At 48.0% G+C, this 57,671-nt stretch carries 55 protein-coding genes and 1 CRISPR repeat array (1 of these 56 cut by a window edge); of the genes, 12 read left to right on the top strand and 43 right to left on the bottom strand.

Translation table 11 applies throughout. The features are described 5' to 3' along the window. A protein-coding gene (locus tag FD30_RS04385) for a GIY-YIG nuclease family protein (protein ID WP_056944049.1) crosses the window boundary here: on the bottom strand, positions 1 to 552 show its 5' portion. It extends 168 nt beyond the left edge of the window; 552 of the gene's 720 nt are visible here — the first part of the coding sequence; it begins with the start codon at positions 550 to 552; its stop codon lies beyond the left edge, outside the window. A gap of 315 nt (positions 553 to 867) precedes the next feature. Further along, positions 868 to 1,440: a TetR/AcrR family transcriptional regulator gene (locus FD30_RS04380; protein WP_056944048.1), complete on the bottom strand. Its 573-nt coding sequence runs from the start codon at positions 1,438 to 1,440 to the stop codon at positions 868 to 870. Positions 1,441 to 1,577: 137 nt separating this feature from the next. On the opposite strand from FD30_RS04380, the gene FD30_RS04375 reads away from it, so the two are divergent. Both FD30_RS04375 and FD30_RS04370 read left to right on the top strand, forming a co-directional pair. Further along, entirely contained in the window at positions 1,578 to 3,023 is a 1,446-nt protein-coding gene (locus FD30_RS04375; protein ID WP_056944047.1) for an MDR family MFS transporter, read from the top strand. Further along, complete coding sequence (locus FD30_RS04370; RefSeq protein WP_056944046.1) at positions 3,020 to 3,769, top strand: DUF4811 domain-containing protein; 750 nt, start codon at positions 3,020 to 3,022, stop codon at positions 3,767 to 3,769. The genes FD30_RS04375 and FD30_RS04370 overlap by 4 nt, the downstream gene beginning before the upstream one ends. A 45-nt stretch (positions 3,770 to 3,814) precedes the next feature. Here the strand turns inward: FD30_RS04370 and FD30_RS04365 are convergent, their stop codons facing one another. The 4 genes from FD30_RS04365 to FD30_RS04350 form a co-directional block, all read right to left on the bottom strand. Then, entirely contained in the window at positions 3,815 to 9,106 is a 5,292-nt protein-coding gene (locus FD30_RS04365; RefSeq protein ID WP_056944045.1) for a helicase HerA domain-containing protein, read from the bottom strand. Further along, on the bottom strand, positions 9,087 to 10,427 hold the full coding sequence (dptG, locus tag FD30_RS04360; protein WP_056944044.1) for a DNA phosphorothioation-dependent restriction protein DptG: 1,341 nt from the start codon (positions 10,425 to 10,427) through the stop codon (positions 9,087 to 9,089). The genes FD30_RS04365 and dptG overlap by 20 nt, the downstream gene beginning before the upstream one ends. 3 nt (positions 10,428 to 10,430) lie before the next feature. Then, positions 10,431 to 12,845, bottom strand: coding sequence for a DNA phosphorothioation-dependent restriction protein DptF (gene dptF, locus FD30_RS04355; protein ID WP_082604801.1), 2,415 nt, complete (start codon positions 12,843 to 12,845; stop codon positions 10,431 to 10,433). Between the two features lie 322 nt (positions 12,846 to 13,167). Further along, positions 13,168 to 14,523: an APC family permease gene (locus FD30_RS04350; protein ID WP_056944042.1), complete on the bottom strand. Its 1,356-nt coding sequence runs from the start codon at positions 14,521 to 14,523 to the stop codon at positions 13,168 to 13,170. Positions 14,524 to 14,769: 246 nt separating this feature from the next. Here FD30_RS04350 and FD30_RS04345 point away from each other — a divergent pair, with 246 nt between their 5' ends. Beyond that, positions 14,770 to 16,143, top strand: a complete 1,374-nt coding sequence (locus tag FD30_RS04345; RefSeq protein WP_056944041.1) for a DHA2 family efflux MFS transporter permease subunit — start codon at positions 14,770 to 14,772, stop codon at positions 16,141 to 16,143. A gap of 102 nt (positions 16,144 to 16,245) precedes the next feature. Here the strand turns inward: FD30_RS04345 and FD30_RS04340 are convergent, their stop codons facing one another. The 5 genes from FD30_RS04340 to FD30_RS04320 form a co-directional block, all read right to left on the bottom strand. Continuing rightward, positions 16,246 to 16,497, bottom strand: coding sequence for a hypothetical protein (locus tag FD30_RS04340; protein WP_024747292.1), 252 nt, complete (start codon positions 16,495 to 16,497; stop codon positions 16,246 to 16,248). A gap of 18 nt (positions 16,498 to 16,515) precedes the next feature. Next, positions 16,516 to 16,971, bottom strand: coding sequence for a GNAT family N-acetyltransferase (locus FD30_RS04335; protein WP_024747291.1), 456 nt, complete (start codon positions 16,969 to 16,971; stop codon positions 16,516 to 16,518). Positions 16,972 to 17,236: 265 nt separating this feature from the next. Then, positions 17,237 to 18,094 carry a hypothetical protein gene (locus FD30_RS04330; protein ID WP_056944040.1) on the bottom strand — a complete coding sequence of 286 codons (858 nt, stop codon included), beginning with the start codon at positions 18,092 to 18,094 and terminating at the stop codon, positions 17,237 to 17,239. Positions 18,095 to 18,189: 95 nt separating this feature from the next. Continuing rightward, the gene (locus tag FD30_RS04325) at positions 18,190 to 18,660 is read right to left on the bottom strand and encodes a flavodoxin family protein (RefSeq protein ID WP_056944039.1); all 471 of its coding nucleotides are present in this window, start codon (positions 18,658 to 18,660) and stop codon (positions 18,190 to 18,192) included. A gap of 45 nt (positions 18,661 to 18,705) precedes the next feature. Further along, positions 18,706 to 19,383 (bottom strand): dihydrofolate reductase family protein, encoded by a 678-nt coding sequence (locus tag FD30_RS04320; RefSeq protein ID WP_056944038.1) that lies wholly within the window; start codon positions 19,381 to 19,383, stop codon positions 18,706 to 18,708. Between the two features lie 85 nt (positions 19,384 to 19,468). Between FD30_RS04320 and FD30_RS04315 the strand changes: the two genes are divergently transcribed. After that, the gene (locus FD30_RS04315; RefSeq protein WP_056944037.1) at positions 19,469 to 19,921 is read left to right on the top strand and encodes a MerR family transcriptional regulator; all 453 of its coding nucleotides are present in this window, start codon (positions 19,469 to 19,471) and stop codon (positions 19,919 to 19,921) included. 48 nt (positions 19,922 to 19,969) lie between these two features. On the opposite strand, the gene FD30_RS04310 is transcribed toward FD30_RS04315, so the two are convergent. The 3 genes from FD30_RS04310 to FD30_RS04300 form a co-directional block, all read right to left on the bottom strand. Beyond that, positions 19,970 to 20,461, bottom strand: a complete 492-nt coding sequence (locus tag FD30_RS04310; protein WP_056944036.1) for a hypothetical protein — start codon at positions 20,459 to 20,461, stop codon at positions 19,970 to 19,972. Between the two features lie 99 nt (positions 20,462 to 20,560). After that, on the bottom strand, positions 20,561 to 21,061 hold the full coding sequence (locus tag FD30_RS04305; protein WP_056944035.1) for a flavodoxin: 501 nt from the start codon (positions 21,059 to 21,061) through the stop codon (positions 20,561 to 20,563). Between the two features lie 21 nt (positions 21,062 to 21,082). After that, on the bottom strand, positions 21,083 to 21,619 hold the full coding sequence (locus FD30_RS04300; protein WP_056944034.1) for a flavodoxin family protein: 537 nt from the start codon (positions 21,617 to 21,619) through the stop codon (positions 21,083 to 21,085). A gap of 115 nt (positions 21,620 to 21,734) precedes the next feature. Here FD30_RS04300 and FD30_RS04295 point away from each other — a divergent pair, with 115 nt between their 5' ends. Further along, positions 21,735 to 22,637 (top strand): LysR family transcriptional regulator, encoded by a 903-nt coding sequence (locus tag FD30_RS04295; protein ID WP_056944033.1) that lies wholly within the window; start codon positions 21,735 to 21,737, stop codon positions 22,635 to 22,637. Positions 22,638 to 22,699: 62 nt separating this feature from the next. On the opposite strand, the gene FD30_RS04290 is transcribed toward FD30_RS04295, so the two are convergent. From FD30_RS04290 to FD30_RS04280, 3 genes are read right to left on the bottom strand one after another with little or no spacing between them, the layout of a single operon-like run. Next, entirely contained in the window at positions 22,700 to 24,226 is a 1,527-nt protein-coding gene (locus tag FD30_RS04290; protein WP_056944032.1) for an ABC transporter permease/substrate-binding protein, read from the bottom strand. Continuing rightward, on the bottom strand, positions 24,201 to 25,157 hold the full coding sequence (locus FD30_RS04285; protein WP_056944031.1) for an ATP-binding cassette domain-containing protein: 957 nt from the start codon (positions 25,155 to 25,157) through the stop codon (positions 24,201 to 24,203). Before FD30_RS04285 ends, FD30_RS04290 begins: the two co-directional genes overlap by 26 nt. Before the next feature lie 38 nt (positions 25,158 to 25,195). After that, a complete protein-coding gene (locus tag FD30_RS04280) occupies positions 25,196 to 26,149 on the bottom strand; it encodes a zinc-binding dehydrogenase (protein WP_056944030.1) in 954 nt (317 codons plus the stop codon). A gap of 65 nt (positions 26,150 to 26,214) precedes the next feature. Between FD30_RS04280 and FD30_RS04275 the strand changes: the two genes are divergently transcribed. Continuing rightward, the gene (locus FD30_RS04275; RefSeq protein WP_056944029.1) at positions 26,215 to 26,637 is read left to right on the top strand and encodes an Lrp/AsnC family transcriptional regulator; all 423 of its coding nucleotides are present in this window, start codon (positions 26,215 to 26,217) and stop codon (positions 26,635 to 26,637) included. 162 nt (positions 26,638 to 26,799) lie between these two features. On the opposite strand, the gene FD30_RS04270 is transcribed toward FD30_RS04275, so the two are convergent. The 9 genes from FD30_RS04270 to FD30_RS04230 form a co-directional block, all read right to left on the bottom strand. Further along, the gene (locus FD30_RS04270) at positions 26,800 to 29,310 is read right to left on the bottom strand and encodes an ATP-binding cassette domain-containing protein (protein WP_056944028.1); all 2,511 of its coding nucleotides are present in this window, start codon (positions 29,308 to 29,310) and stop codon (positions 26,800 to 26,802) included. A gap of 124 nt (positions 29,311 to 29,434) precedes the next feature. Then, positions 29,435 to 29,892: a CRISPR direct-repeat array (repeat unit 29 nt; unit sequence GAATCACCCCCGCATACGCGGGGAATACT). Positions 29,893 to 29,920: 28 nt separating this feature from the next. Next, entirely contained in the window at positions 29,921 to 30,811 is an 891-nt protein-coding gene (gene cas2e / locus FD30_RS04265) for a type I-E CRISPR-associated endoribonuclease Cas2e (RefSeq protein ID WP_056944027.1), read from the bottom strand. Next, complete coding sequence (gene cas1e / locus FD30_RS04260; protein WP_056944026.1) at positions 30,808 to 31,761, bottom strand: type I-E CRISPR-associated endonuclease Cas1e; 954 nt, start codon at positions 31,759 to 31,761, stop codon at positions 30,808 to 30,810. The genes cas2e and cas1e overlap by 4 nt, the downstream gene beginning before the upstream one ends. Before the next feature lie 6 nt (positions 31,762 to 31,767). After that, positions 31,768 to 32,442, bottom strand: a complete 675-nt coding sequence (gene cas6e / locus FD30_RS04255; RefSeq protein ID WP_056944025.1) for a type I-E CRISPR-associated protein Cas6/Cse3/CasE — start codon at positions 32,440 to 32,442, stop codon at positions 31,768 to 31,770. Between the two features lie 17 nt (positions 32,443 to 32,459). Continuing rightward, the gene (cas5e, locus tag FD30_RS04250) at positions 32,460 to 33,140 is read right to left on the bottom strand and encodes a type I-E CRISPR-associated protein Cas5/CasD (RefSeq protein ID WP_056944024.1); all 681 of its coding nucleotides are present in this window, start codon (positions 33,138 to 33,140) and stop codon (positions 32,460 to 32,462) included. Beyond that, positions 33,121 to 34,239 carry a type I-E CRISPR-associated protein Cas7/Cse4/CasC gene (gene cas7e / locus FD30_RS04245; RefSeq protein WP_056944023.1) on the bottom strand — a complete coding sequence of 373 codons (1,119 nt, stop codon included), beginning with the start codon at positions 34,237 to 34,239 and terminating at the stop codon, positions 33,121 to 33,123. The genes cas5e and cas7e overlap by 20 nt, the downstream gene beginning before the upstream one ends. Next, positions 34,239 to 35,018: a type I-E CRISPR-associated protein Cse2/CasB gene (gene casB, locus FD30_RS04240; RefSeq protein ID WP_056944022.1), complete on the bottom strand. Its 780-nt coding sequence runs from the start codon at positions 35,016 to 35,018 to the stop codon at positions 34,239 to 34,241. Before casB ends, cas7e begins: the two co-directional genes overlap by 1 nt. Next, complete coding sequence (locus tag FD30_RS04235) at positions 35,008 to 36,744, bottom strand: type I-E CRISPR-associated protein Cse1/CasA (RefSeq protein WP_056944021.1); 1,737 nt, start codon at positions 36,742 to 36,744, stop codon at positions 35,008 to 35,010. The genes casB and FD30_RS04235 overlap by 11 nt, the downstream gene beginning before the upstream one ends. Then, positions 36,734 to 39,538: a CRISPR-associated helicase/endonuclease Cas3 gene (locus FD30_RS04230; protein ID WP_056944020.1), complete on the bottom strand. Its 2,805-nt coding sequence runs from the start codon at positions 39,536 to 39,538 to the stop codon at positions 36,734 to 36,736. Before FD30_RS04230 ends, FD30_RS04235 begins: the two co-directional genes overlap by 11 nt. Positions 39,539 to 40,846: 1,308 nt before the next feature. Between FD30_RS04230 and FD30_RS11525 the strand changes: the two genes are divergently transcribed. Both FD30_RS11525 and FD30_RS11750 read left to right on the top strand, forming a co-directional pair. Then, entirely contained in the window at positions 40,847 to 41,299 is a 453-nt protein-coding gene (locus FD30_RS11525) for a hypothetical protein (RefSeq protein WP_235803254.1), read from the top strand. Positions 41,300 to 41,318: 19 nt separating this feature from the next. Further along, entirely contained in the window at positions 41,319 to 41,552 is a 234-nt protein-coding gene (locus tag FD30_RS11750; RefSeq protein WP_235803253.1) for a hypothetical protein, read from the top strand. 110 nt (positions 41,553 to 41,662) lie between these two features. Here the strand turns inward: FD30_RS11750 and FD30_RS04220 are convergent, their stop codons facing one another. The 4 genes from FD30_RS04220 to FD30_RS11740 all read right to left on the bottom strand — a co-directional run bounded on the left by FD30_RS04220 (position 41,663) and on the right by FD30_RS11740 (position 46,718). Continuing rightward, positions 41,663 to 42,538: a DMT family transporter gene (locus FD30_RS04220; protein WP_056944018.1), complete on the bottom strand. Its 876-nt coding sequence runs from the start codon at positions 42,536 to 42,538 to the stop codon at positions 41,663 to 41,665. 324 nt (positions 42,539 to 42,862) lie between these two features. Next, complete coding sequence (locus FD30_RS04215; RefSeq protein ID WP_056944017.1) at positions 42,863 to 43,816, bottom strand: NADP-dependent oxidoreductase; 954 nt, start codon at positions 43,814 to 43,816, stop codon at positions 42,863 to 42,865. Positions 43,817 to 44,009: 193 nt separating this feature from the next. After that, positions 44,010 to 45,041 (bottom strand): MMPL family transporter, encoded by a 1,032-nt coding sequence (locus FD30_RS11745; RefSeq protein ID WP_056944016.1) that lies wholly within the window; start codon positions 45,039 to 45,041, stop codon positions 44,010 to 44,012. 30 nt (positions 45,042 to 45,071) lie between these two features. Further along, the gene (locus FD30_RS11740; protein ID WP_056944015.1) at positions 45,072 to 46,718 is read right to left on the bottom strand and encodes an MMPL family transporter; all 1,647 of its coding nucleotides are present in this window, start codon (positions 46,716 to 46,718) and stop codon (positions 45,072 to 45,074) included. A 182-nt stretch (positions 46,719 to 46,900) separates the two neighbouring features. Here FD30_RS11740 and FD30_RS04200 point away from each other — a divergent pair, with 182 nt between their 5' ends. After that, positions 46,901 to 47,428 (top strand): TetR/AcrR family transcriptional regulator, encoded by a 528-nt coding sequence (locus FD30_RS04200; protein WP_056944014.1) that lies wholly within the window; start codon positions 46,901 to 46,903, stop codon positions 47,426 to 47,428. Positions 47,429 to 47,464: 36 nt separating this feature from the next. On the opposite strand, the gene FD30_RS04195 is transcribed toward FD30_RS04200, so the two are convergent. Both FD30_RS04195 and FD30_RS04190 read right to left on the bottom strand, forming a co-directional pair. Then, positions 47,465 to 48,508 carry a GNAT family N-acetyltransferase gene (locus FD30_RS04195; RefSeq protein ID WP_082604797.1) on the bottom strand — a complete coding sequence of 348 codons (1,044 nt, stop codon included), beginning with the start codon at positions 48,506 to 48,508 and terminating at the stop codon, positions 47,465 to 47,467. Between the two features lie 230 nt (positions 48,509 to 48,738). Then, positions 48,739 to 49,464 carry a Fic family protein gene (locus tag FD30_RS04190; protein ID WP_056944012.1) on the bottom strand — a complete coding sequence of 242 codons (726 nt, stop codon included), beginning with the start codon at positions 49,462 to 49,464 and terminating at the stop codon, positions 48,739 to 48,741. A gap of 313 nt (positions 49,465 to 49,777) precedes the next feature. Here FD30_RS04190 and FD30_RS04185 point away from each other — a divergent pair, with 313 nt between their 5' ends. Beyond that, on the top strand, positions 49,778 to 49,996 hold the full coding sequence (locus FD30_RS04185) for a hypothetical protein (protein WP_056944011.1): 219 nt from the start codon (positions 49,778 to 49,780) through the stop codon (positions 49,994 to 49,996). A gap of 86 nt (positions 49,997 to 50,082) precedes the next feature. Beyond that, entirely contained in the window at positions 50,083 to 50,622 is a 540-nt protein-coding gene (locus FD30_RS04180; RefSeq protein WP_056944010.1) for a metallophosphoesterase family protein, read from the top strand. A 50-nt stretch (positions 50,623 to 50,672) separates the two neighbouring features. Here FD30_RS04180 and FD30_RS04175 read toward each other — a convergent pair whose 3' ends face one another. The 8 genes from FD30_RS04175 to FD30_RS04140 form a co-directional block, all read right to left on the bottom strand. Then, the gene (locus tag FD30_RS04175) at positions 50,673 to 51,089 is read right to left on the bottom strand and encodes an Asp23/Gls24 family envelope stress response protein (RefSeq protein ID WP_056944009.1); all 417 of its coding nucleotides are present in this window, start codon (positions 51,087 to 51,089) and stop codon (positions 50,673 to 50,675) included. A gap of 27 nt (positions 51,090 to 51,116) precedes the next feature. Beyond that, on the bottom strand, positions 51,117 to 51,536 hold the full coding sequence (locus FD30_RS04170; RefSeq protein ID WP_056944008.1) for an Asp23/Gls24 family envelope stress response protein: 420 nt from the start codon (positions 51,534 to 51,536) through the stop codon (positions 51,117 to 51,119). 13 nt (positions 51,537 to 51,549) lie between these two features. After that, on the bottom strand, positions 51,550 to 51,738 hold the full coding sequence (locus FD30_RS04165) for a hypothetical protein (RefSeq protein WP_056944007.1): 189 nt from the start codon (positions 51,736 to 51,738) through the stop codon (positions 51,550 to 51,552). A gap of 11 nt (positions 51,739 to 51,749) precedes the next feature. Continuing rightward, positions 51,750 to 52,292 carry an alkaline shock response membrane anchor protein AmaP gene (amaP, locus tag FD30_RS04160; RefSeq protein WP_146999995.1) on the bottom strand — a complete coding sequence of 181 codons (543 nt, stop codon included), beginning with the start codon at positions 52,290 to 52,292 and terminating at the stop codon, positions 51,750 to 51,752. Positions 52,293 to 52,304: 12 nt separating this feature from the next. Next, positions 52,305 to 52,556 carry a GlsB/YeaQ/YmgE family stress response membrane protein gene (locus tag FD30_RS04155; protein WP_056944005.1) on the bottom strand — a complete coding sequence of 84 codons (252 nt, stop codon included), beginning with the start codon at positions 52,554 to 52,556 and terminating at the stop codon, positions 52,305 to 52,307. Between the two features lie 221 nt (positions 52,557 to 52,777). Continuing rightward, the gene (locus FD30_RS04150; RefSeq protein ID WP_056944062.1) at positions 52,778 to 53,380 is read right to left on the bottom strand and encodes a hypothetical protein; all 603 of its coding nucleotides are present in this window, start codon (positions 53,378 to 53,380) and stop codon (positions 52,778 to 52,780) included. 4 nt (positions 53,381 to 53,384) lie between these two features. Further along, the gene (locus FD30_RS04145) at positions 53,385 to 53,885 is read right to left on the bottom strand and encodes a zinc-ribbon domain-containing protein (protein ID WP_056944004.1); all 501 of its coding nucleotides are present in this window, start codon (positions 53,883 to 53,885) and stop codon (positions 53,385 to 53,387) included. Positions 53,886 to 53,904: 19 nt separating this feature from the next. Beyond that, positions 53,905 to 54,165: a Mor transcription activator family protein gene (locus FD30_RS04140; RefSeq protein ID WP_056944003.1), complete on the bottom strand. Its 261-nt coding sequence runs from the start codon at positions 54,163 to 54,165 to the stop codon at positions 53,905 to 53,907. Positions 54,166 to 54,397: 232 nt separating this feature from the next. Here FD30_RS04140 and FD30_RS04135 point away from each other — a divergent pair, with 232 nt between their 5' ends. Further along, entirely contained in the window at positions 54,398 to 55,354 is a 957-nt protein-coding gene (locus tag FD30_RS04135; RefSeq protein ID WP_056944002.1) for a helix-turn-helix transcriptional regulator, read from the top strand. A 44-nt stretch (positions 55,355 to 55,398) separates the two neighbouring features. Here the strand turns inward: FD30_RS04135 and FD30_RS04130 are convergent, their stop codons facing one another. The 3 genes from FD30_RS04130 to FD30_RS11735 all read right to left on the bottom strand — a co-directional run. Continuing rightward, positions 55,399 to 55,998, bottom strand: coding sequence for an EcsC family protein (locus FD30_RS04130; protein WP_056944001.1), 600 nt, complete (start codon positions 55,996 to 55,998; stop codon positions 55,399 to 55,401). Between the two features lie 436 nt (positions 55,999 to 56,434). Beyond that, on the bottom strand, positions 56,435 to 57,160 hold the full coding sequence (locus FD30_RS04125; protein ID WP_056944000.1) for a hypothetical protein: 726 nt from the start codon (positions 57,158 to 57,160) through the stop codon (positions 56,435 to 56,437). Further along, a partial coding sequence (locus tag FD30_RS11735; RefSeq protein ID WP_235803252.1) for an ATP-binding cassette domain-containing protein occupies positions 57,157 to 57,671 on the bottom strand: 515 nt, incomplete at its 5' end. The genes FD30_RS11735 and FD30_RS04125, both read right to left, overlap by 4 nt.

Below are 57,671 nucleotides of genomic sequence, written 5' to 3'. Positions count from 1 at the left end.
TACCAGCGCCGGATTAAACGACTTGGCAGGGGCTTTCGGCGTCAACCTAGAGCCCCGATGGACCAGCAGGTTGCCTTCCGGGGTGTACGTGGCCCGCGCCTGGCTACCGCGACCATCAAACCAAAACGTTCGGTCTGTCTCGACCTGCCGCGTCATTTTAGGGTGCTGGGATGCCGGGGCAGCAACCGGCGTTAACTTTAACGCCTTTGATGTTGGCGGGGCTGGGGCAAAGACGGGGAGGTCAAAGGCCCGTAATAACAAGTCGATATTCTCAAAAACCTCTGCTAAATCGTACTTCCTGCCTTCAGCCACAAAAGACTTGTGCGGGGTATTCCCATTAAAGAGTTGCATCCGCTGGCTTTGTTGCGCGCGTTGATACATCAGGTTTTCTAAGTACTTGATATCCGCCTTAGAGAGCTGATGGTCCGCGTTATTGATCACAAACGCCACTACAAAGTCCCACCATTTTTCCTTAGCAACCTGATGTTGCCGCAAACGATGGCCCACATCTTCAGCTTCCCCGATGTAAACCGTCCGTTGTTGCCCGGGCAAGACCTGATCAAACAGGGTGTAGACCCCGTTCCAAGCCAGCTCTTTGCGACTGTCTAAGGCGTTTTTTAAACACTCCCGGGGAATGTAAAATGCCCGAATCGACCGCGTAGTAATGTCCGCGATTCGGACGCCATTGGGATCACCCGTTGGAAAGAACGTATTGACCGTATAAGGTTTGATGCCGAGGACCTCCCTTCTCTAAGGCTACTACCTTAAAGTTTACCCCACCCCCGCCGGGAAGCCAACTCCCTTTCCAATCTCTGACTCAAAATACAATCGACCGGTCCAAATCAGACGCTCATGAGGCCCACATCCCTATCCCCTCACCGACAACTGACGAATCGCCAAGGCCATGGTCTGAGTGAACCGCTCGTCCACCTGCTCCGGCGGCAAGCGCAAGAAGCCCCCTAACTCCTGCATGATAAACCCAAAGAGGGCCGACCGGTACAGCGTGATGGCCGCCATCTGCGCCGTTCCCGCATGCTCTAAGAGGTGAAGACTGGTAAACATTTCACGATACAACGCGACCAATTCCGCATGGGTCTGCGGCAGTTCCGCCAACTGATTGGGGGTCAACAAGATTGGCGCCAGATGCACCTGGTGCTGGCAAGCCTGCCGAAAAACCTGCGCAAACACCATCAATGCCGCATCTCCGCTCACCCCCGCCAACTCATGTAACAGCTGCTGGGCCAACTCGTGGACGAAGCGGACCCCCACCTGATCCAGTAAATCGTTGAGACTCCGTGCGTAATTATAAATCGACTGGGGACGCACCCCTAAGTCCGTGGCCAGTTCCCGAATCGTCAAGTGGTCCAACCCGTGTACCGCAATCAACCGGTTAGCGTGTTCGATGACCTTTTCCTGAGTTAACGTCCGCCGCTTCACCATAAGCCACCCTCTCCTTTGGGTCCCATTATACCTAGTAAGGATTCCGAATTAAACTGATAGCATCAGTTTAGTTTCTGAAGAAGACAGTCTATACTCACCCTAGATTAATCCAAAACTTAGGCAAAAGAGGTCTTTCGATGCACGATATCAATGGCAAACCCATCAACCGCTACTGGCTGATGATCACGCTAATGTGCGGCACGTTCTGTACCGCCTTAACCACCAACATGCTGGTCACCGCTTACCCCACTCTGATGACGCGTTTTTCCATTTCCAGTTCAACCGTTCAATGGCTGACCACCGGCTTCCTACTGGTCATGGGAATCATGATTCCCATCAGTGCTTGGCTAATTAATAACTTCAGTCTTCGGATCATCTACCTGGCGGCGCTGGGGTTCTTCTTAGCGGGGCTCATCACCAGCTACACCGCCAATAGTTTCGCCCTGATTCTGACTGGGCGCTTGATTCAAGCCGTCGGGGTCGGCATTACGTTTCCCACGATTCAGACCGTGTTACTGGTCATCTTTCCAGCCGACAAACGTGGGTCAATGATGGGCCTGGGGGGCATCGTCATTGGACTGGCCCCCGCCTTAGGACCGACCCTGTCCGGTTGGATTCTGGACAACGCCACTTGGCGGGACCTCTTCGGTATCATGATTCCACCCGTGATTCTAGTTCTGGTACTCACCCTGATCTTCATCCATCCCGTGATTCCGTTGAAGAAGTCCCCAATCGACAAGGTGGCCATCGGCTTATCGACCATCGGCTTCGGTAGCCTCCTCTACGGGTTCTCGGAAGTCGGTGAGAATGGCTGGCTGTCCGCGACCGTAATCGGCGGCATTTTAGTTGGCGTCCTCTTCATCGGCCTCTTCGCCCGGCACGAATGGCCGCAACAGACGCCATTCCTCAATGTCCGCTTGTTGAAGATTCCATCCTTTACCATCGCTTCACTGGTCACGGCCCTATCCAACACCGCCATGATTGGGATTCAAGTGGTTCTCCCCATGTACCTCCAACAGGTACGGGGACTGTCCCCTTTGCATTCCGGCCTTGTGATTCTCCCCGGCGCCTTGGTCTTCGGCATCGTGAGCCTGATTAGTGGGAGTCTGTACGACCGGATGGGTGGTCGCAAACTCGCCATGATTGGAACCTTCCTGTTGACGCTAGGCACCCTGCCCTTTGCGATGCTGACCCGGACTACGCCCTACCTCTACATCATCTGCGATTACACCATCCTGATGATTGGGGTCGCCGTGGTGACCATGCCAATCACCGCTGCCAGTTCCATGGACCTGACCGGTATTCAACTCAGTCACGGCACCGCCGTCAACAGCACGCTACGGCAAGTGACCACGTCGATGGGCACGGCCATCTTAGGGAGCGTCCTCACCAACGTCATGACTAACGCCGCGCCGAGTCACGCCCTACTGACCACAGCTCCCTTAGTCTTCCAAGACCAGAGCTACCAGGCCGCGATGTCTGGGTTCCACGCCGCTTTCTTAGTGGCCACAGCCTTTGGTATTTTGGACATGCTGTTTGCCTTACTGATTAAAGATTCCGCCCGGGAGGTGGCTGTCGCATGATTCTGATCATTTTATTCGCCGATATCCTACTGTTCGTCTTCGGTGCCCTACTCTTACCCACCAAGGCCCTGCGCATCGGCGGGGGAACCCTAGGTTGTCTGATCCTATTAGGCGCAGCCCTGCTGATGATTGGCAACGATAACTGGCACTGGGGGATGGTTCAAGTCACCACCACCAAGACCACTAAAATTGCCTCGGTCTCTCCTAGTCGGCAACTCGACTTACTGGTCTATCAGCCCTTGAAACACTCGTCCATGGAACGGGTCTACGCCTACCGGTTACCAACATCTAACCGGCAACACCATACCGTAGCGGACCTCAAAACCACCAACCGGATCAGCCTCCAGAACACCGCGACCCCGACACTGGTGACCAAGACCACTAGTTGGCGGTACCGGCCGGGAATCTGGCGGTGGCTCTTCTCCGACACCGGCAAACACCACGAAGTCATCAAGACGGAAAACACGTTTGTTCTGCCCCGGAGCTGGGAGACCCTCAGCGTCCGGCAGTCTAAATGGTTAGCCCAAGCAGCGGACGACCAAATCCGAAGTGCCAAGCACACCCTAGCCGGGACCGTGGCCCAAATTGTCGCCGAGCAACGGCTAGCCAATCCCAGCCTGACTGACGACCAACTCCAAGCCATCAAACAACGCGCCACTCGGGCAGCTACCACCCAGGCCCAGCAACAACTGCCACAGTTGAAAGCCAAGCTGATTGCCCAAGCTAAAGCGCAACCCGTAGAATAGAAGACACGAAAGGCGTGACCCGCGGGCCACGCCTTTTTCAGTTAGTTACTCTCGACTAACACGACTTTCTAAGCTATCAATATTTATAATATTTGCCGTTTTAATTAAACGATCATTTTCCCCTAATTCTGGACCATTTACAACACACTGCCCTTTTTGCAGCGTAGACAACTCTTGCTCATACATTTTCTGTCGATTATGATTAGAACTCAGCGTTTTCGCAATAGCACGAGTCTGACTCTCTGGAGGCAAAAAATGCACTTGTTCTGCAGTATTATAAATAGAATCGACTTCTCCTTTAATACTGCTTAACGATTGCGTTGCAAAGATTCCAGACCAACCAAACTTACGTCCTTCCGTTAAAATTTTAAAGGTAGGTGCTTCACGTGCAAAGTTTAAATTTTGAACTTCGTCTAAAAAAACGGGGTAAACCAAATGACGGTCCGTATACATTTGAGAATAGTTAAATAAATCCCATAAGACAAACTCAATCATTGCCTTCTGAACAGAAGCCGGATAGTGACTTAACTGAATAATATTAATCTGACCGGTTGATCCAAAATAACTCGACCAATCAAAATTAGTTTTTCCATAGGTAAAGGGATCATTGTCAAGTAACGTTTGTAATCGGCCGTACAAAGTACGATCATTTTTATCCTCACTCAATTGATCCTTCAATTTACTGAACGTATAATTCTTATTTTTAGCCATTCCCTCGTTCATAATTGTAATCAGCCGACTCTTTTGTTGAATACCCAATCCAAAAACAAAGTCTAAAACTTCAGCAACCCTAGCTACCACATTTTCAGTTTTTTCATAGTATTGATAATCGCCAATACTATACTTATTATACTTAAACGGATTTATCGCTAGGTGTTCCTTCATCACAATGTGTTGCCGAATATTAGGAACTGCTTCTTTCAAAGTTCTATCTAACTGATTTGGTAAATAGCTATCGGTATAATCAATAATTAAGGAATCAATTTTATTACGAGAAAATTCATATAGTAAAGTCTGAATAAAATACGTTTTCCCTTGTCCAGACTTCCCCGTAATTAACATATGACGATTGGCCAACTGATGATCATCATATTCCCAATATGCTTTTTGACTAGAACCATCTACTGTTCCCAGAAGAATTCGTCGATTACCACGCAAATGTGTTCCCTTTAAAGATTCCTTTGAGGATTCCGAGTAAACCAGTGATGGCTTATTCAAGTCTCTCGGTTCTGGCCGTGCTTCTTGAATGTCATTAGAAGCCGTTAGTTCTACATCGCTTTGGCTTACTCCTGATTCATCCTGTATTACTGTTTCTTCCGACATACTACCTGTCTCCACTTTTGAGTCAAGTAATGCTTTTTCAGCAACTTCTGATTGAGCTACCACAGGTTGTCTTAAATTATCCTCTTGGGTCTTACTATGATTTTCTGCATTGGTAAGTTGCCGATACGCTTCCCCATCCTTTTGTGAAATATGACTTAATAATCGGGATACATCGAACCCCATTTGATCATTTTGAACTGAATCAATAACTCGTTGCGTTTTAATTCCGGAAATGCGATAGGCATCATTCTCAGGAACCTCAACTAACGTATAATCTTCATTTACTCGTAACGACCGATTAGTTACATCACGTTTTAGCGAAAAAATAAATTTATTTCGATAAACATCAGTTAGAGTATTATCAACCTTTAATTTCCCCTGACTCACACTCTGTCGATATTGCTGCAATTGCTGGTAAACATCCACACTCATTTCACCATTGCTAAATAACTTTGCAGCATTTGCAAAGTACAACTTCATAAAGAAATCCAAATAAAAATCTGATTTAAAATCAATCGCATCAAAAATAAACTTTTTTAAAACATTAAAAGTTTTTTCTACCTGAGTATCTGCTTTGCTAATAACTTGATCAGCATTTTTACCAACTTTAACTTCAGTCGGTAAAAATGTCACCTTAAGCTGGCCTTCATAGTCCCAAAGACCAATAAACAACAGATCGTCAGATATTTTTCCTTGTGCTCCTAAGCTCTTAGCACTAAAAATAGAATCATTTCTCGTTTCGCCCACGAAAGAACCTGATACTCTTAAAATCTCTTCTAGTGATAACGGAATCCAAATAACTCTAGAACTATTCAAAATACCTAACATTTCTTTATATACTGCCATAATGCTTAACTTTTCTCTTACCGTATTTCCTTGATTCCGATGGCTAACTAAACGCAACAACCATTCACCATTCAGGACATTGAACGATTTTATAATTGTCGTTAAGAAATCCTGGTTATTCCGACCATCAACTGTATCTGGTAAATTATCTGATAAAATAATTTCATATTGATGGACTTTTTTGGTCAGCGTAATGGATTCATAATTTGCAGAATTAGTATAATCCGTATAATGAATGACATATATATTATGATTCATTTGCGAAAAGTAATCTAATTTTACCTCAGGATTTAATAATGTAACCCACTTACTCCCATCAAACTGACGTTGAAATTCTCGATCATCGACTTCCTCAATACTATTTGTCAATGATTGACCATGACTCATTACCGCATGTTTTTGAACAGTAGCAACCAACAGCTCATTCCAAGCCTTAGCCATTTTCAACGCACCAGACATCTTAATCTCAGACAAACCTTTAGTACCGAAGCCACTCTTAATACTATTCTGAACATTAGTATACTCATCACCACCAATTAAACCATCAATCGAATAGTTCATTGTTAGTTGTTCTGTACTATATTGCCCCAAGGTTAGTTGATTCGTAAATTGATAGAAAGTAATATGGTAATTAATTTCTTGACTTTCCCCATAAAATATATCTAGCTTATTTTGAAGTGTTTCAATAATCTGATCTGAATTAACATCTTGAATCGACTTTAATGGTTGATGGAAAAAGCTCTCATAATCTGACCTGGTATGAATTTTATAAAATTGATTAACATCTGGGTTCAAATGCTGATTTTCTCGGTTTATGATATGCAAGGAGACAGGATTAATCTGAGAAAGATCCTCTTTATTTTGACTAATCTCAAAAATTAAATAATCCGTGATACTTTTAATTAAGAGCCGTTCATCCTTAATATTAACAGCACGAACATTATATTTAATTTGTGGATTTAACGTAAAAAGATAATCAAAGTGCTTTTTAAAATCCTTTAGTCGCTCCGTAATAATTCTCTGCGAAACTTCACTAAATTTAGATAATTTAGTTTTGGAATAAATTAACCAACGTGGTGCATTAGATATATAGTCTGTTTTGTATGCAACTCCTTCTCGCTTCAAATATGGAACTAAATGAGTAGGGTTTAGCTTTCGCTGTATAGTGTCAGATAAATTTTCTTGACCGACTTCTTGCTCAACTTGTAATTGATACGCCAAAAGCATTGGATTAAATGGGGCATATGCAATGTCGCCGTCAATATTAAATTCCCCAATGTGCACAATATTTTGAATTTTAATTGGCAGCTCAATCCTATCCTCCTGAGTATCAATCTCTGATTGAACTTCATCTAAGATAGCCTGAACTAATCTTTGAATTTCTTCATCCCAAATCACCAAGCTCATAGTAGTTTGCCGACGCCGTAATTCAAAAAACAAACTCCCATAAGCCTTTTTTAATGAGTCCTCTAAGTCAAAGCCTTCATAATCTGAATCCACAATTAACTGATTATCATGAATTGCTTCAAATTCTAAATCTAAAAAACGTTTTTGAGACTCATATACACTACATGCCATTTCGCCAAAAAAAACCTGTTTATTACGATAATGACCATCAATTGAATGTTGACGCCGAAAATTCTCTAAATAAACTGCATTCCGCGGAACTATCCGTTCCTCTTCATCCACAAATAAAAATGGAATCTTAAGATTACCAATTAGTAATTCAAATTTTTCATCTGCATCATCATTTAAAATTAAATCACTGGTTTTAATTACTATTTTCTTCCATTTGGTAACCCGCAGGCCATCTAAGTCGCTAATTGAGTGAGCGATAATCTCTTCTTTTACACCAGTTCCCAATTCAAAATCTGCAATATCACTGGGAAGGTTAATAGTATACGACTGCTTACTTCCAATTGATAATGAATAAAAGGGACGCAACGCACTAATTAACGCTGGAACGATTGGTAAAATTACAATGTTAAAAGTAAATCTTAAAGACCCTTTGTTCTGGTGCTTATAAACAATTTTAGTGGACGTTGCTTCACTATCATTTAGCAGATTAAAAGTTAATTTTAAATGGTGCCCACTAATACTAACCTTAGGATTGGTACTCTTTTCAGTTTTGTTACTAAGTCCATCTCGTTTAATTGATTTATCAAAAGGAATACGTAAGACTAACTCCGACTGACCCATTGGATTGAAAATTATTAACTGTCGATTTCGCTGACCCGCCTTAGTCATCTTTTGCGGTCGATCCCAAATTTGAAGGTCAGCATTATCTTTTAATAGTTGGTCAGGCAGATAAGCGATTTTCACCTGATTAGTTTCTGCTAACTCTGCTTTCCCTTCCAAAATACGTTTATAATCCACTTTTTGCCAATCATTTCCAGCTAAATCTACTTTTAAATGATCACCCGTTACTAACTTTTCTAGTTTCTCCTTTGTATCTCCAAATCCCCGAATCATATTGATTTCTGCAAAATCATCATGATTGTTTTCGAGGCGCTTTTCAATATCGTCATCATCAAAGGTCATTAAACTCTTATCCTGAAAGTATCCCATTTTTGTATAATCATCAGGATCGATATTTCCCTTTTCAAGGATGGCATAAGCATCTGCGAAATCCATCAACGTAAGTGTCTGTTCACCCTTAAAGAAAGATCGAACCATAACCTTAAGAATTTGTTGTTCTTTAAGATTTAAGCTTTTGCTTTGCTGAATTTCAAATTCCAGATTTTTACGAAGCTCATCCAAATTAAAGGGACCACCCTGCCGACTAATATCTTTGGCCCCGCTATTAATGCTATCCAGAATTTGATTCGAAACAAAGAGCAATGCTGTATCTTTCCAAATCCCCTGTTGACGTCCAATTTGATTTCGAAGATTAACCAAGTAATCCGGTGTTACATTATTTGTTGAAACCACAACCAACTTCATGGACACTGGTTGGTTTAACATAATTGCTAGACCAGCAAATCCACTTTCTCCTTGACTTATCTGGAGTTGTTCCACCTCACCTAAACGACCTAACTCATTCATAAAATTACGAACTTGTTGCGACTCTTCAAAACTCAATACATACCGGTCACCAGGTGAAATTTCAACCTTATTAGCCCATGCAACAAGGCGCTTACATAAAAATTTATAATATTCCTCTAACATATTGTGCATCCCCGCTATCACTTAATTTTTCTAGAATATTAGCTTGTTCAAATAATGCAATGATACGATTTCGTGTCATTCGATCAAAATAAACGCCACGCTTCTTCAGTTCTTCAAAAACAAAATTTAACGGTAACTTTCCTTTACCAACAATGGCTGTGGTCAACAATAGCACCATATGATTACTTAAAGAAAAGGTTCGCCCAAGGCGACCGTGTTGTCTAACAAACCCCTGTTGGGCAATTTCCTCAAATGATTTTGCATAACGAGCACTGGTCGCACGATTGGCATCACTTCTTCTAGCTAATAATCTTCGTAAGCCATCAACTGCTGTCTTTAAATCAGGAAAATTAAAGTTAACGCCCTCCGTAATCGCGGCATCCAAATTCCGTGCAAACAGAGGTAAAAATTCCATTAAATTATCATATAGTACATGATGATAATCAAAGTCAGAAGCTAATATCTGATTTTTCCAAAAAAAGTGATTTTCATCTGGAATTAACGCATTTAAATAATTCAAAACATCAACATCCGTTAATAAATCTTGACCATGTTGATACACCATTGAATATCCCGCTCTAACCGCTTGTCTTGAACGAGAAACGGGCTCGTTTTCTAAAGCAAAATACAAAGGCGTAATCGTATTATTAGCCTCGGTATCACTAATTCTTACAATTGTCTGACTAACATAAATAAAGTAATAGAACCTCAATAGCTCAGAAATATGGTCATAATAATAACCACGATCTTGCATTAACCTTTGAACATCCTGTTTAAATAAATTTTCGTAATAACCGCCATCATAAAATTCGAAATGATTAGGTTTAGATTTTTGCATAACCTCAGTCGTTTCTAATTCTTCAAATACAACTCGTTCGTATAAATTAGTAGGTTCTGTATCGCTAAAACTCGCTATAAATAATTGATTATTTTTCAAATTTAGCAAATCTACCAAAAACTTCCCTAATAAAATCTCGCCAGTGCGATCTTTCCCCTCTGATAACGGTAAATACTGCAATAGCTTCGAGCTTGGCATTGCACGGTAAACATCTGGAGAAAAAAGTTGATCAACAATTGACTTATCAATTCTCGTATCAATTAATGGATCTCGTGAGTTTAAAGTTTCCTGATTAAGCTCTGCATTTTTATCATTAACTACTCGTGCAACAACGCCCACTACTGGGCTAAAACCATTTGTATACTTAATCCGTTCCGGGTTTCGCGTAAAAAAGGGTAATACACGTCCTTCAAAATCATGCGTTGCTTTAAACTTCGTATCAAAATGCAGAATTGTGCACAAGTTATTAACTTCTTCATTCATTAGCTACACCTCTCCCATTTCAACACCCATCCCATCATCGGTTAGCCGATAAAACTTATTCGTTTCAATATTTCCAATTAAGGTTTCCTTATTCGTTTGCTTACTCTTCGTAATATTCTCAATAAATGTTGCAACATTTACAAACTGATGCCGATCGTCGGCTTTCAATAAATATCCTTGGTTCACCCGATTAATTAGCACAAATAAATCATAATCAATAACCAATGGATAAGATTGATTAGCATCAGCATTTTTCAATTCAAATACAACATTAAAATCATGTTCTGTAATACCTTTAAACACTAAATTGAAAGGTACTGCAACACCAAATTTTTTACGTTCATTAATAAAGGTAAAAATATAATTGCTTTGGGGGCTCCCATTCCAATCATAGATGAATTGTTTAGCCTTTTTATAAAGTTCTCGATTATTCGGATTATGCGCATCTCCCGTACTTGCAGATGCTAACTGATTTAAATATTGATGATAGAGCCTGTCATCAAAAATTGAATTCTGGCGGTCCAACAAATATTTCATACGCAATAATAAGCCTACCTTTTCTTCAAAGGATGCTTTATCAACATTAATATAGTCCCAAAGCCATTCGATTTGTTTTGCACCTTGAGATCCTAAAAACATTTCTGTTAATTTTTGTAAATTTTTATGCGAATTATAAACACGTGTCATCAGTTCTTCTACTTGCTGATTTTGAAACTTTTGCGGATCAAATTCATTAATTTTTTTAATTATTGCTGAGTCTCCAGACCCACCAAATAATAAGTAAGGTAGTGAATATCGATACGTAATTACATCATTTTCTTCCAATCGAGTAGGAACCAAAATATCATGAATCAGCTCAAGTAATGCTCGAGTTGAAATAATGACCTTTGATTCTACTTGAATCTTGATAAGTAAAAACTTCAGTGTATCTCGAACCTTTGAATTCATAAATAGTTCATAATTATGATGGGTTAGCCGCATAACATACGCTGCTCTATCTTCCTTGTAAGCCCGATAGAACGGATTCTCTTCAGAACGTGTCGCAATCTTAGTAAATATATCATCGTAGAACTGACTTTTAGTTCCCGTCTCATCAATTTCAAATAACGGATAATCGCGAAAGGACAGCAATCCAAATTGAGTATCAACCAATCTGGTTTTATCAGTTGCGCTTGTCGTTATTCCTGACTCATTTAAGAAAGCCAACATTTTCCCAAAGTTACCATTTTTCTTAGCCTGACGCATAAAATTAACTAGAATTCCCATATTAATTGCAACAATTAAATTCACCCGATTAGTATCGATTTTATCATCCGAAAAGGGATCAAGTGTTTCTAGCAATGTTTCCATCGCAGTTTTATGAGGATCAAAGCTTTCAGTCGCATCATAATGAACTTGAACATGATTTTTCTTGAAAATATCGGGATTTTTCTGCATCAAATAACCAATTAAATGTGATTTTCCATCCCCAACATTCCCAACAAGAAAAATTAATTTACCATGCTGATCCGACAGATTCTGAATCATTGTTAGCAAGTCTTTTTCTAACGTTCCACGATCAACATGCATATATTCTTGAATTTGATTAAGATGCTTTGCATCAACAATTGCACTACTCGATTGGCCCGACAAGTAATTCAAATTTTTTTCAAGCTCACTAGCTCGACCATAGTTTTGATATTTACTAATCAACATTTGAACAAAATCTACTTCACTTTGTGTCGCAATGTGTCCCTCTTGACAAAGCGGTTCAACTCGATTAGCCAGCTCATCTAGGTCATAACCCTCAATCTTTCTAGAAATTCGTAACTTAATTCGAGAAAATTTAGTGGCTAAACTTCCGCTCCCTTCAGGTGTTCCAAAAGTTAATGTTAATTGTATGTAGAGCGCATTCAATTGTATTCTTAATTGTCGATTTAATTGGTCATTATCAGAGGCTGTTTTTCTTTCTTGTTTTACAACCAAATGAGTAATTATTTTAGGGCTATTCTTTGGTGGTGCAGGCTGGACATTCATCTTACGTTTCTCATCAACTTCTGAATCTTGTTCAAAGTCACTTTCAGCAAAATCATCATTACTTTTTTCTGTACTTCCTGACGACAATTCTTCCTGATCTACTGACTCAGTATCTAGTGTTGACTGAGTGCTCTTATCATTCTCACTATTAACCGACATAGACTTTTCAGAATATTGTTTTTGTTCTACGCTATGAGACTTAGCCATATCCTTTTCCATCTTAATCTCGTCATCGGTCAATGAAGGCTCCTGGGGTGCTATCACTGATTGATTTTGAGAAACAAGACCACTATCAGGTTTCGTATTTTCTCCATTTCGATACTTGTTCAAATTAGCTCCACAATTTGAACAAAAATTTGAACCAGAAATCAATTTAGCACCACAATTTGGACAAAAATTCATATTTATTCCCCCTAACGCAACTTTAATGCAGAGTTATCATTTATTATATTGATTATTCTATGTACAATGTTAGTTTTATTATATGCTTATTCTACAACACAACAAACAATCTATGATTTCAAAATCGTTTTAACACAAAATATTCAATAACAATTGCCATCACTCCTCAAACACCCTTGCACTGTCTATTTATTTACTTGAATGTTCTTACTTCTAATTTCAGCATAACTCATCTTTCAAGTCATCATCAGGTATGTCTTACACTTGTCTTTTCAGATAAAAACAGTCGATTCCTGCATTGGGAATCGACTGTTTTTATTCACTACAAGACTTCATTATTCTCTTTCCCGCGATAATACCGTTTCAAGTACGCGTACAAAGGAATCCCTAAGGCAATCACCAGCATCGACGTCAGTGCGCCCGTAAAGTCTGAGAACAGTTCACTGACCACCACGAAGCCGGTTCCTAGAATGGCAAAAAGGGGCACAACCGGATACCCCGGCGTCCGGAATAACTTCGGGCCGCCCGAATGCCGTCGACGCAGAATGAAGACCCCCACGAACGCCGCAATGTAGAAACTGTACATCACGAAGATACACAGTTCCGATAAGCGGTCCGTGTCCACCGTCAGAATCATCGCTGCCGACAATCCCAGCAGGGCCAACGTGGCGTTGACCGGCGTTTGTGTCTGCCGGTGAAGGCGTCCCAACCACTGGGAAAATGGCAGTTGGTGTTCATGTGCCATCGCGTAATAGATCCGCGGAAAGCTCATGATCTTACCATTCAACGCCCCCAGAATCGAAATCATGATCCCAATATTAATCAGTCGGCCGCCCCACACGCCAAACGCGTTGGTGGCAAAGTACGCCGTGGCGTTCTCACCTAACTGGTCGATCCGTTGCGCACTCATGGACCGAAAGATGCCGTAGGTCACCCCTAAGTACAACAGGATGATAACCGAAATCCCCAAGATAATCGCTAAAGGCAGAAGTCTTTCCGGATTCTTGATCTCGCCGCCTAGGTTGGTAATCAAAATCCACCCATCATAGGCAAAAATCGTGGCCAAAACGGCCACCCCGAAATTGCCCATACTCTGGTGCACGCTCCCCAACGTCTCGCCAATACCGCTCTGGTGCCCAAAAAAGAGTCCGAAGACCACAATGGCCACGATTGGAATCAGTTTACAAATCGTGGTCACGATGGCAAACATTGCCCCGTAGCGGTTCTGCAGCATGTTCAACGTGGCGATCAACGTAATCGCCAAAATCGCAATGGGCGCCTTCCAGGCCGAACTGATGCCGAAAAAGTTAACCATCAACAGGCCCAAATAGCCCGCAATCGAGCCCACAATGGCCGGCGCGTAGACGATGACCTGCATCCAACCGGACATGAAGCCCCAGAACTTACCGTAAATGTGATTCATATACTGGTAGAGCCCACCCGTATGCGGAATCTGGGCCCCAATCTCTGATAAGGTCAAGCCGTCCGCTAGGGTAATCAGTCCCCCTAATAGCCAGGCCAACAGGGCTAAACTCGTACTTCCCGTCAATTGCAATACGGAAGCTTGCTTAAAGAAGATTCCGGAGCCAATCACGGTTCCGATGACCAACGCTAGCGCTGACCACAGCCCCAGTGAGCGGCTCAATTCAACTGATGTGTCCTGTTTCACTCTATCCATCTCTTCTCTTATACTCAAAATGCGTGTCCAAGTCAGTATACTGAAATCCCTAGACGGTTGCAATTTGAACACCATCTGCTACGCAAAGCACCCCCACTCCCCCTTCCATTTCTGACTTCCAGGCGCTTAGTTCGGTTAATTAGCACCGATATGGCCGCAATTTCGCCTCCTGGAGTTGACAAACGGTCGGTGTATGATACGGTGAAATAGTTACGCATTTCAACTATTTAGAAAGGAACTTGGCCCATGACCAATAAACGTATCTCCCGTTCCCTGATTGTAATGGTCTTCGGAACGTTCTTCGGGATTCTCTGTTCGACACTCATGAACGTCGGGTTACCCCAGTTAATGACGGCGTTTCACGTCAGCGAAGCGCAGGTTCAGTGGGTGACTAACGGCTACATGCTGGTCAACGCACTGATGATTCCCGTGAGCGCCTACCTGATCAAACGCTTCTTATTTCGCCACCTCTACATATTAGCCACCGCCATCTTCCTAGTCGGGACCCTCTTGGGCGCACTGTGCAACCAGTTCATTCTGGTGATCATTGCTCGCATGATTCAAGCCATCGGGGCCGGTATGATGATGCCGCTGGTCAACGTGCTCGCCATCCGCTACGCAAAGCCCGCAAAAAAAGGCGCCATCATGGGAATCATCGGCCTGGCCTTCAACTTTTCACCCATTATTGGGCCGACTGTCTCCGGTATCATTCTGGACTACCTTTCCTGGCGCTACCTGTTCATCATTATTGTGCCGTTCATCGTGATCACGTTAGTGGCCTCAATCATCATCCTGCCTCGCATTCCGCATAACGAGTCACCGCACTTCGACTCCCGCGGGTTCGTTCTTGTCAGCATCGGCTTATGGTGCATCTTGATGGGGCTATCCAACATCTCCACAGCCCGCTTCCTGAGCTGGCAGGTCGGCGGCTTGCTCCTGGTTGGCCTCATTTTCAGCTTGATCTTCATCAAGTCTCAATTAGGCCACACCGACCCACTAATCAATCTGCAGGTCTTTAGTCACGCACAGTTCGTCACCGCCACGCTGGTCAATATGCTCATCGTGGCCACCATGTACGGTAACACCATTCTCCTGCCCTTATTGGTCCAAACGATTCAGCACCAAAGCGCGCTGGTCTCCGGACTGGTGATCTTACCCGGTGCGTTACTGACCGGGACCTTGTCACGGTTAAGCGGTCGCCTCTACGACCGCATCTCGGTCCGGCGCTTAGTCGCCATCGGCTTGACCATCGACTGTGCCGGGACCCTCTTACAAGCACTGATTGGGACCAATAGTTCGCCGGTCGTTTTAGCCCTGTTCCAAGCCGTTCGGCAGCTGGGCCTGGTGACCATGTTGATTCCGCTCCAGACCCACGCACTGGGTTTACTACCCTACGAGATGGTGCCTGACGGCGTCGCCACCTTCAACACGATTCGGCAGGTTGCCGCGTCGTTCGGGACCGCCATCATCATTGCAGTGGTCGCCCTAGTCAACCGTAGCTTCCCGGGCAACGGCCATCTGGGTATCGAAGCCGGTTTCTTGGTCTGCTTGTTCCTATTGATTCTGGCGATTCTGACAGCACGCAAACTTCAATCACAGTTCCACACAAAAACAGCTTAACTTAAAAATGGTGTCCCGCTTACTCATCTGCGCGGGACACCATTTTTTCGTCCATTCTGTCTTCAAAAAAAGGCCGACCCCCAATCGGTCGACCCTAAATGACTATGCCTCTTCGGCGCCATTCTCCACAAAGACGTGCTTATCGTCCAGCACGTACTGAAATTCAACGGCGTTCAGCATTAAGCTGGCCCGGAACAGGGCTTTGATTCCCTGCTCATTACTCATGACCACGAAGAAGTCCCGGTCAGTGCCACTGACGTGTTGGAAATCTTCGTATTCACCCTTATACCCTGACTTGCGGAACAGGGCAATAATCTGCATCATTTCTTTTTGCGTTACCGGTTTACTAGCCAATTTCAATCTCTTTTCTCTCTAATTTTTCTGCATTTCAAAGTTTAGCAGGTTCACCCCTGCACGTTCAACCACAGTTTCTCGAATCAGACGGTAGCCTTCCCGCTCGAAGAAGGGCCGGGCCGTGATTGAGGCGTAGGTCTGATACCGATTCGCGGCGACCTGTTCTTCTAACGTCCGCACTAAAGAGCGGGCGATACCGCGACCTTGATGGGCGTAGTGGACGTACAAGCGGTCCAGGTACCCCGTAGCCGTCATATCCGCAAACCCCAAGAGCGTCGCATCCTCCACCGCCACTAAGGTCTGGTGCGTCAGAAGGGACTTTTGCCAACGGTCCCGGGTCACCCGGTCATCGTTGCCGATCCAAGCGGCGACCTGCTCTGGCGAATAATCGCGCCAGTTGACGCGTTCGACGGTCTCCCGAAAGAGTTGCCGTACCGCATGTAAATCGGTTGGTTCGTAGGATCTTAGGTGCATAATAGTTAACCTCCCGATTGATTGATTTCCTAGCGTTGCTCATGCTAACCACTTCTGCGGATGCTTCAAGCGTCACACGAAGAGCTATTATACGTCAAACTGGCCTATTTTTGAAGCCGTTTCGGTGAAAAATCATCTCCCGATAGCTAACCATCCGTTAAACTCACGGGACCTAAAAGGACGCCATCAACCTGAGTGTTCTCAGGCCAATTGCGTCCACTAAATTCAGCTTAAGTTGATTCTGGGAGTTTTCCCTAGAACGGTTTTAATCCAAGCCCTGGTTAAACCGCCCAACAAAGTAACGCTTGCCGTTGACCTTGTAGTTGGTCCAAGTTCCTTGAGCGTCGTAGGTGTCGTCGACCGGGAAGAACCGCTGGGTATGCTTGCCCTTCAACTTCTGGATGGTCAAGCGGTAATGGTTCTTGGCAACCTTCTTGTTCGGCAAGCCCTTAATTGGCTTCTTGTAGTCAATCGTGGTCTTAGCCCCCTTGACCGTCACCTTAGACACCTTGGCCGAGTACGTCGGCTTCCACAGCTCGTTGACCGTCATCTGGTAGACCCCGCCACCTGGTGCGACCTTCTTCATTGCTGATGCGCTGTAGGCCTGCAAATAGTTATCCAGCGTCAAGTAGAACGCTGACGGGGTCTTCAACGTGTACTTTCCGCTAGTCTTAAAGCCCGTTCCCTTTTGGAACAGCAGCGTCCGGGCCGGTGCCTTGAGCTTGACCGACTTGAAGTTGGCCTTGGTAAACGGAATTGAGATCTTTCCGCGATAATTCAGGTTCTTTTGCCGGTTATAGTGAACCGCACCCGAAGAAAAGGCAGCTCGAATCACAATATTTCCCGCCTGGTCCTTATCATTGGCGGCGCCACCCATCCCCTGAACGGCTAACAGGGAGCCCTTCTTCTTGATCAGTGGACGATAGGTCTTCCCCGACTTCTTCAAAATACCAACGTCCATGGTCTTCTTTAACCGCACATAGCTGGTCTGGTTCCCCCAGTAGGCGCTCTTAGCCGACCCGGGCAACACCGTCTTTGCCTGAGCGGACACGGTCGTCCCGGCTAAGAACAGCCCCGCGACACTGGTCGTTACCACTAAGGCACTACGTAAAATTTTAGTCATTTCACTCATCCTCCTCTAACTCTTATTTTACACGAATAACAATTAGGGGTGGGTAACAGTTTGATGACAAATCTAAGTATCAGCTACTGGTTCGATTAGTTCTTAATTTCCGCCAGCCAGGCCGTCACCTGTTCCGGGGATAACGTCGGTTGGGCTTCCAATCCCGTGCGCACCAGTGGACCTGACACCAACCCCGCAAAATCCCGCTGATAATCGCCAGGCGTTCCCGCATCCGTGTAGAAGGGGGCCACTACGCCCGCATAGTCGGTCAGCTGTTGTAAGAAGCGACGGACTGGCGTTGCAACCTTCGCCCCCCAAACAGGGCCGCCCACCAAAAGCGTGGTGTATTGGCCCAAATCTGGCAGTGAATTGGTCAACGCGGGCAAGTTTCCCGTTGCCATTTGTCGTTGCGCCGTTTCAAACGTGGCGTTCATCTCCCGCGGAAAGGTGTTTTCCGCTACCGTTAGCTCCACCAAATCCGCTCCGGCCTGCGCGGCAATCACTTGGGCCGCTCGCTTGGTCGTTCCTGACCAGGAGTAATAGACAACTAAAGTTTTACTGGTCATATCGTTTACCGTCCTTTCATTGAGTCTAGTTCGTTACTAGCGATTTTACTGCGCTAAATACCGTAACCAAACCGCACCATCATCAAAGCTCTGGACCGCCTTTAGCTTAAGTGGGAGCGGCTTACGGTCAGCTGGGCGACCATCGAAGACCGTCGGCTGATTGACCCGACCATCAACGCCGACCCCAATCAGGAGGCTAATCTCATCAATTAGACCGGCATCCAAAAAGCCGCCGTCAAGCTTACCGCCGCCCACAATGGCTAAGCGTTCAACGTGAAACTCATCCCCTAAGACGTTCATGGCTTGCGCCAAGTCAATCTGGGTCTTCCCCGCCACAATCCAGGAAATCTGCTGCTTCGTCAGGTAATCTAAGTAAGCCTGACTGGCCTGTTCACTGGTAATGATCAGGTGCGGCTGGCTTTGCCCCGCATCGTTGGGCCACAAGAGTGTCCCCCGTGTATCCAGAACCACGTTATAGCTGGCGGCCGTTTGGTTCTTGGCAAAGCCTGGCTTACTAGATTGTGCACCCGCAGGTCCCCTGAACGTCTCACCCGTCGTCAGTTCCGTCTGAGCCGTGACCCGGCCGCTAATTCTAGTTGGCGCATCAATGGCTTTGAGGGTCGCATAGTAGTGGTCGACACCCGTTAATTGGGCAGTCATGTCACAATCGATCCGACCATCGACAGCCATCATCATGTGACAGATGATATAAGGTTTGGTCAAAATAAGGTCCTTCTTTCTTGATTTCTATCAGACTTCCGTTATCATAATCCTTAAAGTTAACTTTAAGTCAAGGGAAGGAGCCACCATGTCCACTACTTATACCATTGGCCAAGTCTCAACGGCCTTAAACATCCCCAGTTCTACGTTACGCTACTACGACAAGTTACACTTCTTGCCTCACCTGAAAAAATCAGCAAGCGGTATTCGCCAGTTCGACCAAGCCGATATTGATACCATTCGTATCATTGAATGCCTAAAGCTCGCCGGTCTCTCCATCAAAGAAATTCAGCAGTTCACCCAGATGCTGGCTGAGGGCGATGCCTCATTAGCCAAGCGCCAACAGTTCTTCCACCAGATTCGGCAGAACTTTATTCAAAAACTCACTCAAATGCAACAAACGCTCGCGGTCCTCGACTTCAAATGTGCTTACTATGATCAAGCCGCCGCTGATGGCACCGAGGCTCTGGTCCAAAAGAACATGTCCCTGTCGTCCGTCATCCCCGACCAGCCTGCCCTGCCCACCAACTCGCCTGTCTAAACTTAAGCAGCACGCCTCACGATTGCCGTGAAGCGTGCTGCTTTTGGTCTAATTGTTCAGTAAAAAACGATACGTGGTGGTCGGCAACGTCATCTTCTGAGTTCCCGGATTAAAACGGGTCAGAACCACCGGTTTCAAGCTCTTTAGGGGTTGCGGCTGCACTAAAACCCACTGCAACTTACCCCGCACCTTCATCCGGTGAAGCGCAAAGTGACTTTCCTGGTAATTATTCTGCGGATCCCGGCGGTCAATCACCGTATAGGTCCGCCACTTACCGGTCGCACGGGTCTGGACCACCGCCACGTGGGACAGGTTCCGCATCTGGTGGCCATCCCGGTAGGAGCGGTAATGGTGCTTGGTCATCACCGTTTTCCGCAAGCCGTCCGTATTACTGCCATAGTAATGGTACCAAGTCCCCCGTAAAACCTTAGGAATCGTCGTGACCTGGCGCGTCTGAGTTGCCGCCTGCGCCGAAGTTCCCCCTAGTGACATCATCAACAACATACTTGCAACCGCAATCATGCCCGCTTTACCTGTCATTTCGATGACCTCCCCCTGCTCTGGCTTACCTTAAGTATACCCTCGCCATCACCGTTACAGGGAGAATTTGACCCCCTAATTTAGCAGTCGTTAACCATCCTAACCCAACGACTCAGCGACCTTTAACTTGCGTAGCCACTGGTCAATCTGACGACCGTTCATCACCACCGCTCCAGGTAACAAATCAGCCGTTGAGTGATTTTCCCGCAACGTACGGGCCAGGTTCCGCTGCGAGCGACCATAGTCCGATCCACCGGAAGTGGCGAAACCCGCTACCCGTTTTCCATTAAGGTCCAAATGGTCGAGCGTATCATCAATCAACCGTGGCGGAATCCCCCACCAAACGGGATGACCCACCAAGACCGTCTGATAACCACTAACGTCTGGTAAACTAGCCGGATCCACGGCTACCCGACTGGCGTGTTGGTGTTGTTCAATCGACGTCCGGGACTTAGGGTCATGCCAGTTTAAGTCCGCCGCCGTATACGGCTGTTGGGCGCGGAGCTCATGAATATCTGCCCCTAGTTTTTGGGCAAGCTGTTCCGCCACTCGTTGCGTGGTTTTAGTCGCTGAGAAATATAAGACCAACGTCTTTGTCAATTTAAAACTTCCTTTCGTATTCTAAGCATGGATGCTCTGGCCCAAGTGATACGCCGCTTGAACGTGTTGGGCTAATTTTTGTTGATTCCACGAATCGTCGGCGTAAATGTCGCCGAGACTGGGCCAGCGCATATAATCTTGCAATTTCTGGAGGTGCAACTTAATGGCTCCGAGGTCCTCTTGGGTCCCATAACCCGCTACCAGAACCACCGACTTTTTGCCCTTTAACTCGTGATTGTAGTCGTAGAACCGATCAATCACGGCCTTAAGTTGGGCGTTAATCCCAAAATAATACAACGACGAGACTAGGACTACCGCATCGGCCGCCAAGAGTTGCGGGAGGACTTCATTTTCCACCACATCATTGTCCGGAATCCCCACTTCCATGCCGGGGGCCTTCTCGAGTTGCAAGAAGTGCGGTTGCGCGGCCCCCTGCAACCCCGCATCGTAACGGTAAATCGTATTATTGGCTTCCCGCGCACCCGTTTCAAAAGCATCTGCTAATTGCTTCGACGCTCCCGGATTATGGGGACTTCCCGTTAACATCACAATTTTCATTTTGTCATCGTTCCTTTCTGAATGATTCTAGTATAGATGGCCATCAGTTACTTGAAAATTGACCATTCTTCATGCTAGGATAACTTTGATTTATACTCGTTAGGAGGTTGCCACCATGATTGATTATCACTTATTAGAGGCACTAGTCACTTATGCACAAGTGGGCACCTTGGCCAAAACTGCTCGGCAGTTGGGAGTGACCCAACCCGCCATCTCGCACACCATGCGCCACTTAGAGGAGCAGCTGGGCGTGCAACTCTTTATCCGCACCCCCAACAAGTTATATCTTTCGGAAACCGGTAAGTACGCTGCCCGGGAAGCCAAGAAACTCCTAAACAGCAATCTCAACTTCACCCAGCGCGTTCAACAATTCAATCAAAATCAGGCTACCTTGACCATTGCGGCCAACGCTCCGGGACCCCTAATTGTGTTACGCGCACTGAAAGCTCCCAACGTCAAAATCTGGCCGGATTTTCTAACCACTGACGCAGCCGCTATGCTGGCTGACGGTCAGGTCACCTGCGTCTTACTCAACCATCCCCTAGACACGTTCGATACCACCTCTGTTTTTCTGGGAACCGAGAACATGTCGGTCAATCTCCCGGCCGACAGTCCGTTGGCTAAGCACTCAACGCTTTGTTTTCAAGACCTGCATGACCAAACGTTGATGAGTCCTCAGGGAATTGGCTTTTGGCATCGCATCTACCAAGAGCAGATGCCGGACGCTAAGTTCATCTACCAAGACCAATCTCAGGTCTATAGCGAGATTCTGAACTACTCCAGCCTCCCGTTCTTCACCACCAACCTAACCAATCCCGCCGATGACTGGGGAGCGGACCTCCCCAAGGACCGGATTTTCAAACCTTTAACGGACAAGCTGGCCCATCAACCGTTCTACGCCACATTTTTGACCCGTCATCGCGACCGGCTCCAGCCCCTCATCGAACGACTCCAAGACCAATGGGACCGACTGGACGCTGCCGCTATCCACTCGCCAGACACGCCAGCTTCGCCCTAAAATCAGAAGACGTCAAAAACACGCGCCCAAGCAGACGCGTGTTTTTTAGTGATTTGATTTATTTACTTCAATAACCCATGTGCCACCAGGTAACGGTGTGCGACCGTGCTGGCCTGCTGGTGCTTGACTGCAACCTGATAGTTCATCTTCCGCATATCGGCGGCCGTAATCTTGCCGCCCAGACGGTTCAACGCCTTGACCACGTCGGGATGGTCGCGGGCGAACGACTGGTTCATCAGTGGCGCCCCCTGATATGGCGGGAAGAAGTGCCGGTCATCCTTCAGAATCACCAGGTGATACTGTTGGACCTGCGGATCAGTGGTGTACCCATCCACCAAGTTGACCCGGCGGTTAGCGATGGCCTGGTACCGCAGACTAGGTTCCATCTTCGAAATCTTGGCAAAGTCTAACCCATAAGCTTTCTGCAAGCCCAAATACCCATCCGGCTGGTTGGAGAAGTCCGGATCAAAGGCCGCGTGGACCTTATCGTTGACCCGTTTCAAATCACTCAGCTTGGTGACGTGATACTTCCGAGAGAACTCCGGCGTGACCGCCAAATCATAGCCGTTTTCATACTTCATCGGCGTCAAGAAGCTCATCTTGGCTTGAGAAGCCAGTTCACGCTTGGCTAATTGGTAAATGGCGCCCGCCTGCTTAGGCGTCTGTTGCTTGGTCTTGATCAACGAGGTCAACACGGTCCCGGTGAATTCAGGATAGATATCGACCTGTTGGCGTTGGAGGGCCTTATAGACAAAGGCCGTCCCACCAAAGTTCGGCTTCAAGGTCACCTGCGCTCGCGAATTATCCGCTTGGATCAGGTCCTTGTACATGTTCATCAGGATCTCCGGTTCACTCCCTAACTTTCCGGCAATCGTGATCTGGACGGGTTGGGGCCGCAGGGCTTGAATCCCCGCATAGCCACCCCAGCCGACTAGACCCAATAGGACCACCACGCCGGTGACCGTTAAGCGCCGTTTAGATGACCCGATAAACTTGAGCAAGCCACTGAACAGAAGGGCCAGCAAGGCGGAAAGGACACCCCCGATGACCAGGTACTGGTTATTGTTTTGTTGAATCCCCAGCATGATGTAGTCCCCTAAACCACCAGCACCGATAAAGGCCGCTAAGGTGGCGGTCCCGATGATCATGACTAAGGCGATTCGAATCCCCGAGATAATCATGGGCAACGCCAACGGAAATTCCAACCGCTGCAGGCGTTTCCACTTCGAGAGGCCGAACGCAACGGCGGCTTCTTCTAATTGCGGGTCAATCTGAGTTAACCCCGCGTAGGTGTTTTGATACAGCGGCATGATGGCGTACAGGGTCAACGCCACCACGGCCGGGACCGTTCCGATCCCCACGATGGGAATCATCAACCCTAATAGAGCTAGGCTGGGGATGGTCTGAATCACCCCGGCCACCTGCAGGCCGACTTCGCCCCAGCGCCGGTGATTGCGCAACCAGATGGCTAAAGGCAACGCAATCGCCATAGCAATCAGCAGTGCAATAAAGGAAATCTCAATGTGTTGGAGGAAGGCCTTTAGAATGGCCCCGCGCTGATCGCTAATCGTTTGCCAAAGTGCGTGCATCGGTGCCACTCCCTTCCTGTCCTAAGTACGTCAATAACTGTTCGCGCGTCACCGAATAGCCCTGCCCCTGATACTGAAACGCCAACTGGGGCACCGTCTGGAGGCGGGTGATCAGGTCACTGAATTGGGTGAGGACCGGTAGCTGGTCCGTCACCGTGACCTGGTCGAGGAGCCCCGACTGTACCAGGTAGGCCAACTGCCACCAGTGCGGCTGACGGCTGCCGAAGAACTGGCGAATGAAGTCGTTGGCTGGGTGCCGCAGGATCTCATTGGGCGTCCCCACCTGTTGGAGCTCCCCCTGATGGAGCACGGCGATTCGGTGCCCCATCCGCAAAGCTTCCTGCATGTCGTGAGTCACGAAAACAATGGTGGGCCGGTAAGTCTGGTGGAGCTTCAGGACTAATTCCTGAGCCTTTTGCCGTAAGACCGGGTCCAGCGCGCTAAAGGACTCATCCATCAACACCAACTTGGGCGCCGTTGCCAGTGCCCGAATCAACGCCACCCGCTGTTGTTGGCCCCCCGAGAGTTCGTGGGGGTATCGGTCCGCGTACTGTTCGGGATCCAAGTCGACCTCCGTCAATAATTCGGCGGCCCGTTCCCGGCGTTGCTGCTTGCCGACTCCCTGCTGTTCGAGTTGAATCGTCACGTTGTCCGCAACGGTCAGGTTGGGAAACAGGCAGCTGTCCTGGAGCACGTACCCCATATGTAGCCGCAATTGCCGCACGTCATAGGTCTTAATCTTCCGGTCGTCTAAGTAGACGTCCCCGGCAGTCGGGACCGTCAACTGGTTGAGCATCCGTAATAGCGTGGTCTTCCCGCTCCCACTGGGTCCCACTAACACAAACAACTCGCCATCCTCAATGGTCAGGTTGATATTTTTCAAAATCGTCTTATCGCCGTAGGTCATCCCCACGTCTCGGTAGGTAATCATCCGCAAACTCCTCTCTAAACGTTGGCTCTCGGCCCGCCCTAAGGCAAGACCACGACCTTTCCTGGCTGGCGTTGCTGCTCTAAAAAGCGGTGCGCCGCCGGTAGTTGGTCTAAGCCAAAGACCTTGACCGGGTGAACGTCCAAGTGCTGGTTCTCGATCAGCCGAAGCAGGTCATTCAACTGGGCTTCATTAATGGTGTAACTGGCAAACGAGGTCATGTAGCGGTCGTTGGGAATCGCCGTGACCGGGTCAAAATCGGGAATCGTCCACACGTTCCCCATGTCGCCCGTAACGCTGGCGATACCCCACGGCGCCAAGTGCTGCATAGAATCTAAAGCCGTGGCTGCCCCCACCAGATCCAGAATCCGGTCCACCGGCTGGTTCGTTTGGAGGTGTTGCGCGTGGTCTTGCACGAAGCCATCATAGCCTAAAGGTTGCCACTTGTCAGGCATTAATGCTCGCCGCGAGGTTCCCAAGACCGTTAGTTGGGGTGCCATGGCTCGGGCCAACTGCAAGGCGGCCAACCCGACGCCCGTTGTACCGCCCCGAATCAACAGGGTCTGCGCCGTCGATAACCGCAACTGCAAGAGTGCGCGGTAAGCCGTGTGGTAGGTCTCCGGGACCGCCGCCAGATCCGCCCAAGGCAGACTAGTCGTGACGGGGTGAATCTGCGCATTGGGTAATAACGCGTACTCGGCGTAACCGCCATCGAAGTCGCGGCCCATCTCACCATTCATCGAGACGACCTTTTGCCCCACCGGTAACCGTTGGGCATCCGTGGTCTGATCAATGACCCCCACGCATTCGATTCCCAGGATCCGGGGGAAGGTGACCGACGGCGACTTGCCTTCCCGGGTAAAAATCTCCGAGTGGACAATCCCGAAACCTTTGACCTTAACTCGCGACCACCCGGGTTTAACTTGCGGTGTCGGAACGTCCGTGTAAGTCAACACGTCGGCGTCGCCCGGCTGATAAACCACAACTGCTTTCATTTTTTAATCTCCTTTACCCTGTTGTATACTAATCCTAACTTATCTGTTTAAGGGTGGCATCTTTTATGACTCAAATCGACCAAACTGATATTCAAATTCTAAATCACCTTAACCGAAATTGTCGCATCACCAAGAACCACCTTGCTCAGCTGGTCCATCTGACCCCACCGGCCGTGGCCGCTCGCATTGCGCAACTGGAAGACAGTGGCGTGATTCGCAAGTACACCATCGAAGTCGACCCGGAAAAACTGGGGTACACTCATCAGGTCTTCATCCAGATTCAACTGGTCCACTTCAACCACCAGGACTACCACGCGTTCATCCACCGGAAACGCAACTTTATTCGCCACCACTACAAGATTTCCGGTCAGATGAACGAGATGCTTCAGGCGGCATTCCACTCTAGCGCTGAACTCAACGCGTTTCTGGTGGAATTGGAAGCTTACGCAAACTACCAAGTTTTAGAAATTATCGATGAATTGATTTAACCACCACAACCCTTTTAGTTTACTTGCTGGTCTTACCCCTTAACAGGGAGAAACCAAAGGAATTCCTGGGAAAAACCTTATTTTCTAAAGTTTCATACCCCCAACCAAAAAAGCCAGCTTCTCACAGGTAACGCGTGAGAAGCTGGTTTTAAACTCATTCTACTAGTTAAATCGGCGCCAGTAATCAGCAAGATACTGACTAGTCAGCCCCTGTGACTGGCGAATCAAATCCTGTGGTCGCCCCTGAGCGACAATCTGGCCACCCTTCGCGCCACCCCGGGGACCTAGATCCAACACGTGGTCGGCGTTCACGATCAAGTTCAGGTCGTGGGTGATGGTAATGATGGTCGCACCACGGTCCAGCAACTGTTGCATCACGTTGACCAGCGTCTTGACGTCCAACGGGTGCAACCCAATCGTGGGTTCATCGAAGACGAACAGCGTGGTGGATTGGTTATGGTTCAAGTGCTTGACCAGCTTCAGCCGTTGGGCCTCACCGCCGGATAGACTCGGCGTGCTCTCGCCTAGATGCAGGTAACTCAACCCAACTTCCTTTAATAGCTGCAATTCCCGGTGAATCTTGGGAACGTCTTTGAAGACGGCCAACGCCTGCGGGATATCCAGCTGTAAGAGGTCGACGATGGAGTAGCCGTGCCACTTGACCGCCTGCACAGCCTGGTTATACCGTTCGCCGTGACAGACTGGGCAGACCTGCTGCATGTCGGGCAAGAACTGGATGTCTAACGTGACCACGCCAGCGCCACCACAGTTCGGGCAGGCTCCCTGTTTGTTATTGTACGAGAAGTAACTCGGTGTATAGTGTTTTTCCTTAGCCAATGGCTGCGCAGCGAACAGCCGCCGTAAGTTGTCCATGATACTGGTGTAGGTCGCCACGGTCGAACGCTGGGTCTTCCCCACCGGCGAAGCGTCGACACTGACCACTTCTTTGACCGGTGACGTTAAGGCCTTGACCTGCGCCGGCAATGGTTGCCCCTTGATCTGACGTTGAATGGCCGGTACCAGGCTATCCAGGATCAAGCTGGTCTTGCCGGCACCGGAGAACCCGGTCACGGCACTCAGCTGGTTGACCGGTAACCTGGTCTGTAGGTCTTTTAGGTTGAAGTAGTCGGCCACGTCGAAGCTGATCTGATCACTAGCGGGCGTCGGAGCAATCGTGCGCGCCAATAAGTGCGCTGTGCCGTTGAGGTAGGGACCAATCTTAGAGTGCGGGTTGTCCGCGACATCCTGCGGCGTCCCCTGGGCGATCAGCTGACCACCCTCCGCACCGGAACCAGGGCCGACCTCCAGAATCCAGTCGGCCGCCTGGATGATGTCGACGTTATGATCGACCACCACCAACGAGTTCCCTTGGTCGACTAACTCCCGAAAAATCTTGAGGAGGCCACTCACGTTATCCGGGTGCAACCCGATTGAAGGTTCATCCAGCACGTATAAAACACCGGTGGTCTGGGTCCGTAACGTCCGGGCCAGCTGAATCCGTTGGAGTTCCCCGGTAGATAAGGTGTTTCCGTTCCGGGCAATAGTCAGGTAGTCCAACCCCAGCTCCAACAATGGCCGCAAGTCATCTTCGAATTCCTTGAAGAGGCTAGTCGCCACTTGATGCATGTCAGCCGGTAAAGTTGCCAGTACCTTTTGTTGCCAGTCGGTCAAATCGCCTAAGGTCAGGTCACTAACCTGGGCAATGTTCAAACCGCCCGCCAACTGGGTCAAGAGTTCCGGCTTAAGCCGGGTGCCGTGACACACGGGACAGGTGGAGTAGTGGAAGAATTCACTGATTCGTTTCTGCGCCCGTTCACTTTGGCTGCTCTTGGCTGATTCCAAGACCGCCGCATGGGCGTTTTCGTACAGCGCGTTGAAGTCGTGGAAGACCCGTCCCGTCCCGGAAACGAAGTCCATCTTGTACTTTTTCTGCGGACCGTTTAACACGAAGTCCTTTTCCTGGTCGGTCAAGTCACGGTACGGCACATCCGTCCGAACCCCGGCGTGAGCGGCCACCGAAGGCATGAAGTTCCGGCCGGGCAGGTGCCACGAGGCCACGGCACCCTCCTCTAGGGTCAGGCTATCGTCACCAATCAGCTTGCTCTCATCCAATTGGCGTACCTTCCCCGTCCCTTGACACTTGGGGCAGGCCCCGTCCGAATTAAAGGCGAAGTCTTCAGCACTAAAGGCGTTAAACTTGACGCCACATTCTGGGCAGGTCAATTGTCCCATTTGAAAGCCGTCGCGCGCCATCGCCTGGGCAATCTCTAAACTAGGTTCAAGTCGGTGGCCGTTAGGGCAGACCGGTGAGCCTAGCCGGGAGAAGATCAAGCGAATGATGTTAAACAGTTCACTCATGGTTCCCACGGTCGCCCGCTCAGAGGGAACGGCCGGCCGTTGTTTCAAGGCTAACGCCGACGGAATGTGCTTGACACTGGTCACGTCCGCCTGGGCGCCCAGCTTGATTCGCCGTCGGGTATAGGTCGATAGCGCTTCTAGGTAGCGTCGCGACCCTTCTTCGTAGAGAATCCCCATGGCTAACGAGCTCTTCCCCGAACCCGAAAGCCCGGAAATCGCGACGAACTGGTGCAGTGGGATATCCACGTCAATGTTCTTCAAATTATGGACCCGCGCCCCGCGAATCTCAATCTTTGTCGGCAATGTGGTTGCCATTGAATCGACCCCTTTCGCTTGATCATTTACCTGTTAGAAAACCTTTTGTTTCAAACTATTTTCATGGTATCACGATTAACATTTCAAACCCAGCTATCTATTTCTCACTAGATTGCCCGATAAAGAATTACCCTCGCATACGCGAGGAATACTGGGCACCGGTGTGTGTACGTTCTACCCCCCTAGAATCACCCCCGCATACGCGGGGAATACATGTCTGTTAGTCACCTTTATTTCTATAATAGAGAATCACCCCCGCATACGCGGGGAATACTTATGACCGCTACCCGTACCGTGTTCTGGTGGGGAATCACCCCCGCATACGCGGGGAATACTCCCCAAGCGCTGGTAAGCGTTGTAAGCCGTCAGAATCACCCCCGCATACGCGGGGAATACTAACAATTGCTTGCTAACAGTCTGCTTGACGGCGGAATCACCCCCGCATACGCGGGGAATACACGCCCGTATGGGTAACCAGGTCACGTATTTTGAGAATCACCCCCGCATACGCGGGGAATACAAAGCGCCGTAAGTGATGGTATATATGGTATTAGAATCACCCCCGCATACGCGGGGAATACACTAAAGGAATCCCGGTAAATCAACATTCCTAAATTCGAAAATCGCCATTTTTTATGAGTTGGGTCGCTAACTGCCAAGTCGCCTGTGCATCAGATAGGGCGCGATGGGGGTGCTGATTTTCAATATTGCGACTTTTCAAAACCGTTTCTAAACGGTAATTATCCAAGAAAAGTTCTACCTGTTGCACAACCGGTTTTACATCCAACATTCGATTCGAAAAATCAGTCAAGCTAGTTTTTCGAACGGCCTGCCTTAAAAACATCTCATCAAATCGAAGATTGTACCCCACAATTGGACAATCAGCGACAAACTCATGTAGTTGATCAAGCGCCACCTGCAAAGCCACACCTTGATCTCGCAACTGCTTAGCCGTAATGCCCGTCAAAGCGGTAATGGTTCGTGGGATTGAGCAATCTACTTTAATTAAACGTTCAAATTCTATGAGTTCATTAGTCGCCGTTCGCTTAATCGCCCCGATCTCAATGATTTCATCCTTGGTTGCGTCCAGTCCCGTCGTTTCTAAATCTAAGGTCACCACCGCTTTTTCAGCCATTGATGTCTGTTTATTCTGCTGCCGAGCCGCCATCACCCTAGCTCGGCGAAACTTGGCTGCCTTACTAAAACCCGGTTGAACAGCACCTGAAACTGTTTTAAGGTGGGTTATCAGAGGAATCCCATCATAATCCGTCACCCGATAATCATGCCGTGTAGTCCGAAATTCATACCCCAACTCGTTCTTAGCGCTGTACACCATTGTGGCTTCACCGCGACCAATCCCATCAATGATTCGCTCCCAGAGATAATCCCGAATTCGGCCACTCAATCGGCCAACGTACACGCCGGTTTGAATCTCTTGACACCATTTAGTCAGGTCTCCCCGCAACGCCGGCGGGACTTTAGTGAGCGTGATGACAATCATACTGACTCATCCTCATTCTCGTGGTACTGCACACCAAACTTTTGCAAGCCCAGCTTGTCATCCCATAATTGCATCACCGTTGCTTCCGGCACCTTATCCGCTACGTCCAAAAGCGTCTTCAGATCAGCTACCATCTGCGTCAACAGCTTAGTTTCCACGAATTTATCCCGCATAGCCAGCCGTGTTTTACTGGCAATATCCGGATCATCGGCAGATTTAGCTGTCACTTCAAAGGCCACGGGAATCGAAACGCTGGCCTTGTACAAATCTGCAAAATCATAGACGAACGACAAATCATGTCCAGTGTGGACAACCCCTAGACCGGGAGAAGCCCCCAACGCACAAATTACCGCATGGCTCAAGCCATACAACGCTTGGTGAGCGGCTGTCAATGCCTTGTTAATGGGACTACTGGCTTCAAAATTATCCGGATTATATTCCCGTCGGTTCCAAGGCACGCCCGTCTCCAGAGACTGTTGCTGATAAATTCTACGCACACGGGCGCCCTCTTTTCCCCGCAATTCTTGCATGGAATACCGCGAAACGTCCTCATCTGGGAACCGCATCCGGTACATCGCTCGCGCCACAGCGATTCGCTTTTTACGATTCGAAACCAGGGCCGCTTGTGCTTCTAGTAGCGTCGATGAATGACTTAAAGGCCGACCATAAGCGTACTGCCGCACGCCCTGCTCACCAACCCAGACCACGCCTAGCCCTGATTGTCCCATGAGTTCCATGGCCCGGTGAGTCACATCAACCCCCGGTCCCAACATCAAAACCGCTAACATAGCCGACGGGATGTTGACAATGCCCCGTTGATCAACAACTTGAATTGCGCTGTCCTGACGGTTCAGCTTCGCATGTTCTAAATAAATAAACGTGATTCGGTCGCGAATCCGTCCAAGTTCAGCCCGCTTAGGCTTCTTCGCACTTAACTTCTTTTTGGCCACGGACCTTCACCCCTCAGGTAAAACCGTCAACAAACCCATCCCATAAGCTCTTTCGCGTCCCAAGCCAGTGGTTAAAACCTCTTTGAAAGCTTCCAGATTCGTAATCTGCAACTCACCTTCAAACGTCACCCGGCTTAACCGAACTGTCCGGCCCTTTTTATGGAGCGTGGGCCAGTCTCGCTGAACGACATTAAACGTCTTACGTAATTCGTCTAACTCAAAAACACTTGCCGGTTGTTCCGGCAACTCAAACCCCGCCTTCGCAGAACGATCCACCAACCATTTACTTTGTTGAGCCACTGTGATATGCGGAACCACCCGTCCGTGACGCTGTAACTCGGGCTGATCATAAATGGTATGGGTGGGGTTAGCCGTTAGGCGAAAACGTAGCCGTTGCCCTAACTGCAAGCGGTCAATAAACGAATCATAGGATTTCGTTGCCGCTGTTCCGGGAACACCATAAGTTGTTAAAACTTTTAAATCTGGTTTTTCTGGACTTAACACTAAGAGATACCGCTTCGAACCTAACTGATCAATTCGCCAAAGATGGCGTTGTCGTTCACCCGTAGTGACTTCTTCCGGGAAGCTCTGTTCAACCCAGTTATGGTAAGCCCCAAGATGGGTCAATTTCTTAGTTTTAGCTCGGTTCTGGATGTCAATTTCAACTCTTGATAAGTACATGCTGGTCCTCCTTTCACTTAAATGTTTTCAAAGTAGTCGGCGATGTGCAGCGGATTCTTTAAAGTCACCGTGGTTGTGGCTATCGCCCGAAAATCATATTGCCGATTACGTTGGTCGAATGAAATCACCTGGTCTTTGACCATGGTGTTGGCCTTCTCCGGCAAGAGATCAGCATCGGCCATAATGGTTAGTGGAACCATAGTCCCCTGCCGTCGTTGATACCAGGGCTTAGCCTGCCATTGTAAATGGGTCAATACCCGAATAGGCTGGTCATCGTACAGGCCAACGGTCAGTGGCCCCGCCGGTACGTTCGCCCGCCGCCCTAGGGATAACTGAAAGCGGGGGTGGGTCAACGCCACTTTTAACCGTTCAATCAACCGATCATCGTCACTTCCCACAGCGACTACAAAGCGCGCATCTTGAAGATATTGACGGTCCGTTGTTTTACGCTCTCCTGGTTTCCACTCAACAATCTGGAAGTCGGTTAACGGCACCCCGACTTGATCAATCCGTACGGCAAACTGCAACGCATTTAACGCCTGAATTCGCGAATCACGGCGTCGGTATCCTAAAGCTGCCGCCAACATCCCAACCACAGCACTTTTAGAAGGATAAGCATCACTGGTTCGACGCTCAAACGTGGCTTCATTCCCATACGATTGTAAGGGAGCCGTTAAATTAACCGTTAGTGTTCTCATCTTGCACCGCCTTTGTTAAACCTTCGGTGATTGCCGCTAAGAACTCTGGAAACGTCTTTACCGATTGCCCCACGGTCGTCTGGTCGTGACCCAGAACCACATTTAAGAGGGGCTGATCAACCAATTTCTGATTGGCAATAGTTTGGTAAGTTTCTTCTAGCCGCTTTTCAGATGGCTTCAGGTAGCCATGATGCGGCAGTACTGGCTCTTCAAAAGCTGACACCAGGTTAACCGGCGTATCCGGACGAAGCGTCACCATCACATAGCTAGGTAACGTCTTGTTAGCAAACGTATTCTGCTTCCCACTAGGCATCGATAGCAGGAATGTCTTGATAAATTTAACTGCACCGGCAACTGCATCTTCGGTTCCCAAATTATGGGCCAATTCATGCATATTAATGTTGGCATACCGGTACAACGTCGAAGAATTATACTCAATCGTTCCCAACATCGCCGCACCGTTTTGGTCTTTAGGTTGTTCATCGTCCATGGCCGTGTAGTAGTCGAATTCCGGCGCCACTTCATGGGTCGAGATGGCGTGGGCCACCTGAGTGGACGCATCCACGTTGAGTTCTGGATTATCTGCAACCATCCGGCCGAATAAGGCCAAATCGATGGATTGGTCACCTTTCATAACGGCCTTAATGTCTTTAGTGACTTCTTTATTCTTTAGCTCATCATGATTTACAGCGTATTGCGCTAACTTTTCAAGTTGGCCTGGACTCACCATCAGTAACGCTTTCGTCTCATACCGAACTGGAGCATCGGGATTGTCCTTATCTTTAACTTCATCCACTTTAATATTTGTCGCTTTAAATAAGTCCTGAACCTTAGTCAACACTTCATCATCCGTTAAATTAGGTGCTAGCTCGCTGACCTTAGCCATTAACAGTTGGGGCACCTTCTTGGTCCGCTTCCCAATGGCTGTTTGATTTTTCTCAAAAGCTTTACGTACAGCACGCTTCCAACTCTGAGAAGAAACCCGAGCCCGACTCACCCCACCGTAGAGGGCCGTCTTCGGGGCACCCGCATCGTCACGATTCAGGTTGGACGATGGGACCGTTTGTAAAACGTTGATATCAACATATAGATTTTGCATTAGTTATTCTTCCCTTCTGTTTGTTCTTGGTTGCTTGCAATGTAAAAGTACTGTTGCCCCCAACGCAACCGCACCCGATTAGCCTGGGCATAACCCAACTGAATCTGATACAAATCTTGGGCCAGTTGGGCGTAGTCAACCTGAATTAGATTTGTCCGAGACTTCAACATGCCAACCAAATGGCTAAGCGCATGTGCAATCGTCGAAAAATCAGTCGAGCCCAAGATTGGCTGAATCCGCCGGTCCAAAGCGACTTGCTTCTTAGGATCAGCGCGTAACCTAGCTAGAGCTGCAAATAACGAACTTCCTTGTGGTAATTTGGCTAATGCGTCCCCCTCCTTATCCGGTTGAGGCTGGCTCTTGTCAATCTCTTTTTGGAACACGATATACCGTTGAACTGCAATGTAGACGGCCATTTCTTCCTTAGTCGATAGACCGGAACGTTGACGTATCTTTACAACTACATCTGAAAGTGTCCGGTCCGAATCGTCTTGGATATCGCGACTAGATTCATAAACACGGCGCTCAATGCTTTGCTGGTGTAAGGCATACAACCGTACGGCCGTATAAATTGCGGTCTCTTCTTTAGTGGGCTGACCCGAACGACTCAACATCTTTTCAGGTAAATAGGCCAGCATCACCGGCCAAAGGCTCTGCGCCCGGGGGCTGTTCAGTGTTGTCGCCGTCCGAATTCCCGCCAAAGCGGCCTTGTTCGGCTGACCATCATTGTAGAGCCTTAAAATAATGTTTCGGGTGTAACCTATCAGGTTAGCGTCCATTTTCCTTGATCTCCCCTTTCTTTAACCCAAGGTCTCGTTTAACCTTCCCTTGGAACCAACTCATAACAATAAAGATATTGACCCATGCTTGCTGATCTTGATCAAAGTACCCCGTCGCATCTCGTAACGACCCCGTCGCCATTACTGATTTAGCGGCATCCGTGGCCAATTTCCGCAATTCTTTCTTCCAATCCAAGATAGCTTGATCACGGTCAGTGGTTGGCGTTAACCCGGCTAGCCAGTTTTTGAATGGGTCATTCAATCGGCTATAGAATTGGTCGCTCAGTTTATTGGCGAACAGTTTAGCCTCCAGCTTCATCCCCCGGACTCGCCCTACATTCATGGCAAAACTGTAGAAGTCGGTCCCAATCTTTTGTGTCTGTTGAATGACGTTTTCAATGTACACGGGCCAATAGTCATCCTCATCTTGATGGCGATCAAAGAGCACGCCAGCCATGATTTGAATATCATCGTGATACTCAGCAATTGGCAGGTTGGCGGGGGCACCACCACTCACGAAGGTTACAGAAGCCAGTGATAGCGATTTGTTACCTGCCAAAACCTGCCGATTCTTTAATTGATTTAGCCACCAAACAATACCTGGTTCCTGTTGCTGCTTAGTGGCACTAGTATCCGGGTTAAGGCGTACATAGCTCCCAAAGTTCCGCCACATGGCTTTCGACAAAGTATATGAGCTTCGGGTAGCCGGGGTATCGATTTCCGTTTTCTTATCCCGCCGCCAAGTCGTCATGGGTTCAATATAGGCATTTTCGCCATCAAACATGGGCAAACCGGCACTAAAAATAGTTGGTTGCTGGGCGTCATCCCACTCAAGATGTAAGATGCGCGTCCAGCTGGTGTATAGTGCCGCGATATTGTCGGGATTGATCTGCTCTGCCCGATCGTCAACGTAGTCACGCAGATTGGTTACTTCCCAAACTGGATGCTGAGGCGTATATTCTCCGTTTTCATTGATTAGAACTAAATTCAACATTAAAGTTTCAAAAAGCGTCTGACCATCCGCATAAACCGCATCTAATTTATACAACCACCCTGGTGAAGACGAGAATGGTTCCCCCGTTTCAACCTTGGTCTTATCCGTCGTCCCGGCGTAGTTTTGGTAGGTAATCAGCCAACGCGCCAATTCATCCAGTGTCAACTGATTCTTCGCAGTATCCGCCTTAGGAGCAAAGATGGCCGGCGTATTGTTACTTTCAGAGACCCGCCGGTTGAACTGTTTAATCGCCACGGTTCCCTTCCCCAATGCGACACGCTTCTTTTCCGCCACCAAGGCATCATAGTCTGCCATTGTAGCTTGATAAAAGGGATGGTCCCCAAACAAATCGAAGCGATCCGCAAACTTCTGTAAATACTGAATCACAATTGTCGAAAAATGCCCCGCTTCAAATAATTGTCTCCAGGTTGCCAACACAGCATCTTCGTATGTGCCTCGGTTGACTTCTAAAGTTTCTTGCTCAACTGGATTAGCTGCCAACCAAGGATACGGCTGCCCGTCCGCGTCATATCGTGAATAGACTGCCGTTAAAATAGCCAATAACACCCGTAAAACCGCCAAATCCTGGGTATGCATATCACCAGCTAACTGGCGATAATCTTGCGCATGTTCAAATAAGTCAATTAGCGAAACCATTTTAGTTGCGTTAGTTTTCCGTTCAGTTACTTTAATCCACGGTTCCGTCGTTAAATTAAATGTTTCATTTGCCATGCAATCCCTCCTTTTTTTGATAACTCAACCCCCGGCTCGAGGAATAGCTCAATTGCCACCCCAGTAAAGTCGCCGTCTTCTGCTCACTTAAAACCAACGCCAAGCTCCCACGCAACCAGGTTTCCCCAGCCCATTCGGGAAATAACGTTCCTGTTTGTTGCTCTAGTTCGCGAATGGCCTGATCCATGGCGCTGATTGGGTACTTGGTCACTGCTGCTGGAATTCGAACGACCTGCTGGGCAATCTCCAATGCCGTTACGGTATTGAGTGGCCGTCCATCAATTAAGCAGATGCCATTGGGGGTCCGTTGTAACAGAATAACCTCCAAGGTTTCCTGAATATCTCGAACGGCCGCATTGGCCCGTACGCTATCTGCTTCAACACTGGTATGTGCCCGTTTTAACCACCCATGCAATGTCCCGTAACGCCCCGTCTGAGGTACTTGAATTTGAAACGCCCTAGCTTTCTTGTGTTGCCGCCTTTGCTGTCGTTTGAAGTCGCGATACGGCTGATCGATTCCTGGAACCTGTTGATTGATCTGCTCATCATAAACCGCCTGCACCAATGGTGAAATATCCGTTGGCAACGTCAGGACGTCCTTTAAGAAATAATCCGTCTTTCTCAAGAGATAATTTCCGTAAACGGCTTCGTTCGCTTCGCCATAATCCCCAAATTCATTAACTCCAAGAAGAAACAGCCGCGGATGTGTTAAACCAGCCGGCCGGGCAATTGGGTGCCGGTGCAGACGACCTACTCGTTGCAAGACCAAATCAATCGGGGCAATGTCGGTATACATCACGTCAAAATCCACGTCTAACGATTGCTCCAACACCTGAGTTCCAATCACAATCATCCGCTGTGGCCGTTGACCATGCTTCCCAATTAGATGCTGTAATTCGGTTTCCTGAACGGTCCGGTCAGGGGCCAAAAAGGCAGAATGTAGGACCATCAGCTGAACATCACTGGTTTGTGACACAATCGCCGCTAGGGCCTGAGCCCGCTTGACAGTATTCACGATGATTCCTGCGACCCCACCATTTTTAAGCTTGGCGAGGACCTTTTGAATCAAGGCTTCATCATCACCGTTAAAACGTTGAACCGTTACCGTTTGGGTAATCTGGCCGCTATTTTTTGAATCGACCGTAACCTGCTTAAGCGTACAGCCATCGATCAGGCTCAGTAGGGGGTAGGCCACCTTATCTTGCCAGCCTGCCGGCGCGACTAACCGATTCTGATACTCGTCACCATATTTTCCCTTTAGATAGGCTGAAATCAATTCGTTGCGTTTCTCTTTAGGTAAGGTCGCCGATAAAATCACCACTGGAACGTGATATGCCCCCAACCAAACCAAAGCCTTATCTAAGTATGAAGTCATGTAGGCATCATAGGCGTGGACCTCATCAATGATTACGACCTTGCCGCTGAACCCAAAGTGACGTAAAAAGAGGTGCTTTTGATTCAGTCCCATCAACAGTAAGTTATCGATGGTCCCCACCGAAAACGGTGTGAGAACGGATTTTTTGCCGTTAAACCACTGATTCAGGGCAACAGAACCCTCATCTAGCCACTCTCTATGATCTAAATCGTCAGCCTCATCGAAAGCGTCAACGTTACTGGCGCGAACAAGTTCTTGATACAACGGGTTATAAGCCTTTTTACCATGCAACTCGTCTTCTTGAAGACGCAAATTCTTATCAACAGCAATCTTGGATAGCCATTGATTAAAGCGTGTAAACATGGCATCTGTCGTGGCTTGGGTAGGTAGACCCATGAACACGCCATTACGTCCCGTGGCATAAGCAAGCTGTTCAGCCGCCAGCAAAGCGACCTCAGTTTTACCACTACCCATCCCCGCTTCAATAATTACTAATCCAGGATCCGTGGCCTGATCGATTTCGGCCGTCATTTTTTGTTGAAATTCGTGGGCATGAAAGCCCCAACGTATGTAGTACGGGTCCTCAGCCATTGAGACCGGGGCCGGATGCCAACTGTCTGTGGTCTTCCAAGTCAAGATGGCGTTTCTAAATCGCGCCTTGGTATCAATCGCCACCGATTCACCCAAGCGAACCAGTGGGAACAGTGGCTTACGCTTAGCAGTATCTAGGTATTCGGTCGAGGCTAGCCAATCCGCCATGATCAATAGACCTTCTAAGATAACCGCTTGGGGTTGCGTAACAGTTGGAATTTCGTTAACGCTTTGATACCCAGCCGTCTGAAGGGCCTGATTGAACAACGCTTCTTGAACCATTTTCCATGGCTTTTGTACTTCTGAATCCGATGATTGCCAGTAATTATCTTGATACGGCTTTTGGTGTCGTTCAGGACGGTCATCAATCGTCCGTCCGTGATGTGCGCCCACAATAGCTGCAACGGAGTCAGGAACCTGGTAGTAATCTAAAATGGTTTCCCCGGCAATCGTATGGGGAGATTGTTTCATGAATGAATTTGCTTGTAAGTTCTGGAAACCCGCATCCCTTAATCTGGAAATAAGCGCATCATCCAAATCATAATCTTGATTCCAAGATGGTTTGAGTTGAAACGCCGGCGTGGCCTTTCCCAAATCATGAACAAAGCCGAGAAACTTAACTAGCTTCTGGGCCCCTTCTGGTGACAGTGACTGCTCCAATCGCAGTTTAACGCCCTCGCCAACCCAACAGGTGTATAGCCAATTGATGGCATTGGCAGTATCCGTCAAATGCACACTTAATGGGAGCCAAAAGCGATCATCCCCACCTGAATTCTTTTTCGCCCAAAGTGCATTGACCAACTGTTGATGCCGACCTGTTATCTCCAAGTTAATCTCTCCTTTTGCCGGTTTATCATAAACCACTAAACTTATTCCGCTTAACCTTGATGTCATCATATCATGCTAGTTCTTAATTTTGCTTTTTAAGACCGTCATTTTCACTTTTAACTAGCCCAGATTTCAACTTTTGACTTCAACTAACTACCGATTGACTTTTAGTGTCTGGCCAAGTACCGCCGTGGGATTCCCCCATCGTTTTAGAACTAGAATTGGACCAGCATTCCATCTGGGCGATCTGCGTTTGGTGGCTAACGCTAGATTTGACACTCTTTTCAGCTTTCCTGATTCATTATCGCATCAGCCCTTCCACCATCACTTACCACTCGTCCTTCCCGGGGTTAAGCCTTGGTCACTTCTGCCTGACCGCTCCATTGACCAATCAGCAAAGCACATTACAAATACGGTAATCTCCATGCACATCGAATTCTATATTGAACGATCGTTCTTATGCTTAATCCTAAGATAAGGAGCAATCATAGTCGCAATGTATACGAAAAAAGGCGATGAGTTTCTTTTTCAAAGAAGAAACTCATCGTCCGTCAAATAAACCGTCTCATTAAAACAATCTTACACCTGATAAAAACTACGGTGCTAGTCCCATGTTCATCATCTACTTAATTTCAGCTGTACAATTTATTGTTGAACCCGCTTATTAACTCCCTCGTGAAGAATAGTGGTAGCTTATAGATTAGCATCCGCAGGGAATACTCAATTCCAGTGTTGTCCTAAACTACATCAGCAGTATTTCAATCATACACTTTATCAAGAATCCGGCTATTAACAACTCAATGAATCCAACAATTAACATTTTTAATCCCCCTAGCTTTTTACCCGCAAAGGCGTCACGCTCTCCAGCCGTTGCGGGTCAGTGTCTCACGTCAGCTTAACCGGATACGACTCGTCCCGCACGCCCCTATCAAGGCTAGGCCATTAGGTGAACAATCATATGGGGGGCTTTTTCGCCCCGAGTGCATTAACCAACCGGATATGCCGATCGACTCCCATTAAGCCAGCCTCCTCTTTTGCTGGTTTATCATATTCCGCTAAACTTTCCCGCTTGACCTTGATGCCATCATATCATGCTAGTTCTTAATTCTAATTTTTAAGTGCGCAATCTTCACTTTTAATTAGCCATGAATTCAATTTTTGATTTTGACTAACCACCCCCTTGACCACCATCAACCCAAACCATAGAGTAACCCTATAACCCCAAAAGAAAGTGTGACTAAAATGGACCACCAAACCGTGCTCAACCTGCTATACCTCACCTTAACATGGGGGTGCTACGGCTACCTAGTGAGAATCTTAATCCGCAACATCGACGACCTGACCGCCTCAATGTATCAAAATATTCAAATCGTCTATGACCTGATTCCACTGAAATACATCAAACCGCTCATTGCTTTCAGTATCTGGTTAAGCGCCGCCTTGGGATCTATTCCCATAGTTCTCGAACTAGAATTGGGCCATAACTCCGTCTGGGCCAACCGCGCTTGGTGGCTGATGCTGGCCCTGACGCTTTTTTCAGCCATCCTCCTCCACTACCGCATCAGTACATTAATTTTCCATCACTACTTACCTTCCGTCTTTCCTGGCGTCAATCCTTGGCCACTCTTACTTGACCGCTCCATTATTCATCTAAAAAAACGATTTAAGAGCTCATCCGGATTTGCAAGTCCAACTGGAGAATCGGCAAACGGAGGCTACACTAAATTCCCAGTTTTTAGCCCAAAAACTGGGCTATCCTGACCTAGACAACTTAGTCAACTTGGCGATAGTCCACCCTGAACTCCACAGCCGTTGGTTATTCTTTGCCCGCTTATTCGGGACCCTAAAAACGGTTGATTTCGAAGCCGCTTTAGACTTTGACCAACACCTAAAACAGAATCTGACCTCACAGGAGCTACGCCGTTACCAACTCCATAGCCTGAACAGCAAATGGCTCGCCATTGCCTGGCTGACCATCGTGGCAATCCTCCAAAGCGCGATTATCTTCCTTTGAAGGGTCACAGCTGAAACACCGGGACACAAAGGACAAATGACCCCCTTTTAGAGCAATCACCCCATCACAAAAAAGCCCGTCAAACTACTGACGGGCTTCGTTTTGTTCAATTAACCGAACCGATAAGTTACCAAGACGCTCAACAGAATCAAGCCCAGGCCCACGAAGAAACCACCGGAGAGGGGTTCTTGCAGGCACCACCATCCTAACAAGCTCCCCACGACCGGCTGAATCAAGAAGAAAATGCCAGAAGCGGGACTGTTAAAATGCCGGAGTCCTTGATTCCATAAGAAGAACGCTAGCGCCGTTGAAACGGCTCCTAAATAGAAGATACTTAAGATAACGTGGGGACTGCCCCAAGCCACCGTCTGTAGCACGCGATGCTGGATTCCCACCACGGGCGTTAAGCAGACTAGGGCCACAACCGTCGCCAAAAACGTAACTTGCAGGCCATCGTATTCCGGTAAGATCAGCTGAAGGAGCACGGACATCAGTGCCCAAGTCAACGCCGCCACCAGCAAGCACAGCACACCCAAGATAAAGTGACGACCCGAAAACTGGTGACCCACGATGACCCAAACACCCAAACTGGCCAAGCCCAAGCTGACCCAATGGTGCCACTTAGGCCGTTGTTGAAGTAACGGCCAGCTAAAGAGCATCATAAAAGCCGGCGTTGCGGTCGTCACGACCGACCCTAACTGGGCCGAGGACAACCAGGTGCCCGTCTCTTGCGCTACGATTGATAACGTATCACCAACCACACCGGCTAACCCAATCAACATGAGATTAGGCCAATCCCAATGCCACTGAATTCGGCGTGCCAACACCATTCCCAAGAGCACGATGGCCCCCACCAAGTAACGCAACCACACCAGTTGGATGGGCGGAATTTCCGTCACGATGGCTTTGACCACCACAAACATACCGCCCCAAATCGCCGCAGCTGACACCAATTCCACGCTTCCCAGTACTCTAGTCTTTTTCAAAATTATATTCCTCCGCTTATTTTATTGATTACCTATAAAATCAGCGGAACCACGCCGCTGATTAGCCGCGCGTAGGAACATCACATTCAAATAATGGTGCTAAGAACATCTTGATCACTTCCTCGTCAAAAGTAGGCCTAGTATACCATTCGTTAGCCATCCACGCTAATCGGCATTCGCCAGTAACTTCCTAAATACAAGTCCGTTTATCCGGACCATTATTCCCAAACAAAATGGACCACCTAAATTGGCTTTTACCCCAACTCAAGTGGCTCACTTAATCTGTTTTAGCACCATTTCTAGCTTCGCCAACATGCCCAAAAGTTATTTAGCGTTCTTCCTCGGGTCAACGTTAATCACTAATTTACCAGCGCTATGACTGTTTTCACTATACCGGTGTGCTTCTCGCAGGCCGGCCGTGGTGAATGGGAAAATCTGATCGATAATCACGCGTAACTTTCCTTGAACGACCATGTCGCCCAAGATGGCCAACTCACGGCCGTTCGGTAAGAGCCACCAACCTGAGACGTCCGGTCCCTGGGCTTTTTGTGCCTCCGTGGGGGCGCCATCGATGGTGACCAGGCGTCCAGTCGGTTTCAACACGGCAATCCCATCGTCAATGGCATTGATGGTATCAAACACCGCATCGTAATCATGGAGCACATCGGTAATCTTAGTCTGGTGGTAATCGATGATGTGGTCAGCCCCAATCGACCGTAAGAGGTCGTGGTGACTGGTACTGGCCGTGGTGGTGACTTCAGCGCCGAGGGCCTTGGCAATCTGAATGGCGTTCAGGCCCACGCCACCAGCTCCGGCCTGAATCAGAACTTTTTCGCCAGCTTGAACCTTTAAGCGGTCATGAATGACCTGATAGGCCGTTAGCCCCGCCAACGGAAGCGCAGCAGCTTGTTCAAACGATAGTGCGGCCGGTTTATGGGCCAACTTGTCTTCCTTTACGGCCGCAAACTCGGCATACGTCCCTCGGCGCCCGTCGGCATAGATATCCGGTCGGGCAAAAACCTCATCCCCAATCTGAAAATCGTGGACTTGCGCCCCCACCTTCACGATGGTGCCGGACAGATCCCAGCCCAGAACCACGGGGAAAGTCCAGTCATACATACCCTTTAATAGGCCTTGACGGGCTTTCCAGTCAATCGGGTTAATGCTGGTCGCGGCAACGGCGACCAATACCTCATCAGCGGCAATCTCTGGTTGGGGCAAAGTTGCCATGTGTAATTCATCAGGGCCTCCATATTGATCAATCATTACTGCTTGCATGGTTAATGAATCCTCCTAAAAATTGATACCCCAGCTTAGCATTTTGAACCCGTAAAACCAATCATTTGGTTTGCGGCTTACCAGCGTATTCAGGAACACTGATTACCATGTCAGTAATTGTCCATATGAAAAAAATTCTACTTCGCCCAGCCATTCTGGTGAACTAAGTAGAACCCTTTTAAACTGGCACCCCTTAATCGCGGGTCAGTGCCCAATTCTGTATCCGAATCACAATGGGTAACACGATAGGAATCGTCACGACCAATAAGATGATGCCTAAAATGACGACTAAACCGACCTGAATCAGGGTCATCACGCCTGACGGAATCAACGCCGCGAACGTTCCCGCAAGAATGACCCCCGCCGAAATGACAGTAGCCCCAATCGTTGTTGCAGCTTGGATAATTCGCCGCTGCCGATCAGGTTCGGCCGTTGCCAGGTTCCGGTACTTGACCATCAAGAAGATACTGTAGTCCACTCCGAGAGCAATCAGCATGATGAAGGCAAAGAACGGGGTGTTCCAAGCCAACTGTGACTCCCCTAAGAACCAACTGGAAAGTGCCTGCACAGCACTTAATGCCGCGTAGTAGACCAACACCAAGATTCCTTCGATGGTCAACGTTTGGACTAACGACCGGGTGACCACTAATAAAGCGACCAAAATCCCAGCTAGCATCAGAATTGCCGTCCGTTTAAAGTCTTTTGACGCCAATGAGCGCAGGTCTCGATTAGACGACGTCATCCCATCAAACGCCTTAACAGTATGGGCTAACGACGTGCCATGCAGGCTATTTTTGGCGATAGCCTCAATCTGACTCAATTGTTGCATGGTCTGTGTATCGCTCGGATTCCCCTTGAAAATAATCGTTAGCTGCGTTGCCCGCCGGTTGCTCGAGAAGTAAGACGTCAAGACACTATGGTAAGTCCGTCCGCGCAGTTGCGCCTGCGGGAGGTAAAAGGTTTGCGCGGCACTCGATTTTTGTAAGCCTACTAAGTAACTCGTAATCTTAGCGGTCCCTTGCCGTTCCTGCTGAAGTCCCTGGGACATCTGCGTCAAACCAGCTTTTAGAGTTGCCACCTTTTGCCGTAACCCGGCCAACTTCTGATAGAGTTGCTGGTTACCTTGGGCTACCGTTTTGGCCCCCGTACTTAATTCCTGAGAAGCCGTTTGGACCTGCGACATAGCGCTGGTCAACTGGCTAACGCCGGATTGAACCGTGGTCAATCCGGTGGAAACACCCGCCGCTTTTAACGTTTACGCTAAACTTTGGACCTGCGTATTAGCCGTCTGAACCCGGTGCGATACCGTCGTTAGCGCCTGCGTAAGTTCTTGACTTCCCGTTGCCAACTGGGTCGCGCCCGTACTCAAGGTCTTAACCGACTTGAGCTGACTGGCAATATCAGCCGTGGCGAGTTGCCGTTGAGCTGATGTGACCCCACTCTTCAATTGCTTTAAGCCACGGTTGATTTTCTCTAACCCCGTGGTAGTCGTTGCCAACTGGTGATTCACATACAAATCCTTAATCTGTGAACCGCCCGGCTGAGTAGCCGACAACACACTTTTAACGCCTTTAACCTGCTTAATTTGTTGCGCTAAGCGGTCAATTTCCTTAAGTGACCGTTCGTTGTCCAAGCGATGCTTCCCGGCTAGATACAAGGTTGTCGGTTCTGAAGTACCTTTCGAAAAATGCTGCTGAATCAGTTGAAAGCCTCGTTTAGAAGCCAGCGTATTGGGCACTTCACGACTATCATCATAGTTTAGTTGACCGGACCCACGTAACGCTAAGGGAACGACCAGCAGGAGTGCAAGGCCCCCTAAAATAAGCGAGTGTTGCCAAGCATGCCGCGAGAGAAAGTACCACACGCGACTGTTGCCTTCACCCTTGCCAGACCGACTTGGCCAGAAGAGTTTCGGTCCTAAGAGCCGCATTAGTACGGGATTCAGGGTCAGTAAAACTAATAACAAAATGGCCACTCCAATGGCGATTCCCGCCGCTGAACGATACAAGTAGAACTTAGCGAAAAAGAGCGTCACCATCCCGATCAGTACCGAGATACCTGAGTAAATAATGGTCCGACGACCGTTCCCCATAACCTGCTTCAGGGCTTCAGCTGTCGTTAATCCCTGACCTAGCCCCTCACGAAACTCGTTGTATAGTAGGATATTGTAGTCCGTCCCAATTCCGAACAACACAATAATGATGAAAACTTCCGTAAAATCCGAATACGGGAACCCAAAGAACTTCACCAGGTTAAATACAATACTCAACGAAATAATGCCGGCAATGCCCACCGTTAATAATGAGACTAAGGGTGTTAACGGCGACTTGAAAACTAGCAAGAGCACCACGAAGATAAAGATAATCGCAATGACTTCGGTCTTCTGGACCCCTTTTTCCGTTGTCGCAGAAAAATCATCATCCAAAATGTCACTTCCGGTTAAGTAAGTCTGGACGTGGGCCGTTTGAATAGCGTGATTCAGTACTTTCTTAAGGTGGGTGATGTCCTGGTGCTTCACGGTCAGCTCCGCCATCTGTGTCGTTTGATCCCGGGACACTAACTGTTGCTTCGCCAGAGTGCTCGAATCCGCCGTAGTTAGGTCCGTAATCTGGTAACGGGACTGATGATGCTTTAACTTTTGCAGCGTCTGTTTTATGGCTTGATTTTGTTGCGCTGACAATTTTTGGTTGCCGTTACTAAATACGGCAATCACGGAATAAGTATTCTGCGAATGGCGGTCCCAGTGTGCACTGATTTTTGCGGCTTGCGTACTGGAATACGAACCTGGAATATTATCATTTTCCTTAAAATTAGTGGTATTGGGCAACGTGACCAAAGCAACTAACAGTAGACCTAGCCACAAAATTAGCACCCAGCCACGTTGTTTGACGAATCGTTTCATAATGTCTCCCCTTATACATTGGTTTTAGCCGAACAGCTAAGTAGCTCATCAACAGCTGTTCATTTATACTAAACACTATAAGAAGATTTAGATTCTCCGTCACTAAACAATTCACCTCCATCTGTCGACTTATCAACAGATTGCCCCAAATTGTTCAGTTGTGTAGAAAGGATCCCGTCATCATGACTAAAGCTCAAGCGCAAATTATTCACGTTTTTCTGAAACTACTGGCCCAAAAGCCCCTTCCTAAAATCACGGTAGCCGCGATTACTCGGACCGCCCACCTTAATCGTGGGACCTTTTACCTCTACTATCGTGATGTCTACGATCTTTACGACCACATCACCCATGAGCTCTTGCAACACCTCGCCGAGCTCGTCGATGAGACCTACCCTACGCAACCCGGGCCTCAAGCTTTTCTCGCCTTAGCCCAAGCGGTGATCAATTACCTCAACTCTCAGCACGCCATGTTGCAGATCCTTTTACAGGACGGAAACAGTGACCACTTTATTGAGCAGATTCGCGAACTCTTTATTCAAAAAGTGATGGCTAAGGAGCACATCCCCCTAACCAACCATCCCTACCACATCGACGTCATCTACAACATCAACGGTGTCATTGGAGTCATCATCGACTGGCAACGCGGGCGGCTCCATTGCTCTCAAGACGTCGTTATTCAGCGTCTCGCCCACATTCTGGCAGTGCTCTAAAAAGCCGTCGGTCAGCACCGACGACTTCCAGACAATTTAACCCCACCATAGGATGCCCAATTCAACCACGGTCACCACACTGGTAATCGCCCACCATCTCCGGTTGGCATCATACAACCGCCGCCCACCAAACGCTTCGAACGGAAAAACCGGAAAGAGTTGAAGGACCATCAAGACACTCGCAAAGTGGCCCAAAAACGACCAGCCTACGTTGGGCAGTACTGCTAAAGGTGCCAGTAAAGCCAGCCCAGCCCACTTCACCAGCTCCGGTAAGGCCAAATGGCGGCGAAACTCAGCCGTCTGGCGATAGTGAGTCGGTACCCAGGCGACATTCAATGGAAAAGGCACTTGAATCAATGACAAGAGAAACGTGGTTATCCCACCCCCATTATTGAAGCGCAAGTGACCCTCAGGCTCTAATCGCCGTCCGACACCCCATCGTGAACCGATAATCAGTGCCAGTACGCCGAGATAAGCTGCCACAGCTGACCAGAAGTGGGACTGTCCCGTCAGGAATATCCACATAGGCAACTGGAGAAGTAAATTGCTGATTAAAAATCGTCCCCCAGCCGGTAATAATTCGATAGAAACTGGCCGTTCCGAAAAATCTAACAGGTATAGTTCCATCCCTGATTCAAAGGCTAAGGGTGACTGACTCAATTGTCGAAGCGCACCGCTCACACCTAAGTAGGTAACGGCACGTCCCCAACTCGTCCGGCGAAACCCGTTCGCTAAAAAGTTCTTCCAGGAGCCAACGTTATCCGTTTTAATCGCCGCAGTCACCGTCTGGGCTCCTGTACGCCGAAAATAGGTCAAGGCGCCATTCAGTAGGCGCTTACCTAATCCCTGACCACTACAACTAGGCGCAATTAAAAATTGGTCGACATAAACGTTTCGTCGTTGGTCTGGTCCCCAGTCCTTATACACCACCGCCCCGACAATCACCTGATCTACTAATAGAACAATAGCCTGATGAGGTAAGCCGATAAACCAACTCTCGCCACCCTTGAAAGCCGCCCGACTAATTTTCTGGACCACCCGTTGCTCGTTAGCCGCCATTGCTCGAATCTCTATCGTCATAGTCTTCCTACTTTCATTATTTTTTAGCCCAAGTATACTGAGGGATTTTTCTGGTAACAATCATCAATCTCGCATCATCTGTTGAGTACCAAAGTTCTCCTACAGTAAATTCACCGGCGTTCTTATCGTGTCGCCTCCTTTTTCCCATTCATCCTAAACCACAAAAAATCAGCCACCGGTACTTAATTTCCTGGTGGCTGATTAATGTTTTACCCCCGCTCGACATTCACTTACTGGTCCAACGGATTATTCAGCGGCGAGTAGTGATTCTGCACAAAGTGGTGCGACTGTACAGCAACGCGATAATCCAGTAATCCCCAGACAGCGTTGCCGTACAGCCACTGCTTAATGGTCAACGCCCGCCCTGCTTGGCAGTAGGCTTGTAACTGAACCGCGTACCACTGCCGTTTATCAGCAGGAAGCAACAGCACACCTGCGCCGGCGTCGCGCATCAGCCAATTGGCCGCCGCCCATGCCGTCCGTTGATTGCCCGTGGCAAATAACTGCCAGCGCGACAAATATAACGCCAAGTCCATCGCTTTTTCAGTCGCAGACTTCCCAGATGCGCTCAAAATCGTGGTCAACCGTCGTAAACCCTGCTCACGGTCCGGAACGGGCGGTTGCCAATTCGTGGCTTCACTGACCGTCTCCCGTAGCTGACCAGCACCAGACGTTCCTGCCGCAATCACCCGGTTCAAGGCAAAAATGCTGGTCGCCGTTAGCGGAGCATCCCCCACCATGACCTCCTGGTAAGCCCGGTACAACGCTAATCCGGCCTGTCGTGTAGCAGAAGATCCCGTTGGCGCCGGTTCCCCACTTAAAATGGCTGTGACCTGTTCCGGCGTACTAGGAATCTGGTCTAGCTGAATCGTTGTCGTCAGTAGTGTCACTAAGTTAGCTTTCAGCCCCGCATTCGCTGCTGGACGATCAAACTTATATTTATCCGGAAAATTCAAAATGGGTTCCTCCCATAGATGGCCACCAGCTTACCGTTAAACCGGCACCGGTGCCTCTGCTCAGAATATCTAAATTCTACACCGTACGGCTATTTAGAGCGACACTAAATACTTCGTAAGTTGCATGTTAACGTACTCCGATATGCCACAATCACCCCATCTCAGTTTTCTAGCCATCCCAAGTTCGCGACACATTTAAAAACCTGTCCATAACTAGACACTTTAACGCAACTGTACTTAAGTTATTCCTGATCAGGTCCTAGACTAGCACCTATTATCGATCATTTTTGAAACAGTCAAAGGAGCCTAATCAATGGAACCGCGAGTTAAAGAATTCGTGCAACACGTTAATGAAGCCGACGCCATTCTAGTGGGCGGTGGCAGTGGCTTATCGAACGCCGCTGGGATGGACTTCTGGTATGAAGCCAGCCCGCTTTTCATGAAGCACATGAAATACTTCTACGACAAATACCACTTTGAAGGCATCTTCAACGGTTTCTACACCCACTTTGATTCCCCAGAGAAACGCTGAGCCAACTGGAATCAGGGGATTCAGGCCCTAGTCGACGGCCAAGGGAAGCCCCCTCCGAAGTCTACTTCGCCCGCCTAACCCAGTACTTGGTCAAACGCCTATCTCCCGACCACTTCCAGGCACTAGTCAAACAACCCATCGTCACCAGTCGTACGGTCAACGGCCTGGACTTCGGGCTTTCCCATAACCAACTGGAGCACTCGACCGGTCACGACCTGTACCCTAACCAGGCCGAAGCCCACTTCAACCACCTAGTGGGACACCATGACATGGCGGTCTACGGCCACATTCATCCGTCAGACCAAGGACAACTGATCATTAACCCGGGAGCGACCGGCCAACCTTACAGTCCCTATGCCAAGTTCATGGCCGACCAGCGGGCCCACTACGCCATCTTGACCGTCACCGATGCTGGCCAGCTATCCGTTGATTTCCGCAAAGTCTCCTACGACATCTCCCAAGAGATTGCACGGGCAAAACAACAAGAGCTGCCCTACTTCGACCTATACCGCCACTTACGACAAGGCTCTGCTCAGCCGGGTGAACGCCGCTCAGGGATATCCGCAAGAGGTGCAGGCTTACTTTCACCATTAACCCGCATCCATGCTTACCCGGTTCACTGCTAAAACGGCCCCCTCCATGATCGTCTCCGCAATCATGGAGGGGGCCGTTACCTTTAGCTTTCCTTCTTAGGTTTCTTACCCGCGCGTTTCGCTTCCGCTTGCGCCCACTCTTCCTTGGTCAACAAGTCCTTGACTCGTAACTTGATTTGGGTAATTTGGAAACCCGTCATTGTTTTGACGTCCCGCGTAATCTGGTCAACTAACTGGTCAAAGATGGCCTCGGCTCGTTTGCCATAAGCCAACAGGGCCGTTAACTCTAAGGCAACCGTCTGGCGCTCTTGGTTGGCATCGACTGACACCCCAATCTGGGGCTGTTCTCCATCCGTTAAGCGGTCCGATAAATTCTCAATCAGATTTCCCTGTAGGGCTAGTACGCCCGGGACATTCATGGCCGCCTTCCCGGCAATCTTTTCTAAAACGGCATCGTCAAATAACATCGTCTTCCGAGGTGCTTCTGGTGGTGTCGTCATTTTTTACCTTCCTTTCAGGTCAGGGCCCTACGCGACTTCCGGACTATCTGTGGCGTGCTGCGAGTTCGGCTTGCCAGCTGCTTGCGCTTGCCAATCCGCCTTGGTCATCACGTCGTTCACGTGAACGTTCAACTCGACCACGTCTAAGCCTGTATAACGCTCAACGTCTTGCTTGATACGTTGACAGAGTTGCGTAAAAATCTGGCGCATATCTTTACCATACTCAATGGTCACGGTCAACGCCAGTGCCACTTGCTTCTCACCCACTTGAGCATCGACGCCTTGAGTCGGATCAGCGTCGCTTCTAAAACGGTTCGTCAGATTGCTGAGCATGCCACCATCGAGCGCCAAGACGCCATCAACGTTGCGTGAGGCCCAGCCGGCCAATTTTTTGATGACATCGTCTTCAAAAGTCAACTTCGTTTTCAGTGTTGGTGTGTCAGTCATGTGATTTCCTCCTCTAACGTTCACGTGATAAGCGGTCATCAATCTTACGTCCTAGGGCCGCAAAGTCCAATCGAACGAACCGGCCGATTCCCCAGCCAATGGCGCCTAAACTAGCGACGCCCAGACTGGCGGTGAACCCTAGGGTTACCCAGATAACGCCGAGAACCATCCCGACGACCAGGCCAATCAATCCTCGATTCATGGTCATCCCTCCTAAAGCACCTTGACGGGTCTCTGCCGGTCAACGGGTGCCAACCGAACCACTGGAATCACAGCATGCATTCCCAATTGGTTTTGCAGGTAAGTCTTCACGGTATGGGTAGTCCGCAACGCCATATCCCGTAGCTGATGGTCCGGCTGAGTGGTTGCGTCTACCCGCACGATGACCCGCTGGCGCCGCCGTAAACGAACGGTCACCTGAGGATCAATCAACCCCAACTGGTCAACCAAGTAGTAACGCAAGTTCTTCTCCAAGACTCGCTGGGGAATCGCCATGGTACCCAGCTTGGTCTTGAGTACCGTCTGGGGAATCCGAATTGGCGCTAACACACCTAAGCCCAATAGTCCTAAACCAACGAGACCACTCACGGCCATACCAGCGGCGAGCCAGTATGCCATCCCCGGAACCTGTTGGGCGACTTGGTGGCTCCAGGCAGTTAATCCCGGAATCTTGAGCCACCACCCAATCTGGTAGACGGCAAGCCCAATCATAAGAACCCCCACAATGCCCAATGTCCATTTATAAATTGGTCGCATTGTCTCACCACCCTACGTGCGCCGCATAGAGAGGACGGCGGAGACCAGAACAATCAGAAGAATAGCGCCAACGATGGATGGGACTAAAGCCATGCCAGCTAATGCTGGGCCCCAGCTCCCAAATAACGTCTGACCTAACCAGGACCCAATCAACCCGGCCAAAATATTCGCAATCCAGCCCATCGACTCACCCCGATTGGTGATGGCACCCGCCACTACCCCAATCAAAGCACCAACAATTAATGACCATAACCAGCTAAACATAACTTCATCCCTTTCTTTTACATAAGTTATTATTAATTTATGCCATCAGTCTATCAAGTAGTCCATTAGTTGTCAACAATAATAATAATTATTTTTTATTGATTGATGAGCTTAACCATACGATTGCCCACCCATGCGTGTTCAGGCTTTAAACTGCACCTTTCCAAAGAAAAAGCATTAACCGCTATCGGCCAATGCTTTTTGATTACCCCTTAATTTATTTAATATTCCGTGACGGTCAGTTCAATCGTTCCGCCATCCCCAGCTGAGCGAACCCAATAGCTCCCATCGTCCTCACCACCAGAGGTAATGTCGAAATCATACCGTCCGGGAAATAAACCACTGTTTAACTGGCTCTTCGTGATGGTCTGATTCTTACCACCACTGGTCATTTTAATGGTCATGTCATCACCATAACCCGTATAATTCAGAACGCGTACGGGGGACTTCCGCGTCGTTAGATAGTAACTCGTAAAGAGCCCCAAGACCTTCTTACTCTCTACTGTAAACCGATAATCCACTTTAGTTCCGGAAACCGTTTGACCGCTGGTAATGATCTTCCCAATTTCGCTAGTCGGATCTGTCGCGTTATCGTGCAAGTCCTTAACCACACTTTGCGCACCAATATCACTAAATTTAATCTCCTGATTATCTTTAGAAAATTGTTTCAGGAAAAGTTTTCCATCTTTATTTTGGACCGACTTAGTAATGTTGCTAGCCAACCGATTCTCCGACACAGCGACCCGTGTTTTGATGAAAAGACTACCACCAACTAAAACCACAACCACGGCAATAACTAATGCGATAATATCCTTTTTCTTCATCAAACTAATCCTTTCTATCTAAGAACATCAGGACAAGTGGGTATAGGCTTACTACCGGTACCATAAGCAACCAGCTCAATCCAGTATTTTTCTTAAGGTAGGCTAATCGCCGCATATTCGCAGATATCAACAGAATATCCGTAGCCCAACAAAGAATCGTACCTAAGTACGGAATGGCAACAAAGGCTAAGTTTAACAACAGGACACCTAAATATCCCCACCAAAAGACCGATTTACGACTTTCTGGCACATCTCCGTTAAATTCAAACACGTGTTGCATAATGTATTGAATACTCCCCACGAATCCCAGCTGTGGCTGTTCCTCCGTATGGTTTGGCTCCTGTGAAGCCGTCTGAGTATACTGGACGTGTGCTGTCACTTTCTCTTGCGCACGATTTTGATTTGTCTGCCCCGGTTGCCGTTCCCCCGCTATCTGCGTGCCACAGGCTGGGCAGAATTGAGCGTCTGGTTCTAACTGATGACCACAATTTGGACAAAACTTCATAATAAATCACTCCTCAACTTTACTTCTTGGTTTGATGTACGACCCGTTGAATCCACTTTTGAGAATATCCATACTCTCGCGCTAAAGCCTGCTGATTGTGTCCGTTATATTTCATTAACACCTTCTCAGCTGCCAGTTGGCGATCATATAAATGTGACGGAATCGTCATCTGCATCCCCTTATACTGTTGATAAATCGCTAGCATCGCTTCGACCCCTACTAATTCACTCAAGCTACGATAGAAGTCATGGAGTGCCGTGACGTCAACCTTCTCATCCATCCCATTCACCACCTCTAGTTAACATATTAGTAAACAGTGTTTGCTTTCGGAACAGCACTTGAACCAGTCGTTTTCAAGGAATACCACTGGTCATTTACCCTCATTTTGACCACCACCCTTACTAGCCGAAGAACCAGTCGAACTTGCTTTCTTGATAGGATAAGCATAGGCTTCAAGGTAGAAGAAATGCTTCCACTTATTTTTATTTAAAAATTTTAAGGAGCTGGTCACCATGAACGCCGCCTACCGTCAGCTTTACATTTTTCAGCAGCTAATCTCGAATCACGTAGTCGTTAAAGCCCAACTAGCCACAAAATTTGCGGTGACTCCCCGGGTCATCCAAAGTGACCTTAGCCAAATCAAAACTTTCATCCATGAACAACAACTCTTTTATGAATTGACCTATCACCGTCAACTGGGTGGCTACCGGTTAGATGTGAGCCAAGACGCCATTTCACAACAAGCCATTCTGGTCTTAATCAAGGTCTTACTTGCCAGCCGGTCGCTAAACCAAAAAGAGATTGGGCAGACTATCGATAGTCTCCTCAATCTCATCCCGCCACTGGAACAACGCGAAATTATTCCTATTATTAAAAATGAACGGTTCCATTACCAACCCGTGACCCATGGTAAGCCCCTATTAACCCTTATCTGGCAATTTAGTCAGTTGATCGAGCACCAAACGACCGTTGAGATTCTTTACCGTAACCAATTAGGCCATGTGGATCAACGCACCATTCTACCGCAAACCATCATTTTTTCGGAATACTACTTCTACGTTGTTGCTTACAGCCAGACATACCAAGCTAACCGCTTTTTCCGTTTAGACCGCATTCAAAACTACACATCCTCGACCACACAATTAACCCGATCCCGCGGTGAACGTTTTGAAGACGGCGAACTCCGTCAATACATTCACTACATGCAACCGGGCGAGAAAATGACCATTCAATTCGAATTTCGAGGCATCGTTGAGGCCGCCCTCGACCGCTTCCCCACTGCCAAAATAAAAGCACGCTATCCCGAACGGCATAGCGTGCTTATTGAAGCTGATGTATTTGATAAAGGTGCTAAGATGTGGCTGTTGAGTCAAGGGAGCTTGGTGACGGTGAAGGGGCCGAAAACACTGATTAACAGTATTCAATCAGAACTAAAAAAAACCATATTAGCTTATAATTCAAAATATTAATTTTACAATTTCAAACTTACTTTAAGAGAGAGTTGGACTAACATTTAAATCAGGAAAGTTTTTTTCGCCTTATGAGCAATACGCGCAGTCGACGCGTAATCAAATCCGCCACCAACAGCAGCACCTAAAACCGGTATACCTTTCCCCAAATTTACAACACCCTTTTCTCCAAATTTCGTAACAAATCTGCTTCCAACAGTGGCGTTAATTTTATTCAACACTACTTGTGGGACTTTTTTGATAACTTTTACTCCTAGGCTTTCCGTGGCCTTTATCCCAGACTTTTTTACGAAATCTACGACTGACATGCCTAAAAAACTTATAAATGCTAAACTCCGAACTTCATCATCATGTGGATCATATCCCCGAATAGTCGCTATTACAGCAACCATTTTTAATTGAATATAAGTAACTGAAGCCAAATCAGCTGGTAACGTAGCAGCCATGGTTGCAAATCCACCAAATCCAGTTATTACACCTGTCGTACCCGACTTTCTTTCTTGCCAATGCACATAGTGTTTAATCGCCGTATCCGTATCTGGATATTTATTCGTATACTCCCTAGCCAATTGGTCAACATTCTTAATTCCTGGTGCGCTGACATTAATTGCTTTATCATAGGCCCAATTCCACAATTGTGTCATCTTATTTCCAGTAATTTTTCCATATTTTATACCTCCGCCTCGTATCGTAACCGGTTACATCAATAAAGTAATTGTATCTTTTTCTTTATCGAACAACAATATTTAATTTATCAAACTTTCTCAGTGATTATCTATCAGAAGTCATTGGAACAGGATAACGATTCCATAGAACAGATTTTACATGGGTATGATCGGATAAAATTACCAATATTTAAAATTCAAATCTACTTAATCGGTACTTAAAAACAAAATATCGATAGGTTGGTCACAAGTAGTTATCTATTCAATTTAGCTTAATTCATTGTTTAGTTTAAAACTAATATAATTTAAATTATAAAGTCCGGTTTTAATTTCATTTTAAGCAAAGATATTAAAAGCTTTTCCAACACATCTCTTCATCAATATTTTGCCACATCAAAGTTACTCACACCACTAACTAACCCCGCCGAGACACCCCACCACCAAACAACCGCAATCGCAAGCCCACCAAAAACGGTATCAGCGTGATCAGCGCCGACAGGCCAAACTTCCACAGGTGGCCACTCGCCGCCTGGTGAGTTAACTGCGTATAAAAGAACTGATAAAAATAATACGGCGGTAAGAATTCCTGAATCTTAGTGATGACCCCCGTGAACGTCCCGGTTGAGAACCACGAAAACGGAACGATCATCAACGCAAACAGAAACATCAGCGGCGTGGACCCCACATCAACCGTAGTGGGGCTAAAACTAATCCCGAACCAAAAGCCAATGACACTGAAATAAATGCCTAAGGCCGATAACCACAGAACGGCGTCCCAATAGTTTCGGTCAATGGTCAGCGTCTGCAAGCCAATCCCCAGTAACGTGATCACTAGAATAATCAGCAAGTGTAAACCAATCTGAATAATCAGCTGACTCAAGAGATACCGCCAGATAGAGTAATGCGACAGTCGGACCTGTGCAAGATAGAATTGACGTCCCGCCGAGAGTCGTTTGCTAAACGTCACGATGGCATTGCCCAGAATCCCCATCAAGCTGGCAATCAAAAATGCGATAAACGGATCCATCATCCGGGGATTCACCACGCTAGGCAAAAGGTACCAGGTCGCCGGAAACACGATGGTGAAAAAAATAAACCGTTTATTACGAAGCACCTGCTTCAACTGAATCCACGTAATCATTGCGCTGCCACCCCTTCTGAGTCATCCTGTCGGTACCACTGCTCAATCGTCTGGTTATTGGCATGAATCGTCTTGACCAAAGCATCACGCGCAATCTGCCCGTTTTTCAAGAGTACAACCCGGGTAAAGAACTTATCGATTTGATTAAAATCATGTGTGACCACTAAAGTCGCCCCCTGCATTCGTTCCAACAAGCGCCAAAATAAGTCGATGGAATCCAAATCCATCCCCACCGTCGGTTCGTCCAAAATCAGGAGTTTAGACGGTCGCAAAACGCTCAGTAACAACGCCAATCGTCGTTTTTGCCCACCCGACAGGTTCGCAACGTACGCCTGCCGACAGTCCAACAACCTAAACTGTTGGAGTAACGCTTCCCACCGGTTCGCAATCGCCACCTGCTTGATGGCGGCCACCAACCGCACCTGTTCAACCACCTTCAACGTGGGAATCAAGACGTTTTCCTGCGCCATGACGTCTAAGTCATCCTGCCGGGAAAAGTGGGCGTGAACCG

The organism is Levilactobacillus namurensis DSM 19117 (assembly GCF_001434785.1).
GTDB classification, from domain to species: Bacteria; Bacillota; Bacilli; order Lactobacillales; family Lactobacillaceae; genus Levilactobacillus; species Levilactobacillus namurensis.
The sequence above is the reverse complement of the archived record's forward strand: the minus strand, read 5'-3'. Positions and strand labels throughout refer to the sequence as shown.

Coding starts and splice junctions, on each gene's coding strand:
- FD30_RS04335 (WP_024747291.1), bottom strand. CDS start 16,971: ATGCACCTAAGATCCTACGAACCAACCGATTTACATGCGGTACGGCAA.
- FD30_RS04330 (WP_056944040.1), bottom strand. CDS start 18,094: ATGACTAAAATTTTACGTAGTGCCTTAGTGGTAACGACCAGTGTCGCG.
- FD30_RS11740 (WP_056944015.1), bottom strand. CDS start 46,718: ATGAAACGATTCGTCAAACAACGTGGCTGGGTGCTAATTTTGTGGCTA.
- FD30_RS04130 (WP_056944001.1), bottom strand. CDS start 55,998: ATGACACAATTGTGGAATTGGGCCTATGATAAAGCAATTAATGTCAGC.
- FD30_RS04275 (WP_056944029.1), top strand. CDS start 26,215: ATGACTCAAATCGACCAAACTGATATTCAAATTCTAAATCACCTTAAC.
- FD30_RS04215 (WP_056944017.1), bottom strand. CDS start 43,816: ATGCAAGCAGTAATGATTGATCAATATGGAGGCCCTGATGAATTACAC.
- dptG (WP_056944044.1), bottom strand. CDS start 10,427: ATGAATGAAGAAGTTAATAACTTGTGCACAATTCTGCATTTTGATACG.
- FD30_RS04195 (WP_082604797.1), bottom strand. CDS start 48,508: ATGACGATAGAGATTCGAGCAATGGCGGCTAACGAGCAACGGGTGGTC.
- casB (WP_056944022.1), bottom strand. CDS start 35,018: ATGGACGCTAACCTGATAGGTTACACCCGAAACATTATTTTAAGGCTC.
- FD30_RS04145 (WP_056944004.1), bottom strand. CDS start 53,885: ATGAAGTTTTGTCCAAATTGTGGTCATCAGTTAGAACCAGACGCTCAA.
- FD30_RS04300 (WP_056944034.1), bottom strand. CDS start 21,619: ATGAAAATTGTGATGTTAACGGGAAGTCCCCATAATCCGGGAGCGTCG.
- FD30_RS04290 (WP_056944032.1), bottom strand. CDS start 24,226: ATGCACGCACTTTGGCAAACGATTAGCGATCAGCGCGGGGCCATTCTA.
- FD30_RS04200 (WP_056944014.1), top strand. CDS start 46,901: ATGACTAAAGCTCAAGCGCAAATTATTCACGTTTTTCTGAAACTACTG.
- cas6e (WP_056944025.1), bottom strand. CDS start 32,442: ATGTACTTATCAAGAGTTGAAATTGACATCCAGAACCGAGCTAAAACT.
- FD30_RS04310 (WP_056944036.1), bottom strand. CDS start 20,461: ATGACAGGTAAAGCGGGCATGATTGCGGTTGCAAGTATGTTGTTGATG.
- FD30_RS04315 (WP_056944037.1), top strand. CDS start 19,469: ATGTCCACTACTTATACCATTGGCCAAGTCTCAACGGCCTTAAACATC.
- FD30_RS04375 (WP_056944047.1), top strand. CDS start 1,578: ATGCACGATATCAATGGCAAACCCATCAACCGCTACTGGCTGATGATC.
- FD30_RS04350 (WP_056944042.1), bottom strand. CDS start 14,523: ATGGATAGAGTGAAACAGGACACATCAGTTGAATTGAGCCGCTCACTG.
- FD30_RS04125 (WP_056944000.1), bottom strand. CDS start 57,160: ATGATTACGTGGATTCAGTTGAAGCAGGTGCTTCGTAATAAACGGTTT.
- cas5e (WP_056944024.1), bottom strand. CDS start 33,140: ATGAGAACACTAACGGTTAATTTAACGGCTCCCTTACAATCGTATGGG.
- FD30_RS04185 (WP_056944011.1), top strand. CDS start 49,778: ATGGAACCGCGAGTTAAAGAATTCGTGCAACACGTTAATGAAGCCGAC.
- FD30_RS04175 (WP_056944009.1), bottom strand. CDS start 51,089: ATGACGACACCACCAGAAGCACCTCGGAAGACGATGTTATTTGACGAT.
- FD30_RS04380 (WP_056944048.1), bottom strand. CDS start 1,440: ATGGTGAAGCGGCGGACGTTAACTCAGGAAAAGGTCATCGAACACGCT.
- FD30_RS04325 (WP_056944039.1), bottom strand. CDS start 18,660: ATGACCAGTAAAACTTTAGTTGTCTATTACTCCTGGTCAGGAACGACC.
- cas7e (WP_056944023.1), bottom strand. CDS start 34,239: ATGCAAAATCTATATGTTGATATCAACGTTTTACAAACGGTCCCATCG.
- amaP (WP_146999995.1), bottom strand. CDS start 52,292: ATGCGACCAATTTATAAATGGACATTGGGCATTGTGGGGGTTCTTATG.
- FD30_RS04155 (WP_056944005.1), bottom strand. CDS start 52,556: ATGTTTAGCTGGTTATGGTCATTAATTGTTGGTGCTTTGATTGGGGTA.
- FD30_RS04140 (WP_056944003.1), bottom strand. CDS start 54,165: ATGGATGAGAAGGTTGACGTCACGGCACTCCATGACTTCTATCGTAGC.
- FD30_RS04285 (WP_056944031.1), bottom strand. CDS start 25,157: ATGATTACCTACCGAGACGTGGGGATGACCTACGGCGATAAGACGATT.
- cas2e (WP_056944027.1), bottom strand. CDS start 30,811: ATGATTGTCATCACGCTCACTAAAGTCCCGCCGGCGTTGCGGGGAGAC.
- FD30_RS04165 (WP_056944007.1), bottom strand. CDS start 51,738: ATGAATCGAGGATTGATTGGCCTGGTCGTCGGGATGGTTCTCGGCGTT.
- FD30_RS04135 (WP_056944002.1), top strand. CDS start 54,398: ATGAACGCCGCCTACCGTCAGCTTTACATTTTTCAGCAGCTAATCTCG.
- FD30_RS04345 (WP_056944041.1), top strand. CDS start 14,770: ATGACCAATAAACGTATCTCCCGTTCCCTGATTGTAATGGTCTTCGGA.
- FD30_RS04170 (WP_056944008.1), bottom strand. CDS start 51,536: ATGACTGACACACCAACACTGAAAACGAAGTTGACTTTTGAAGACGAT.
- FD30_RS04365 (WP_056944045.1), bottom strand. CDS start 9,106: ATGTTAGAGGAATATTATAAATTTTTATGTAAGCGCCTTGTTGCATGG.
- dptF (WP_082604801.1), bottom strand. CDS start 12,845: ATGAATTTTTGTCCAAATTGTGGTGCTAAATTGATTTCTGGTTCAAAT.
- FD30_RS04235 (WP_056944021.1), bottom strand. CDS start 36,744: ATGGCAAATGAAACATTTAATTTAACGACGGAACCGTGGATTAAAGTA.
- FD30_RS04270 (WP_056944028.1), bottom strand. CDS start 29,310: ATGGCAACCACATTGCCGACAAAGATTGAGATTCGCGGGGCGCGGGTC.
- FD30_RS04150 (WP_056944062.1), bottom strand. CDS start 53,380: ATGAAGAAAAAGGATATTATCGCATTAGTTATTGCCGTGGTTGTGGTT.
- FD30_RS04280 (WP_056944030.1), bottom strand. CDS start 26,149: ATGAAAGCAGTTGTGGTTTATCAGCCGGGCGACGCCGACGTGTTGACT.
- FD30_RS04295 (WP_056944033.1), top strand. CDS start 21,735: ATGATTGATTATCACTTATTAGAGGCACTAGTCACTTATGCACAAGTG.
- FD30_RS04370 (WP_056944046.1), top strand. CDS start 3,020: ATGATTCTGATCATTTTATTCGCCGATATCCTACTGTTCGTCTTCGGT.